At 64.0% G+C, this 48,911-nt stretch carries 47 protein-coding genes and 5 pseudogenes (1 of these 52 running past the window's edge); 23 read left to right on the top strand and 29 right to left on the bottom strand.

The window, feature by feature from the left end:
* Positions 1 to 149: 149 nt before the first annotated feature.
* The gene (locus RSP_RS22530) at positions 150 to 635 is read right to left on the bottom strand and encodes a hypothetical protein (protein WP_011331414.1); all 486 of its coding nucleotides are present in this window, start codon (positions 633 to 635) and stop codon (positions 150 to 152) included.
* Between the two features lie 364 nt (positions 636 to 999).
* Here RSP_RS22530 and RSP_RS20855 point away from each other — a divergent pair, with 364 nt between their 5' ends.
* From RSP_RS20855 to RSP_RS20845, 3 genes are all read left to right on the top strand, one after another.
* A complete protein-coding gene (locus tag RSP_RS20855; RefSeq protein WP_011331413.1) occupies positions 1,000 to 1,641 on the top strand; it encodes a helix-turn-helix transcriptional regulator in 642 nt (213 codons plus the stop codon).
* A gap of 208 nt (positions 1,642 to 1,849) precedes the next feature.
* Positions 1,850 to 2,572, top strand: coding sequence for a response regulator transcription factor (locus RSP_RS20850; protein WP_011331412.1), 723 nt, complete (start codon positions 1,850 to 1,852; stop codon positions 2,570 to 2,572).
* 33 nt (positions 2,573 to 2,605) lie between these two features.
* Positions 2,606 to 2,872, top strand: a complete 267-nt coding sequence (locus RSP_RS20845) for a hypothetical protein (RefSeq protein ID WP_011331411.1) — start codon at positions 2,606 to 2,608, stop codon at positions 2,870 to 2,872.
* A 212-nt stretch (positions 2,873 to 3,084) separates the two neighbouring features.
* Here RSP_RS20845 and RSP_RS20840 read toward each other — a convergent pair whose 3' ends face one another.
* Complete coding sequence (locus RSP_RS20840) at positions 3,085 to 3,747, bottom strand: response regulator (RefSeq protein WP_011331410.1); 663 nt, start codon at positions 3,745 to 3,747, stop codon at positions 3,085 to 3,087.
* 915 nt (positions 3,748 to 4,662) lie between these two features.
* On the opposite strand from RSP_RS20840, the gene RSP_RS20835 reads away from it, so the two are divergent.
* Positions 4,663 to 5,217: a hypothetical protein gene (locus tag RSP_RS20835; RefSeq protein WP_011331409.1), complete on the top strand. Its 555-nt coding sequence runs from the start codon at positions 4,663 to 4,665 to the stop codon at positions 5,215 to 5,217.
* A gap of 4 nt (positions 5,218 to 5,221) precedes the next feature.
* Here RSP_RS20835 and RSP_RS20830 read toward each other — a convergent pair whose 3' ends face one another.
* The gene (locus RSP_RS20830) at positions 5,222 to 5,974 is read right to left on the bottom strand and encodes an outer membrane protein (protein ID WP_011331408.1); all 753 of its coding nucleotides are present in this window, start codon (positions 5,972 to 5,974) and stop codon (positions 5,222 to 5,224) included.
* Between the two features lie 631 nt (positions 5,975 to 6,605).
* On the opposite strand from RSP_RS20830, the gene RSP_RS20825 reads away from it, so the two are divergent.
* Both RSP_RS20825 and RSP_RS20820 read left to right on the top strand, forming a co-directional pair.
* Positions 6,606 to 6,980, top strand: a complete 375-nt coding sequence (locus tag RSP_RS20825) for a hypothetical protein (RefSeq protein WP_017140494.1) — start codon at positions 6,606 to 6,608, stop codon at positions 6,978 to 6,980.
* Between the two features lie 548 nt (positions 6,981 to 7,528).
* Entirely contained in the window at positions 7,529 to 7,747 is a 219-nt protein-coding gene (locus RSP_RS20820; protein ID WP_017140495.1) for a hypothetical protein, read from the top strand.
* Positions 7,748 to 7,890: 143 nt separating this feature from the next.
* Here the strand turns inward: RSP_RS20820 and RSP_RS20815 are convergent, their stop codons facing one another.
* Positions 7,891 to 8,151 carry a WGR domain-containing protein gene (locus RSP_RS20815; RefSeq protein ID WP_030002946.1) on the bottom strand — a complete coding sequence of 87 codons (261 nt, stop codon included), beginning with the start codon at positions 8,149 to 8,151 and terminating at the stop codon, positions 7,891 to 7,893.
* A gap of 504 nt (positions 8,152 to 8,655) precedes the next feature.
* Positions 8,656 to 9,849 carry an AAA family ATPase gene (locus tag RSP_RS20810; RefSeq protein WP_017140497.1) on the bottom strand — a complete coding sequence of 398 codons (1,194 nt, stop codon included), beginning with the start codon at positions 9,847 to 9,849 and terminating at the stop codon, positions 8,656 to 8,658.
* Positions 9,850 to 10,759: 910 nt separating this feature from the next.
* Between RSP_RS20810 and RSP_RS20805 the strand changes: the two genes are divergently transcribed.
* Both RSP_RS20805 and RSP_RS20800 read left to right on the top strand, forming a co-directional pair.
* Positions 10,760 to 10,978, top strand: a complete 219-nt coding sequence (locus tag RSP_RS20805) for a hypothetical protein (protein WP_017140498.1) — start codon at positions 10,760 to 10,762, stop codon at positions 10,976 to 10,978.
* Positions 10,978 to 11,757 (top strand): hypothetical protein, encoded by a 780-nt coding sequence (locus RSP_RS20800; protein ID WP_011331406.1) that lies wholly within the window; start codon positions 10,978 to 10,980, stop codon positions 11,755 to 11,757. Before RSP_RS20805 ends, RSP_RS20800 begins: the two co-directional genes overlap by 1 nt.
* 116 nt (positions 11,758 to 11,873) lie before the next feature.
* Here the strand turns inward: RSP_RS20800 and RSP_RS20795 are convergent, their stop codons facing one another.
* From RSP_RS20795 to RSP_RS20780, 4 genes are all read right to left on the bottom strand, one after another.
* A complete protein-coding gene (locus RSP_RS20795; RefSeq protein ID WP_011331405.1) occupies positions 11,874 to 12,917 on the bottom strand; it encodes a nucleotidyltransferase family protein in 1,044 nt (347 codons plus the stop codon).
* The gene (locus RSP_RS20790) at positions 12,896 to 13,099 is read right to left on the bottom strand and encodes a hypothetical protein (protein ID WP_147176022.1); all 204 of its coding nucleotides are present in this window, start codon (positions 13,097 to 13,099) and stop codon (positions 12,896 to 12,898) included. The genes RSP_RS20795 and RSP_RS20790 overlap by 22 nt, the downstream gene beginning before the upstream one ends.
* A 191-nt stretch (positions 13,100 to 13,290) precedes the next feature.
* On the bottom strand, positions 13,291 to 13,776 hold the full coding sequence (locus tag RSP_RS20785; protein ID WP_017208417.1) for a hypothetical protein: 486 nt from the start codon (positions 13,774 to 13,776) through the stop codon (positions 13,291 to 13,293).
* 692 nt (positions 13,777 to 14,468) lie between these two features.
* A complete protein-coding gene (locus tag RSP_RS20780; RefSeq protein ID WP_011331404.1) occupies positions 14,469 to 17,168 on the bottom strand; it encodes a DNA primase small subunit domain-containing protein in 2,700 nt (899 codons plus the stop codon).
* Positions 17,169 to 17,440: 272 nt separating this feature from the next.
* Between RSP_RS20780 and RSP_RS20775 the strand changes: the two genes are divergently transcribed.
* Positions 17,441 to 18,247, top strand: a complete 807-nt coding sequence (locus RSP_RS20775) for a hypothetical protein (protein ID WP_011331403.1) — start codon at positions 17,441 to 17,443, stop codon at positions 18,245 to 18,247.
* A 16-nt stretch (positions 18,248 to 18,263) separates the two neighbouring features.
* Here the strand turns inward: RSP_RS20775 and RSP_RS20770 are convergent, their stop codons facing one another.
* Positions 18,264 to 18,416, bottom strand: coding sequence for a hypothetical protein (locus RSP_RS20770; RefSeq protein WP_227590678.1), 153 nt, complete (start codon positions 18,414 to 18,416; stop codon positions 18,264 to 18,266).
* Between the two features lie 576 nt (positions 18,417 to 18,992).
* On the opposite strand from RSP_RS20770, the gene RSP_RS20765 reads away from it, so the two are divergent.
* Both RSP_RS20765 and RSP_RS20760 read left to right on the top strand, forming a co-directional pair.
* Positions 18,993 to 20,228: a YadA C-terminal domain-containing protein gene (locus tag RSP_RS20765; protein ID WP_227590677.1), complete on the top strand. Its 1,236-nt coding sequence runs from the start codon at positions 18,993 to 18,995 to the stop codon at positions 20,226 to 20,228.
* Between the two features lie 63 nt (positions 20,229 to 20,291).
* A complete protein-coding gene (locus tag RSP_RS20760; RefSeq protein WP_011331401.1) occupies positions 20,292 to 20,753 on the top strand; it encodes a hypothetical protein in 462 nt (153 codons plus the stop codon).
* A gap of 140 nt (positions 20,754 to 20,893) precedes the next feature.
* On the opposite strand, the gene napC is transcribed toward RSP_RS20760, so the two are convergent.
* The 9 genes from napC to RSP_RS20710 form a co-directional block, all read right to left on the bottom strand.
* On the bottom strand, positions 20,894 to 21,577 hold the full coding sequence (gene napC / locus RSP_RS20755) for a cytochrome c-type protein NapC (protein WP_011331400.1): 684 nt from the start codon (positions 21,575 to 21,577) through the stop codon (positions 20,894 to 20,896).
* 1 nt (position 21,578) lies between these two features.
* Positions 21,579 to 22,043 carry a nitrate reductase cytochrome c-type subunit gene (locus RSP_RS20750; RefSeq protein ID WP_011331399.1) on the bottom strand — a complete coding sequence of 155 codons (465 nt, stop codon included), beginning with the start codon at positions 22,041 to 22,043 and terminating at the stop codon, positions 21,579 to 21,581.
* A gap of 2 nt (positions 22,044 to 22,045) precedes the next feature.
* A complete protein-coding gene (napA, locus tag RSP_RS20745) occupies positions 22,046 to 24,541 on the bottom strand; it encodes a periplasmic nitrate reductase subunit alpha (RefSeq protein ID WP_011331398.1) in 2,496 nt (831 codons plus the stop codon).
* Positions 24,538 to 24,804, bottom strand: coding sequence for a chaperone NapD (locus RSP_RS20740; RefSeq protein ID WP_011331397.1), 267 nt, complete (start codon positions 24,802 to 24,804; stop codon positions 24,538 to 24,540). The genes napA and RSP_RS20740 overlap by 4 nt, the downstream gene beginning before the upstream one ends.
* Positions 24,797 to 25,279, bottom strand: coding sequence for a ferredoxin-type protein NapF (locus tag RSP_RS20735; protein WP_011331396.1), 483 nt, complete (start codon positions 25,277 to 25,279; stop codon positions 24,797 to 24,799). The genes RSP_RS20740 and RSP_RS20735 overlap by 8 nt, the downstream gene beginning before the upstream one ends.
* Positions 25,280 to 25,284: 5 nt before the next feature.
* On the bottom strand, positions 25,285 to 25,467 hold the full coding sequence (gene napE / locus RSP_RS20730) for a periplasmic nitrate reductase, NapE protein (protein ID WP_011331395.1): 183 nt from the start codon (positions 25,465 to 25,467) through the stop codon (positions 25,285 to 25,287).
* A 10-nt stretch (positions 25,468 to 25,477) separates the two neighbouring features.
* Entirely contained in the window at positions 25,478 to 25,630 is a 153-nt protein-coding gene (locus RSP_RS20725) for a nitrate reductase (RefSeq protein ID WP_227590675.1), read from the bottom strand.
* Positions 25,631 to 26,055: 425 nt separating this feature from the next.
* A complete protein-coding gene (locus RSP_RS20715; RefSeq protein WP_011331393.1) occupies positions 26,056 to 28,851 on the bottom strand; it encodes a bifunctional diguanylate cyclase/phosphodiesterase in 2,796 nt (931 codons plus the stop codon).
* A gap of 67 nt (positions 28,852 to 28,918) precedes the next feature.
* The gene (locus RSP_RS20710) at positions 28,919 to 29,713 is read right to left on the bottom strand and encodes a biliverdin-producing heme oxygenase (protein ID WP_011331392.1); all 795 of its coding nucleotides are present in this window, start codon (positions 29,711 to 29,713) and stop codon (positions 28,919 to 28,921) included.
* Positions 29,714 to 30,224: 511 nt separating this feature from the next.
* On the opposite strand from RSP_RS20710, the gene RSP_RS20705 reads away from it, so the two are divergent.
* Positions 30,225 to 31,109 (top strand): recombinase family protein, encoded by an 885-nt coding sequence (locus RSP_RS20705; protein ID WP_011331391.1) that lies wholly within the window; start codon positions 30,225 to 30,227, stop codon positions 31,107 to 31,109.
* A 20-nt stretch (positions 31,110 to 31,129) separates the two neighbouring features.
* Here RSP_RS20705 and RSP_RS22730 read toward each other — a convergent pair.
* From RSP_RS22730 to RSP_RS20690, 3 genes and pseudogenes are all read right to left on the bottom strand, one after another.
* Positions 31,130 to 31,242: pseudogene (locus RSP_RS22730) on the bottom strand (PIN domain-containing protein); the annotation flags it as partial.
* Positions 31,243 to 31,517: 275 nt separating this feature from the next.
* On the bottom strand, positions 31,518 to 32,570 hold the full coding sequence (locus RSP_RS20695) for a ParB N-terminal domain-containing protein (protein WP_011331390.1): 1,053 nt from the start codon (positions 32,568 to 32,570) through the stop codon (positions 31,518 to 31,520).
* Positions 32,570 to 33,877 carry an AAA family ATPase gene (locus RSP_RS20690; RefSeq protein ID WP_011331389.1) on the bottom strand — a complete coding sequence of 436 codons (1,308 nt, stop codon included), beginning with the start codon at positions 33,875 to 33,877 and terminating at the stop codon, positions 32,570 to 32,572. The genes RSP_RS20695 and RSP_RS20690 overlap by 1 nt, the downstream gene beginning before the upstream one ends.
* Before the next feature lie 360 nt (positions 33,878 to 34,237).
* On the opposite strand from RSP_RS20690, the gene RSP_RS20685 reads away from it, so the two are divergent.
* The 5 genes and pseudogenes from RSP_RS20685 to RSP_RS20660 all read left to right on the top strand — a co-directional run bounded on the left by RSP_RS20685 (position 34,238) and on the right by RSP_RS20660 (position 37,168).
* Positions 34,238 to 34,948, top strand: a complete 711-nt coding sequence (locus RSP_RS20685) for a DnaA N-terminal domain-containing protein (RefSeq protein WP_011331388.1) — start codon at positions 34,238 to 34,240, stop codon at positions 34,946 to 34,948.
* 584 nt (positions 34,949 to 35,532) lie between these two features.
* Positions 35,533 to 35,812 (top strand): annotated as a pseudogene (locus tag RSP_RS20675) (IS5/IS1182 family transposase); the annotation flags it as partial.
* A 402-nt stretch (positions 35,813 to 36,214) separates the two neighbouring features.
* The gene (locus RSP_RS20670; RefSeq protein WP_017140462.1) at positions 36,215 to 36,451 is read left to right on the top strand and encodes a hypothetical protein; all 237 of its coding nucleotides are present in this window, start codon (positions 36,215 to 36,217) and stop codon (positions 36,449 to 36,451) included.
* Positions 36,452 to 36,527: 76 nt separating this feature from the next.
* Positions 36,528 to 36,779 (top strand): type II toxin-antitoxin system Phd/YefM family antitoxin, encoded by a 252-nt coding sequence (locus RSP_RS20665; protein WP_202110434.1) that lies wholly within the window; start codon positions 36,528 to 36,530, stop codon positions 36,777 to 36,779.
* The gene (locus tag RSP_RS20660; RefSeq protein ID WP_011331387.1) at positions 36,776 to 37,168 is read left to right on the top strand and encodes a type II toxin-antitoxin system VapC family toxin; all 393 of its coding nucleotides are present in this window, start codon (positions 36,776 to 36,778) and stop codon (positions 37,166 to 37,168) included. The genes RSP_RS20665 and RSP_RS20660 overlap by 4 nt, the downstream gene beginning before the upstream one ends.
* 3 nt (positions 37,169 to 37,171) lie before the next feature.
* Here the strand turns inward: RSP_RS20660 and RSP_RS22785 are convergent.
* Together RSP_RS22785 and RSP_RS20650 are read right to left on the bottom strand one after the other, a co-directional pair.
* Positions 37,172 to 37,336, bottom strand: a pseudogene (locus RSP_RS22785) (recombinase family protein); the annotation flags it as partial.
* Between the two features lie 566 nt (positions 37,337 to 37,902).
* Positions 37,903 to 38,079: pseudogene (locus RSP_RS20650) on the bottom strand (IS5/IS1182 family transposase); the annotation flags it as partial.
* Positions 38,080 to 38,497: 418 nt separating this feature from the next.
* Here RSP_RS20650 and RSP_RS20645 point away from each other — a divergent pair.
* From RSP_RS20645 to fcl, 3 genes are read left to right on the top strand one after another with little or no spacing between them, the layout of a single operon-like run.
* Positions 38,498 to 39,259, top strand: coding sequence for a glycosyltransferase family 2 protein (locus RSP_RS20645; protein ID WP_011331386.1), 762 nt, complete (start codon positions 38,498 to 38,500; stop codon positions 39,257 to 39,259).
* The gene (gene gmd, locus RSP_RS20640) at positions 39,256 to 40,377 is read left to right on the top strand and encodes a GDP-mannose 4,6-dehydratase (RefSeq protein ID WP_011331385.1); all 1,122 of its coding nucleotides are present in this window, start codon (positions 39,256 to 39,258) and stop codon (positions 40,375 to 40,377) included. The genes RSP_RS20645 and gmd overlap by 4 nt, the downstream gene beginning before the upstream one ends.
* Before the next feature lie 3 nt (positions 40,378 to 40,380).
* Positions 40,381 to 41,343 (top strand): GDP-L-fucose synthase, encoded by a 963-nt coding sequence (gene fcl / locus RSP_RS20635; protein ID WP_011331384.1) that lies wholly within the window; start codon positions 40,381 to 40,383, stop codon positions 41,341 to 41,343.
* Between the two features lie 216 nt (positions 41,344 to 41,559).
* On the opposite strand, the gene RSP_RS20630 is transcribed toward fcl, so the two are convergent.
* From RSP_RS20630 to RSP_RS20615, 5 genes are all read right to left on the bottom strand, one after another.
* Positions 41,560 to 43,254 (bottom strand): recombinase family protein, encoded by a 1,695-nt coding sequence (locus RSP_RS20630; protein ID WP_011331383.1) that lies wholly within the window; start codon positions 43,252 to 43,254, stop codon positions 41,560 to 41,562.
* A gap of 14 nt (positions 43,255 to 43,268) precedes the next feature.
* Positions 43,269 to 43,931: a hypothetical protein gene (locus tag RSP_RS20625; protein WP_011331382.1), complete on the bottom strand. Its 663-nt coding sequence runs from the start codon at positions 43,929 to 43,931 to the stop codon at positions 43,269 to 43,271.
* A 90-nt stretch (positions 43,932 to 44,021) separates the two neighbouring features.
* Positions 44,022 to 44,174, bottom strand: a complete 153-nt coding sequence (locus tag RSP_RS22310; protein WP_017140463.1) for a hypothetical protein — start codon at positions 44,172 to 44,174, stop codon at positions 44,022 to 44,024.
* Between the two features lie 128 nt (positions 44,175 to 44,302).
* The gene (locus RSP_RS20620; protein ID WP_011331381.1) at positions 44,303 to 44,737 is read right to left on the bottom strand and encodes a hypothetical protein; all 435 of its coding nucleotides are present in this window, start codon (positions 44,735 to 44,737) and stop codon (positions 44,303 to 44,305) included.
* Positions 44,738 to 44,793: 56 nt separating this feature from the next.
* A complete protein-coding gene (locus tag RSP_RS20615; protein WP_011331380.1) occupies positions 44,794 to 45,369 on the bottom strand; it encodes a type II toxin-antitoxin system PemK/MazF family toxin in 576 nt (191 codons plus the stop codon).
* Positions 45,370 to 45,905: 536 nt separating this feature from the next.
* On the opposite strand from RSP_RS20615, the gene RSP_RS20610 reads away from it, so the two are divergent.
* The 3 genes and pseudogenes from RSP_RS20610 to RSP_RS20600 form a co-directional block, all read left to right on the top strand.
* Positions 45,906 to 47,327: a hypothetical protein gene (locus tag RSP_RS20610; RefSeq protein ID WP_011331379.1), complete on the top strand. Its 1,422-nt coding sequence runs from the start codon at positions 45,906 to 45,908 to the stop codon at positions 47,325 to 47,327.
* A gap of 82 nt (positions 47,328 to 47,409) precedes the next feature.
* Positions 47,410 to 47,763 carry a glycoside hydrolase gene (locus tag RSP_RS20605; RefSeq protein ID WP_011331378.1) on the top strand — a complete coding sequence of 118 codons (354 nt, stop codon included), beginning with the start codon at positions 47,410 to 47,412 and terminating at the stop codon, positions 47,761 to 47,763.
* A 577-nt stretch (positions 47,764 to 48,340) separates the two neighbouring features.
* A pseudogene (locus RSP_RS20600) lies at positions 48,341 to 48,911 on the top strand (IS5 family transposase); it runs 775 nt beyond the window's last position.

The raw sequence follows: 48,911 nt of genomic DNA, 5'->3' as shown, positions 1-48,911 counted from the left end.
ACGGCCCTTCCTGACGAGAGCGGGCCGGGGCCGGCTCAGCCCTGCGACACCGGGACGACATTTCTACTTTGCACGCCAGGCGACACTTTAACTTGGTGACAACATGACCTGCGGGCGGGTCGGGGACGATGGCTGCCCTCGCTGGGCGTTCAGTCCTCGATCAGATCCTCTCCCAGGATCCGCTCTACCAGCCAGTGATGCGGATGGCCGGGCAGCCCCTCTCCAAACCGGCGGATCAGCTGTGAATAGCCGAAGCCTGCTTCGGACGCTTTGCAGATCTCCTTCTGCGTGTCCATCGTGCGCAAGGCGAGGCCTCCGCCCTTGGGGAACATCTCTAGATTCAGGGCGGCAAGGCGATCACGCAAGCTTGCCCATGAGGTCGCGCCGCTCACTGCAGCGGAAACCGAGGACCTCAACTCTTCGAGTTCCTGCTCGCTCATTGCACTGGACGCCGCGCGAGGTCCAGATCCCGCAGATCGCCCGGGGGTCGTGCAATCGTGCGTCCGGATGAAGTCCGTCACGGCTTTGCGGATGATGCTGCCCAGCGTGACATCATATCGGCGCGCGAGGGCACGGGCTTCATCCGCCAGCACCCTCGGCATGAGTATCCTGATCTCTTCGTCCGGTTTAAGCATATCGTTCGTCTCGGTGTCGTTCGCATCTCGTCGCGGGATTGCAACCCGTTTCAGGCATCGAAGGATGAGCCTGGATCCTGCTCTCTTTGGATGTAGATCTCTTGCTTGATCGAAAATATATAACTTGCAGCATGTCGACCCATCCGAATGGTTACGGGCCCGCAACCAATGCTCGGAGCCAAGCGCAAAAGTTTATGGAACCGAGCGTCGAGCTCAAGAGGGATAAAAGGATCTGACTACATCAGAGAGGTGCTTGCAACAAAAGATCAAATGCGCTTACGCAAAATTTCCTGATGCTTGCTACAGTGCTGCTGTGGCAACCAGCGGCAGAAGGCCTTTCATTCAACGATTACCAGAATGTGCCATGTCCCCAGCATCCGATAAGGAAGTGAAGACTCTGTCAGAACTGGCCCCGGCCGGTTTCTACATCGGCCTTCGGATACACTTCGTGGCCCCCGAAGTGGAGATAAACCACTTCCCCGCCCCCCTCACGAGCAGATACGTCGCGCGAGGGATGGCCCTCAAGGATCCGCTGTTGCAATGGACCTTCATGAACTGCGGGAAATCGCGGTGGAGCGCGCTTCCAGCTGAGGACCCCGCAGGCGTCATGGTCGAATATGGTCAGCATGGCCTCACATATGGATGCGTGATCAGCATTCTCTCCTTGTCGGATGGATATGTGAGAACCGTGGGGATCTTCGGGAGAGCCGATCGGGAGTACACCGATGAGGAAATGCTCAGGATCGAAAAGCTGCTCCTTGGGATGCACCGCAGGAGGACTGCGCCCCGCCTCACTACCTCTCAGATAGAGGCCTTGCGCCTGCTGGCGGACGGCTACCGCTACAAGCGCATCGCTCACATTCTCGGGATCACGGAGAGCGCGGTAAAGGCGCGGCTCAAGTCGGCCGTGTCACAAACGGGTGCGAGGACGCCGGTCCAGGCGCTGCAGATCGCGATGAATGCGGGTCTCCTGTCGCAAGGGGTACTCAGCGCAACGGGGCGCTGAAGCCCCGCGATATTCTCAAAGATCGCCCAAACTTCCGGGGTCCGCGATTTTCTAAAGTTCAAGCATCGCATCTTGCGGCTCTTCAGCGCCGGCACCCGGTATTGGTGCGTTGCGAAAAGAGATCTTACCTGCTTTCACCAGCCATCCTATCAGTTTGAAACTGGGAAGGTCTAGCTGAAGACGCGCGGGCATATGCGAGAAAGGTAACATGAAAATTGCTCTTTTTCACGGGCAAGCCCTGATCCGCGAGCTCCTCGCAGCCTACATCGAACGGTCGATCGACGCCCAGGTTTTCCAAGTGACCGGCATCGACCAGCTTCTGACCCTGACCAGCGAACACGGGCCGTTCGACCTCTCGATCATCAATTGCCCGCCCGACCTATGGGGAATGGAACCGATCAGGCGCTGTCTCGAAGCCAGTGGTGGAAAGCCTGTTGTCCTGATGTCCGGGTCGATCGACGCCGACATGATCCATGAAGCTCTCGATCTCGGTATCGCAGGATACTTCCCCCTGTCCATGGGGGCGGCCTCGATGATCAATGCCATCGGGTTCGTGCTTTCGGGAGAAAAATACGTCCCGCCTGTCCTGATTCTGGACGCCAATATCTATGAGATCGGCAAGGTCAGGCTGACGCGTCGGGAACGCGAGGTGCTGAACCTGATCGGAGCAGGAAAGACGAACAAGGAGATCGCCCAGAAGCTGGGCCTGGCGGAGGTCACAATCAAGATGCATGTCCGCGCCCTCTGTTTGAAGTTCGAGGCCCGCAATCGAACGCAGCTGGCGGTGAACACAGGTGTCGGTCTGCGTCATGTCGAAGATTTCCACGCTCCTGTAGTGCCCGCCGCGCTGTTGACCGCCGACCAGTCCGTTCCGGAGGCAAGGGCAGGAGGTTGTCCTGAAGAGGACAAGGTTCCGAAGACCCAAGGGTAGCGCCCATGCACTCCGCCGCCCCTCGCAGGCGAAATGCCGCAGGACTTCCCGATCGGCGGGACCCTGCTGCTGGCCGCAGCGGACGTGCGGCGTTTCTGGTTCGACGATATCGAAGCCTGGCTGAGCGGGTTCGACGCCCCTGTCGTTCAAGTTGCGGGGCCAATCGTGATGGCGGAATGGCTCGATAGCAACCTCTGGGGCCTTGGAGCCTTCTATCCCGGTGCCGAGAAGGTGATACTGGACTGGCAGACCGCGCCTCATGCGAGGATATGGGTCGATTGTGTCAGAAGATCCGGATAAGATATCCGCAACTGACGCTTCTCATATCCGGAGATCCGTGGCGGTCGGATGATGATCCTTGCGGACCGGCAGACCGCGTCACGCTGCAGGTTCCCTGCTCCCGGGGCGAGTTCCTCGCCGCGGTGGAACAGGCGCGTGGCGCCCATCCGGTTTCCCGTCCGCCCCCACCCCGGTTGATCGGGACGCTTGAACGGAGAGAGGGCGGGGCCGCTTCACCGCAGCATCATGTGCTGCCGCGCGATCACCACCGCGTGCGTCCGGTTCTTGGCTCCCAGCTTCATGCAGATGGCGCGCATCTTCATCTTGATGGCACCTTCGGTCACGTTCAGCGTGAAAGCGATCTGCTTGTTGGTCCGCCCGTCCGAAACCTCTTCCAGGATCTGCAACTCTTCTGGCAGAAGATCGAAACTGGGGCCATCCGCCTGCGTTGTTCCGCCTCCATTTGTCAGCCACGCAGGAACGTAACTCTCACCGGAGGCGATGAGGCGCAAGGCGATGGGCAAGGCGCGCAGCGGGAGTGTTTTCGGAATATAGCCTCTGGCGCCTGCCTTGAAGGCACTCATCACCACATCGCGCGTAAGCTCGCCCGCTAAAATCGCTACGGCTCCGTTGGCATTTGACGTCGCTACTTCGCGCAGAGAATCGAGCCCGCTCATGCCCGGCATCTGCAGATCGAGCAGGATGACGTCGAACCCGCCTCTTTCTTCGATCTGCTTGAGCACCCCTTCGCGGCTGCCGGTCACCTCTACCGAGAACCCTCCCTCCCGTCTCAGGATTTCGCTGATGGCATCCCGAAGCAATTCGTGATCGCCCGCCACCAGCAGCGACACGTTTTGTTCCTGATCGGTGCCGCCGGATTGCGATCCTGAATACATCTTTGGTTTGATCCCTCAACATGACGCGGTACGATGGACAATCGAACAATTGAAGGATCATGCCAAGTTACTGCATGACATAGAAGATGATTAACTTAGGATGCTTCCGGCAACCCTGAAGTGAGCTTCAGGCTGCGCAAAGCAAAAATGAAAGATACGCGCGGCGTTATTTCCGGCCGATAGTAAGCGGAGAGCAATCTTTAGTTACCATTCAGACTGGTGCTGCCGATCCACAACAGGTCTTTCCGGGGGAGTGGTGTCAGCCCCGAAAGATGCCGGCTTGCCGCATATCATCCTCTCTTCGGATACCGCAGTCGAAACGAATGCCTGCGTTTCAGCTCCATAGAGAACAGGATTTCGAATCAGAGCCCTTCTATGATGAAGAGGTGCATGGGTGCGGCTGACGTGACCTGGCGCAAGCCCTGAAAACTGCCTTGGATTCTGTTTCATGACAGATTTGACGCCCGGTGATCGGCCGGGCGTCCTTTTCATTGGACGTCTTGCGGTCAGTTCTATGGGTCACACGGAACGGCGGCGTTGCTCGCGCCTTCCCGATGCCTGGCCCAACGGCTCGCAGCAAGAGCATCATCGGCCAGCGCTCCGGCGATGTGGCATCCGAGTCGGGTTCGGGTCTGGCAGGGGCGCCAGGCATGATGCCTGCATGCTTTTCTGGGACTGGCCGTTTGGCATTCGGCGCACCCCTGCAAAGCTGCGGTTGCGCCCATTTTTTGGGCTGCGCACAACCCTGTCTTGCCTCCCCGAAACGCACGAGCAACCCCGAGGGGAAGCCGAAAGAGTTTTGTGACGCGCACCTTAGGAAGTCTGACCTCCCTGCCCGGCAGCATGGCATGCTTCGCCTCGTAAGGCCTATCAAGTCATTCATCACCACAGGTTCTTAGTCTCGGAGGCAGCTCCATGAAACGCGATGCCCTTGCCGACACTTTTTCTGAACTTGCCGAGGACTGCTCTTCCTCAGATTTTCCCCGTGCCGATACTCTTTCGTGCTCTGCCGGCCCGTGGCTGCGCCCCTTCGGGGGATGGGCCCTCAGGGCCGCCTTCGAGATCGAGCAGCGGTCAGGGATCCGGCTGCTTGCCCCGCTGTTCGCAGCCGACGATCTGCGCCGAGCCGCGGTCTTCACCGCTCTGGCAGCCTGGTACGACCCGGGCAGCGAGTACCGTCATCTTCTATCGGACGTGACCGCCCCGGAATTCGCCCAGTGGCTGCTGACGGAGGATCCCGAGGAAATCGCACGGATCCTGGATGGGAGCGCGGACGAGCCCCTCACAAGACTGTCACGGCTCGGCGGTCAACCGTTGGCCGCTGCCGAGCACTACCGCAGTTCGATGCTCTTTGGAGCACGAACCCTCTCAGCGGGAGAAGCCGAAGGCGCCTTGCCGGAAACGAGCCCGTGGCAGGCGAAGATGCAAGAGCCGGGGATCCGGCCGGATTTCCCGCCGGATCCCGCGTGACGCCTCAGAAGCGGTAGGTGAGGCTGGCAGTCGCCGACTGGATCGAGGTGTCGGAGCTTGCCTTGACGTCCGCACCCGCGACATTCCCGTCGAAAATCGTATAGTCGTCGAATTTGGTGTAGCGATATTCGAGCTTCAGGCCGATCTTCTCGGTCAGGCGGGTCTCCATCCCGGCCCCGATCGTGAGACCGGTATCGGAGAAATCATAGCCGCCCGATGTCACGCCGGAGACGGAATAATCCGCCTCGAACTTTGCACGGGTGAGGCCGGCAAGGCCGTAGATCATGGTGGTGTCCGAGGGGAGATAGCCCAGACGTGCGGTCCCCGCCATCATCGACTTGACCTTGATGTCGTAGGAGGCGTCGAGACTGAGCTCGCCATCGAGCGACAGGTCGGCGTCATTGTCGATATTGCCGAAGGCATAGTCCAGCTGACCCGCGAGAATCCATCGGGGTGCCAGAGCATAGGCATAGCCGGCCTCCAGCGACAGGAGCCCCCCCTGGCCGCCGAGATCAGGCAGCTCGAGCGCACCGCTTTGCCCTTCCGCGAGATCGGCATCTCCCGAGATGTCATAGTTGGTGCTGCCGTAGCCCAGGCCGCCGCCGATCCAGAAGCCCGACCAGTCGTAGGTTCCGCTGGGAGCCAGCGCTGTCACGGGAGCCTCCATCGGAACCACGATGGGTCCGCCCGCCAGCGCCACGGAGGAAGTCGAGAGCAGAGCCAAGGCTGCCGCTCCGAAGAGAAAACCATGTTTCATGATACTTTCACCATCCACTTCACGCTTTCCGGGGAAAAGCAGGGCGATACTCTACCGCTCTTGGGGAATTTGAAGGAGCGCAAAAGTATTGAGGCGGGAAGGCAACATATAACCTAAAGATGGCCAGGACGATTTATGAGCTTCATGGACGAAATATGGCAAAGCTTTAGTTTCAGATCATTGTCTCCTTTGTCGACGAGATATTTCAATCGGTAGAGATTTGCCCCGAAGGACGGTCGCTGAAAACCTAAGAGACCGGAATTCCCTGCCGGAGAGACCGGCTTTGGGAGAGTCTGTGAGCCGCAGCCCTCGGGAAAACACCCTGATGATGTAGAAAGGACACGGAATTCCGTAAGGTCCGGACGGCTCTGGAACGCTGCGGCGGGACCGAATCCCCTTGATCCGACCAATGTCAAGCTGCGGTAAGTTCATCTTTCGACTGGCCGGCGTTCTGCCTAATCTGATGTCAAGGGCTGCAGAGCCCCTTCGGCAATTTCTCCATCGGGCGCCCTGGAGAAGCAGTTCCCGGACATGCGAATGGGGCGGGAGCAGAAATATCGGCTCGAATGCGGCAACCGGAAGCGGCTTCCGGCGTTCGGGCGGTGGACGCACTTATACAGATCGGACCTGAATGATACGCAATCTCAAGGACACACCTCCGGAGCCCGGCGCGGTCAGGCTCCCCCTCATCGAGGGATGGGCTCTGGATGCCGCCCGGGAACTGGAACGGCACGCCGGGGTCAGTTTCGTAGCGCCACTGTCGGCCGCGAGCGAGCCGCGGCGGGCTGTGGCCCTCCTGGCACTTGCGATCTGGATCGCTCCGACGCCCCAGCAGCAGGCCCTGCTGGCGGAAGCGAGCCTGGAGGAATTCGCCCATTGGCTGCTCACGGAAGATCCGCGCGAGATCGCGGAACTCCTGGAGGGACATGCCAGCCTCTACGAAACTCCGGCTGAGGACGGGCAAGTTTCGGCGCATGGGCCGGTCCTGTACAGCCCATCCGCCTGAGGCCTACGTCGCGTCGCCGACCTCATATTCCAGTGCCGGGAGCCGATCCCACGCGTCACGCAGGATCAGCTGCCGCGGCGGCCCTTGGCTTCCGGTTCGTATCGCGGATAGGCGACCTGCCATCGAGGCGGCTCATGTCTTCGACCTGGCGAGCATCTCGAAGGACCTGAGAGGCCCGGTCAGCGATCGGGTCAGCCAGGGCACTGTTACCAGCAAATGGTGCAATATCCTTCGCAGCGAGGCCACAGGAGGGCATCCTGCCACCAGGTCAGCTTTGCGGAAGTTCGTCGCCTGTCCGCGGCAGCACGGCCTGGCCGTAGTGTCGCGGAAATCGGAGATCCAGGCCTCGCCACGCTGGGAGGGATGGCCGCGTACTATCTGGCTGGGTGAGCGGCTGCACCGTGATCTTCAGCGCCCGGGATACCGTCTGCTGCAAGGCGCAGGGACATCCACCCAGCCCTCGAAGCGGGCTGTGGAGGATGCCTGGGACAACTTGAAGAGGCTGTCACTCTGTGCAAAGCGCACTCTCTCCTCCAGAGAGTGACCGTATGATTCTCGACCTTTCCGACGAAGACCGCGCCAGCTTGAGAAATGCGCTGGACGCCAAATCCCCCGAAGTCGTCCAGGCTCGCATGGCCAATGCCCTGCTTCTTCTTGCCGAGGGTCTGTCCATCGAGGACGTCGCAGGCCTTCTCTATCTGCCCGAAGAGACGGTTGCGGACTGGTCCAAGCTCTTTGCCCGGCGCAGCCGACGCAAGGTTGCCTGATATCCCGATCCCGCATGTCGCGGATGCAGGCGGGACGGCCGCGATTGCGCCGACATTCTCATCGCCCCATGTCGTCGTGGAGCAGGCTTGTCCAAGGGGCTGTGGATCGGTTCTCCGGGACCTGAGCGGACTTGCCTCACCCTTCACGGCTCGTATCCCCGACGCCGCTTTGCCTCGGCGAGTTTCATGAGGGCCGTGATCGCCACGCCCTCGTCTTCATGGAAGTCGACCCGCTCCCGGCCATGCGTCCTGATCCGTCCCCATGTCCGAACGAGGGTCACGCGACCGAAAAGGTCCCGTTGAACCGTCATTCGGTAAAAGCGCCACAGGTTGCGTGCAGTATCGATCCGCTGCAGGTGCAGACAGGTCGGGAAGACCTCAAGCTGAACGCCATCATCGGGCATGACGAACCTCGACACTGAGCTTCGTCACCGTATCGAGCGGCTCTCGCCCTTTCCAGCGCGCTCTCCGGCGCAGCTTCGCCTCTGGAAGGCGGGGTGAGGCGTCCTGTTTGCGATATGGCTCTTCTTCGTGATGGCGGACACCGAACCGGCCACCAAGGCGGAAGCACTCCCTTCAGGAAAGCCACAAGGGTTCAATAAGGCTTGCTCTTTGGAAGAGGCCACAGCGGTCATGAAAGCGGACAGAAAGCAGGACAGGGGGCACTTTCCGACGATGGCGAGACGACAGGCTTGTTCGAGCCCCTCATGGTCTCGGAAGGCCGCTCCCCCCGTGCAGGCCTGAACGATCTCGTGCTGGAGCTGGCTGGAAAAAGTCGCCGCCTTTCGCAGCGGCTTGCCGGCCTCATACTGCAGTCTCGCACATCGCCCCAGCCATGGGCGAGCACCTGCAGCGCCAGGACGAGCACCAGCAGGAGCTCTGCACGAAGGTCCATCATCATCTGCTTTTCAATGCAGCATCGGCCGGCGTCCCAGTGCCCGGAAATTGTTTTTCAGGCGATCGAGGCCGCGAAGCGTCAGCCGCCTGTCCTCGATCTCGGCCGTGATCCGCATGACGAGCCGCTCGAGGTCAGATCCGGTGGGATGGCGTGCCTGAAAGACGGTGACGCGGTCGAGGAGCGGCGCACTCAGCCCCTCCAGACCGTTGGCCGTCAGGATCCATGTCACGTGACTCACATCGATCGGAGCCTGAAGGTAGGGGCAGCGGTATCGCGCCGCGGTCGAACGCTGCAGGAAAGGCAGGAGCGCCAGGCGAGGATCGCCCCCTGAGGAGCTCGTCTGTCCCTTCTCGACTTCATCGAAAATCACGCAAGGGTTGGCCACGCCGCTTTCATGGATGAGCCTCACGGCCTCTCCCGGGTGGGAGGAGTTCCACTGGAAATCGCTCCCCCCGATCGGGAAGCTCGCCGTCATGCTGGCCCCCTCCAGGCGCGACCAGGGAAGGCCCGCGAGTGCAGCCAGCCGTTCGGCCATCCAGGTCTTGCCGCAGCCGGGTGGCCCGACCAGCAGCAAGGGCGGAAGGCGAACCCATCCGAGCTCGTTGAGACTGTCGAGGGCCCTCTGCCAGGCCCATTCGAGCGGCTGCCCAAGCCAGGGGCTCTCCGCGAAAAGAGCGGCAAAGAGGTCGTCCACCTCATCGCATGTCCTCGGGCCTGCAAGCCTCTTCGGTCGGGCCAGCGCCTCGCGCATGGCATCCCGGCCGCGCCGATCCTCCCCCGATTTCGCAGGAGCTGTGTGCAGCAGGATGTGGCCCTCGGGGACGGTGTGATCCGCAGCAGCAGCGAATGAGGCCCCCGTAAACAGGTCCCCTTCGGAAAGATCGTCGACCAGCAGCATGAGGCGTGCGCGCACCTCCATGGCGAGGTTCCCCCACAAGGGATCGGCATGCTGCAGCGCCCGCAGCCGCTCTCTGACGGTCGCTTGCGGTTCGGCACAGGAGCGACTGAAAAGAAAATTGTAGGTCTCGAGACGGCTGGGCCGTTTCAGAAAGCACAGCCTCTGCGCGTCGTCATGATGCGCCGAAGCGTTCATCTCCCGCATCAGCGCCCACGCTCGTCGGAAGCCGGAGGGCGTCGGCAGAGGCTCTTCGGCCCCCCACATAAGCATGAGATCTTCGTCGGAAAAAGGCACGTCCACCACCACCCATGGTCATGATCAGTCAAGACGGGATTGGTAGGAGGCGAGGGATTCGAACCCTCCCGTGAACGGTAATCTGCCGCTTAAGGGTGTATAAATCCCTCCCGCGCACCAGCGCCGCCTCCCCCGAAACGGGAGATCAGCGTATCGAGTGGTGGGCGTTCTGGATGGACATGCCGAAGATTCTGATGGGAGGCAAATCGGCTGTCAAGATGGAAACTCTGATGGCGATGATCCCGGCCTTTTCGTCCGGGCGTGAACCACGGAGGGCTCTGTCGCGGGGAATCAATCACTTCAGGCGCTATTCATGATCGACAACGGCGCAGGTTATCGATCATGCAAGAGCTTGTCCGATGGAGCTGGCAGCAGTCTGACTGGCGCCATTGGCGCTTCCGCCCCGAGGCTCTGGAGGAGCGGGGGTTCCTGCTGAAACCTTGGGGCATGGATAGGCCCGGAGACAACCGGCATGGCTTCAGGATGGTCACGGTAGCGTCCGACGGCCCGCGGTCACGCACAGCCCTAGCATCTAAGTCCTTGTAATTCATCATTTTGGTATCACATGCCAGTATCACAGCCATGATTTTACCAAAATCATACTATTCAATAAGTTAGTCAAAAAAATCTAACCCGGGGCTTGGCTGCAGCCAAGGAGCCGGCGCCCCTTCACGATTTTCACCACAAGCCTCCTCCGGACGGGAAGTCCACGTCGACAGAAGCTGTAGGAGGTCTCAGTGGAGACGAGCGTGTGGCGCGGGCGGGCGGCAGCGCTACGGGTGAGATACCCCACCAACCGGGACACGATCTCGGGCGACCCTGCCACGACCTTCGCGGCCTGGATCCGCTGCCTTTGCCTTTGTCTGACATGGCCGGATCGCCTATATATTCGCCATCCGCATCTCGCATCCGGACGATCACGATGCCCGAGCCCGACCCTCAGAAATTGCTCGGAGAGGCGATGAACCGCTATCGCCTCGAGATCATGGACAACATCTCCGAGGCCCGGTTGTCGGGCATGCCGCTGCCGGCGCAACTCCGTGTGGTTGGCGCGGCGGTCATGGACCGAACGGATCTGGCAGGCTTCCGTCTTGGGCTGAAACTCCTGCGCTGCTCAAGAGAAGTGACGATTTCTCGGTGATGTTGACGGATCTGCAGGCCCGTGTCGCTCGGATCATGGCTTCCAACCGAAGCGCCGAAAGCTACTTTGCGGGCGGCGCCGTCCTGAACCAGCATACGTCGCGCCAATCGGACGATCTCACGGATACGGACGAGATGATCCCGGATATCGTCCAGAGGGACGTCCGCTCCCTGGAAGACGCCGGCTATGAAGTGACGATCGACCTGGAAATCTACGGCTGTACCGATGCCACCGTCCGGGGAGGCGGAGCGGCAACCCAGATCCAGTGGATGAGCGAGACCCGGATGAGGTTCTTTCCACTGCAACCGGACCCGGCATGGGGTCTACGCCTGCATCGGGCCGATCTTGCCGTCAACAAGGTCACGGCCGCCTCCACGCGCCGTCAGGCCCGCGATATTCTCGATCTTGCATTGATCGGGGAAAACTACTGTCCGCTCGGCCCGCTGTTTCTCGGCGCTGCTCTGAAACTTGGCGTCCTCTCTCCCTTGGCCCTGCTGAACAACGCCCGGCAGAGGGCCGTATCGGCTTCGAACGAAGAACTGGAAAGCCTGCGAGGCGTGCCAGAGGGCTGGACAGCCGGAATCATCAAGATGATCGTTCTCGAAAAGCTGGACCGCGCCGAGACGTTCCTCCGCGAGGTTCCGGACAGTTATCTGGATGGCCTGCCCGTCGGCAAGGACGGCATTCCGCTCGAGCGGGAGGCGTTCGAGGTAAGGCCCTTGCAGGACGGGGGCGGAAGGGTCCCCACTTTTCCCGACGCTGCCCCCGAGTTCGCCTGAAGATCCGGACCGACGGCGCAGCATCGGCTGGCGCTTGAAAGCGCGTGGCCTGCGTCCCGGATCCATCCTCGCTACGGGCGACCGCAATGATGTCTTTGGCTGAGCCGCGACCGGGACTACCAGAGTGGCGCCTCATCAATCGGGGGCACCTCCAGCCGGTCCGCGAGATCCAGAAAGGACCGCGGCAGGGCCGAGAGAGCAGAATCATTGAAGCTCAGCCCCAGATGGCGCACCGCAAGCTTCGCGACCAGGCGGGCCTGCTCGCCATCGCGGCGGCGCTTGGCCGGGTCCCGCGTCGGGTCGTTCTCCAGGATCCATTGCTTTTGCAACGCAAAGGCCCGTGGATCGATCGTCACGATCCTGACCGGAAGCCCTTTCTCATCAAAGGTCGTCGCGGAGAACTTTGGCACGTTGAGAAGCCATCGGCTGCTCTCTGTCGAAACCGCCACGAGGTCGTCCGGAGCTGCAGACATCCGCGCCGGCCCCTGTCGCATGACGCGATCATAATCCAGGGGTTCCAGCAGATCGACCATGTAGCCGTCCTTGTTAGCGGCTGTATAGCTGCGTCGCCCAACCGGCTGGAAGGATCTGTCGACGGACTGCAACGCTCCGATCAGACCCCGTTCCCCCACCTCTCCCGACATGACGAGCTTCCGACGTGCATCGTAAAGCACGTCGACATCCCCGGTTGCCAGCATGCCGGCCTCGATGCGGACCGCGGCCGCCGCCTCATAGGCATAAAGCGCGTTCGTTCCGAGTACGAGGAGAGTCCGTCCGAGCCATCCCAGATCCTCGAATTTGCGGATCACCCGTGCCGTCAGGAGGGGAACCCGGCCGAGGCCCCGTGCGCGCAGGACAGGGGCCTGCTCCTCGAGCAGCTTTCGAAGGCTCTGCACCCGCTCTTCGGCAGCGGCCTTCCCCTCCTCGAACTTCCGCAGCATGTTCTCGGTTTCCGGGCTCCGTCGGCCGCACGACCTCCTGCCGGTGCCGCGGAAAGGACGCCGGATGAGATAATCCGCATCCCCCCGGGCCTCGAATTTCATCGAGCCGCCGTAGCTGTGCCGGAGCTCGGCCAAGGCCTGCCGCAGCAGGCGGTAGCGTTCGCGTGCATCGATCGCATCCCGGACCGCGTCTCCGCTCAGATCGCTGAAAAAAGCCATTTTTGCCAACTCAGACCAAAATCTCGTTTCCAGTTGGCAAATGTATTTTTTTCCAGTGTCTTATCAAGACTCCTGCAGAACACCGCCAGCATCTTCGGTTGCTCCACCCGACTCCTTCCTGATGATGCTCGCCCCCGCCCAACCGGTTCCGGGTCGAGAACAAGCCTGCTGCAGGTCGTCATGCAGCCCCTTCGCCGGCCAGTCTCCCCCGCGGCATGCGGAAGAACCTCGGCTTTCCAGGGCCTGATGCGCGGCCGAGGGCGCTGAAGGAGGGCTGATCCCTCATCCATGGCGCATCCAGCGGAGAAGCCCCGCGGCGGAACTGCGGGCGCCACCGGACGAACTGCGACCTGAAGCGGCCCGATGGGAAGGACTAACCTTGTGCCTCGTCCCGGTATTTGCGGACGATCTTGCCCAGAATGACCAGAACCTCATCCCGGAAACCTTGGCGCATGTCTTCCTCAAGTTCCCGATCTACCCTTGTCAGCAGCCCAGACGCCGCAAGGACAGAAAGAGCGGTACATCCGGAAGGGTGAAGGGCAAGGTACTCTGCCCTTTCGACCGGCCGGTCGTGAAACCATTTCAGGGCAAGACGTCCCGGAACCGGCATCCGGCAGAGAACGTAGCGGGCGAAGGACGGGCTTTCCCATTCCAGGCCTCGACCATGGAGCAGGATCCGGCGGGCACGCGCGACGGCCAGCTGGCCATGCTCTGCAAGCCAGGGCGGAACATCCTGCCCCTCCCCGGAGGAGGGGATCGACCGGCTCACGAAGTCGAGCAGGGAAGTGACACCGGAACCTTCGGGCGCCTCGACCGTCACGGCGGGAATACAGGCAACGTCCGGATCCATGGTCAGCATCCGGTCCCCGCGATCGGATTGCTCGGATCCCGCGGGATGTCCGGCGATCGCTCCGGAAAGAAACCCAGGTCCATGAGAATTTACCATCCCGTGCGGCTGACGGATCCTGGGAGGCTCGCACCGGCAGGAGGAATCTAGAAGCGCGCAAAAGCGGCGTCCGATGATCTTAGGATGACCCGCCAACCTCACTGGATTGCAGCCGTCCGCCTTCCGGCCTCCGATGTACGGGAATCGTATCTTCCGGCGCGAGGATCGCATCGATCGGACTTCGAGACTTGGCCGTCCCTTATCCGTTCGCTCCCCCCCTGCCCCCGAAAGAGCTGTAGCTCCGGCGAAAGCAGGATCCGACGCTGGGAAGAAGCCGACGAGCCGTGGAAGTAGTCCTGCTCTCCTTGAGCAGAACCATGCCCCGGGATGTCTTCGATCAGCCGCCGGGGCGCGGACAGGGCCTCATCCCAAGGCGTTGTTCTGGCGTTAGCCGCGCCATCCGGACCCGCCGTAATTGCCATGCCCGGTCGGGACCTTGAACTCTCCGAACCGATCGGAAGCCCCATCGCGGCCTCCTGCTCGCCCGGCGCGCAGGTCACACGCTGAAACCACCGGAAGCCGGCTGGGGGCGGCTCGTCCAATCCAAGCTGAGCCGGATAACGTCTGCGAGCGGCGCCCTGCGGCAAGCAGACGCCGCCCCTCCCTCAGGCGGATTCCGGGGCCTCCTGAGGGACGCGCTCCACGAAGAAGCTCAGCGCCTTGCTTCCGCGCCGCGCCCGCAGCACCAGATGGCCGCTCGGCCGGTCGACATACTGCGCCAGATAGCGGCCGAGACTTTTCGGGGAAAGCCGGTCCGGACGCTGGGTGGCGCCTGCCATCAGGGCTCCGAGCCTGCGGTTGGCCGGATCCTCGATCAGCATGCAGACATCGACCGAGCCGAAGGCCTCGCCGCCGAAGGCCTCCATCAGCCCGGCGAGCAGGGCGTGCAGGTCGATCACCTCCTCCGTCTCGGCCACGGCGCGGACAGCCTGGGGCACCGGATCGGCGAAGAAGCCGTCGGTCAGCTGCGCGGCATGTCGCACCGCCGTGCGGATCAGGCGGTCCCAGACCGGATAGGAGGCGAAGGTATGAGCCGGCCTCGGCAGATCCGCAGCCTGCGCCGTCCTGATGAGCGCAAGGCTGGCTGCCACGATTTCCTTGTAGAACGTCATGACCTGCTCCCGCGGGCAGAAGTCGAAGGCCCGCTCATGGGGGCGCTCGACCTGCGGATCGATCCGCCAGGCGATCGTCCGGCGCCGCAGTTCGGCGCTGAACTGCAGGTTGACCCCCGTGACGCCCAGGAAGATCTGGGTGGGCAGGCCATTGCGCATCACGTTGGATCCGAGGAGCCGGTCCGACCAGTATTCGCCCGTCAGGAAGGCGCTCAGCTGGGGGGAGTCGAGCAAGGTCCGGCAATTGTCGAAGAGGAGCGTGGAGTCGCCGGCAAGGGCGGTGCTGGTCAGCAGCTTGCGCATCTCCGCCTGGTCCCCGTCGAAGGGCGCCGCCACGCTCACCGGCTCGCCCGCAGCGAGGCTGGCCACCGCCTCCAGCGCCAAGGTCTTGCCGCAGGCGTGGTTGGGAGCGTCACTGGCAACCAGGGGTGCCGTCGGCAGGGACGGACGAAGGATCGCGGTAAAAATCGCCGCCAGAAGGGCTCCGCGCGAAGCCGCATCCACGAAAGGAAAGGCCGCGAAGGGCTTCCAGATCATTTTCAGGGCGGCTCGTGCATCCTCCTGCGAAAGGGTCAGGGGGATCTCGGGCCACTCCTCGGGATCGTAGTCCAGATAGAGGCCCTCGCCCGCATGATGGCCGGGCCGCGTGAGCAGTTCCCCCCGGGCGTTGAGGGTCGGGCGGCGCAGAATGAAGGTCAGGCGGCGCAGGCGGCGCTGCGCGCCGAGGCTCAGGATCTGGCGCAGAAGCCTCGACGGCGGATCGGAGGGCTTCATCCTCCCCTTTGCGTCGGCCTTCAGGAACAGGATGTCTCCCAGCATGAGTTCGAGCCGGTATTCGTCGATCGGCTGGCGCTTGCCGTCATGGATCGTGACGAGGAGGTCGCCGTGATCCATGAAGCGGCTGTCGCCGCGCATGTGGGTGAGCACCGCCTCCGTCGCCTCCGCCATCCGGCCAGGATGAAGCTCGACGATCGTTGTCCGCCGCTCGAGCCGATAGCTCGTTCCGCCATGCGCCATCGAATGCAGGACCGGAGTTCTCCCGTCGAGGAACAGACAGCCGACGGGAGCCCGACCGTTGTAGTCGGGCTCGATCGGGTCGAGCGTGATTGCCCGGTGATAGCCGATCCGGTCGGCGAGGATGGCCTCCACGGTCACCGGCGCGAACTGCACCTCGCCGGCACGCCGGACGAAGAGCAGGAGGCCCGGGCCGAGAACGGCATTTTCCACCGCGGCAAGGAGTTCCTCCCGCGGCTCCCGTGCCTCCGGCCCGGCCCCGAGATCGCGCAACAGCCCCGGACGAAAGTCCTCGAGCCAGACCGCTCGCTGTTCATCCGCCGCCTTCTGGGACAGCGCCAGGGCGCGGTCGCGCGTCGCCTGCACCAGAGCCTGGGCGGCCGCATCGAGAGTAGGCAGCAGCGCCACGCTGTCCCAGAGGTCCGCGCCTTCCGGATTGACGATCACCGGCGCGCCCCGCCGCTGCTCAAGCCCGTTGGCGCAGATCGCCCCAGCCGCAAACACCAGCCGGCTCGGCTGCCAGACCGTGCTGTCGATCGGGCTGCGCAGCAGACGGGCGCCATTCGAGGCGATCCGCACATATCCCTGGTCGCCCAGCCAGAGGAGATCGGTCAGGACCTTGCCGATGCGCGGGATGTCCCGCGCGTCCTTCACGGGGATATAGAGATGCAACCCCCGCGCGCCGGTCAGATCCTCGCCAGTGTCCGTCCGGCAGATGTGCGAGGAGGACGAGGGCAACGCGAGGATCTTGACCTGCCGCAGGCTTGGCGCGCAGGCGTAAAGCCGCTCGAGCAGATCCTCCCGGGAGAGGCAGGTTCCGTCCTGCAGACCGTCGTGGTCGATGAACAGGAAACCCGCCCCTTCGGGATAGACGAAATTATCAGCCGTCCGGGCAATATCTCCTTCACGGAGATGCGCGCTTAGCATCCGCCGGGTTACAATCGTCGTGGCGGACTTGATCTGGGGCACGCCGAGCATGAGCGCCTCCGCCGGCGTGAGCCGGGAGATCACCTCTGCCAGGGCCTCGATCCCTTCGAGCTCCAGCGTCTCTACCTGACCGCGAGAGAGCGCCGCCACCACCGTCTTCGTCAGGTTGCCGTCGCGCAGATCATACCGCTTCGACAGCTCCACCGGCCTGACTGCCTTGACCTTCGTCACCGAGAACATTGTGAGTTCCATTCATTTGCGATGGCACAAGCGTCGCAGAACGGAGCATCCCGCACGCTCCCGCGGGAGGCGGCACTCAGAGGATTGACTTTTGATCGGAGGTATGAATGAAGGCCAGCCGCTTCCCGCGTCAGCCCTGCGCTATCTCCTGGTCCGCTCGGTTAATGGACAGTTTGACGCTTTGGCGCTTTGATCCAGCCACTTGATCTTTCTTGCCTCTTCCACCACCACCGCCACCGTCGTTCGAAGTGCAGGACTTCAAACCGGCAAACCGCAGGGAACGGATGGAAAAGGATTTCACGGCATCGCTGACTGCCACTCTCGCCCAGTCCGGCGGAGCCGCAGGCACCCTCGACACGGCCCTTCTCCTTCTCATGAATACCGTCCACATCGCCGAGCCGGCTTCATTCGACCTGCTCCTCGGGCTTTCGGATGGGCGCCTGCCGTCGGGGCCAGCGCTGGAGACGCTGTCTCAGCTCCCCGGCCTGAAGGCCACCACGCGCACCCTGACCACAGCCGGAACGGTCAAGTCCCTGCCAGAACCGAAGCAGAGCCGTCCAGTCGCGACCAATTTCCTGCGGGGGATGGGGTTCGTGCTGCAGTACCAGCGCTGCCGCCTGGCAGCTACCGGCAAGCGCCGTGATGAACTGGTCGAAGCCTATATCGGACGCTATCCCCGGCTGAACAGATACGAGTCGCTGGCAAAAACCGCTTCTCGCTATCACACGAAGCTCAAGGGGGCCGGCCTCTTCGCCAGTGCCGAAGCCACGAAGGATTTCGTACGCTCTGTCCTGCATGCACTGACAGGCCCAGGGCTGGCCCGACCGGGTGACGCGGTCGATACATTCAGAGACATTGCGGAACGCGCGCGCCTCGGGATCGCGGAACGGATGACGGACGGTCTCGCAAGCCAGGTGATCTGCGCGCTGTTCGACTTCCATGCGCATGAGGCTCAGGACATCCAGCGGACCATCGAAAGTTTGAAGGGCGCCTCCAGCGTCACCTCCCCCGATTTCGGCATCCTGCCCCGGCTGACCGCCGATATCCTGCCACCTGCCCTGTGGGCGGTCCGCAACCAGCCCTTCCGCTGAGAGGACATGCCGCCGCTCAGAAGATCGGGGCAACGCCCGGTCTGGGCGAAGGCTCAGCGGCGGCGAGAAACCGCGCGCTCCGTTGCTCGAGGATCGTCCTGACCCCCTCCACGGTCTTCGTGGCCACGAGACCCGCATAATCGTGGCTCTCGAAGCGACGCAGGGTCACCAGCGAAAGCCCGGCCGCCGAGCACAAGTCTTATGGGTTGGGCATGTGGGGTGATGTCCCCCCCTTACACGCCCCGGAAGGCGAAAATGCCGCGGCATCCCCCTCCACGCGCATGAACATCCATCGCGGTCGTAAAGCTCGCGACTGACAATCTAAGCGGGTAAATTTGCCCCACCCATCATCCGAAGGATAATTCCCATCCAGCAGGGGCCGAGAAGAATCCTCCAAAGATCACGGAATTTTTAAAAAGGTGCGGGATTCACGCGGACCGTATCATCAAAAGTTGCACGGTCGATAACTCTTGGACAGTTTTTGACCTCCACATCAATAAGTATTGGATTGCCCTGTTCGCATGAGTGTCAACACGACCAATGTCGTGCGAGCCATTATAAAAACAGGTGGCGTCCCTCTCTGCGTCCACCATTCAGAGGTCGAGCAATGAAAGACGCTACTGGGCAGCCTCATGTGGCGGCAGGGGCAATGCAGAGGTTTCGCCCTGGGGCCAAAGGGTCGAAGTATGGCCTTTGGGGCGGCGTTGCCTTGGTTGCCCTGACGACTGGCGCGGCGGGAGCCGAAATGGCCATCGTCGGAGACGTGACCATCACGGGGCACATAAGCGCGGGAAGCATCTCCGCGGCAACCCTCGAAGGCGCCCTCAACGTCACCGGTCCCAGCGTACTGAGCGACGCCAGCGCGACCTCCCTCTCCGTCAGCGGCACCTCGCAGCTCAACGCCCTAGCTGTTTCCGGCGCCAGCACTCTGCAGAGCGCAACCGTTCAGGGCAACGCTGCAATCGCGGGCGCACTGAACGTGGCCGGACAAAGCACCCTCGGCGACGCGCGGATGCAGACCGCCACCGTTCAGAAAGCCCTTGCCGTCAACGGACCGATGGGCGTGAGCGGCACGGCGAGCTTCGGGTCGGATCTGGAGGTAGGAGGCGCCGGACGCTTCGGAAGCGCCAGCGTCGCGGGAACCACTTCGACCGGAGCCCTTTCCGTCGCCGGCACCTCACAACTCGACACCCTCGTCGTGTCGGGAGCCAGTACGATGGCAAAGGTCGACGTGCTGGGCCCGCTGGCCGTAACCGGGGCCGCCGGCTTCGGCGATCTCGTTGCCAAGGACATGAGGACGGAAGACCTGCACGTCACCGGCAACCTGACCATCGACGGAAACCTGTCGCTTCCCTCGAAGTTCTCCTTCGGAGAGCTGGAAACTACCGGAAGCAGCCGGCTGGCTGATCTGCAGACGACCGGTCAGGTTGCAATGAACAACGCCGGCTCCAGCTTCACCTTGGGCTCGTCCGGCATTCTGGCCACGACCGCAGGGGGAGCCCGGGTGCAACTGACGGACACGGCCGCAGTCCTTACCCATGGCGGCAATGGCATCACGGCCACGGCCAATGGAACCACCCGGATCACTGCCATACACGAGGCAACACTGCAGGGAGGTAACACCACCCTTGCCCTGACCGACACCGGCGCCCGCCTTTCCGGATCCGGCAGCGCACCCGCCCGCCTGTCGGGGATCGCCGACGGCGTGGAAGACAATGACGCCGTCAACGTCGGGCAGCTGAATGACGGGCTTCGGGAGGTGAGTGCGGGCGTCGCGATGAGCATGGCGATGGCACAGCTTCCAGCTCCCCTCGACGGCAGCAATCACTCCTTCGGCGTGGCCGTCGGTGGGTTCGATGGCCAAGAGGCGCTGGCCTTGGGGGGAACTGCCATCGTGAACAACAATGTGACGTTACGTGGCGCGCTCAGCCATGCCGGCGGCAAGACGGGTGCCGGTGTCGGCGTCGGCTGGAGCTTCTGATCCCCGTATCTGGCAGAGGCACTGCGAACGCCGCCGGGCCGTCACTTCGGAAACAGACTTCTCATGATCTATCTCGGCCCCGTCATCGTCCTGCTGTTCTTCGTCATATTGCTCCTGCTGCTCTTCACCCTTGCGACCTGGTCCTTGCGCAACAGCTGGTATGCCTCCGCGGCATGCCTGCTGATCACGGGGTTGATCGCAACCTATCTGGCCTCCCTGCAATCGGCAGCCATTGATCGCCGACAACGGCTGCTGAAGAGCCTCGCCATGCCGGCAGGCAGCCCGGTCATCATCAATCCGACCACCAGGCTGCTCGAAGTCGTGGCCCAGAAGCGGGCCCTGATCTACATCTACGACATTTCCGATCGCAAAGCGCTGCCGACGCGGGCGGATGCAATTCAGCAAAATTGCCGCGCCACCAACCTCCGCGCGGCACTGGAACTCGGCGCCCGCATCGAGCACCAGTACAGAGCCGGAACGACCGAAGCATTGCGCATCATCGTGCAGCGCGAAGACTGCTTCTGATCGCCACTGCAAGGACTCAAGGCACTCTCGAACGAGCACTTCGCGCGTAAGCGTTCAAGAGGCTCTTGCGCAGTCGGACTCGAGCGCCGGCCGGGCGGCATAACCCCTCCAGCAAGCGCAGCGGTACGGACCGATCCGTATCAGTCCGCTACATAGGCGCGGGCGCCCTCCAGATCGAACGACGACCCATGGTCGGGAAGCGACGCGCGCAGGTCTGCCGGCGGAAGCCAGCCCGGATCGATGCCCCGCATGTCGGGCAGCTCATGCGCAATGCCCTTGTGGCAGTCGATGCAGGTATAGCCCTCGGTCTGGATCAGATATTGCGTGTGGATCTGCGCCGCGCGGTCCGTCTGGCGGGTGAAGTCCATCGCCACTTCGGAGTGACAGTTCCGGCATTCCAGCGAGTCGTTCGCCTTCAGCCGCGCCCATTCGTGTTCGGCCAGCCGCAGACGGTTGTCGAGGAACTTGCGACGCGTGTCGATGGTGCCGAAGAGATGGCCCCAGACCTCCTTCGATGCCTGCATCTTCCGCGCGATCTTGTCGGTCCATTCATGCGGAACATGGCAGTCGGGACAGCCCGCGCGCACGCCGGAGCGGTTGGTGTAATGGACGGTCCGCGTCAGCTCCTCGAAGACGTTCGACTGCATCTCGTGGCAGGAGGTGCAGAAGGCTTCCGTGTTGGTGGCCTCGAGGGCCGTGTTGAACCCGCCCCAGAACAGGACGCCGCCAACGAAGCCTCCGAGGGTGAGGAATCCCACGCTGAGAAAGCTAGAGGGCGAGGTGGCGATGGACCAGAACCGGCGGAGGAACGAGGGCAGGCGCATGTCATTCCGCCTCGTTGCTGGCCGGCATCAGCGTGAGCATGTCGCGGAATTCGTTGGTGACGAGCGGCTGCGCGTTGGTCTGCGGCACATGGCAGGCGGTGCAGAAATAGCGGCGTGGTGAGACGTCGGCCAGCATCTGCCCCTCGCGATCCTGGAAATGGGTGATCGAGATCATCGGCGCTGCCACGAGGCCCGAATACTGCCGACGGTGGCACTCGAGGCAGCGGTTGGCATTGACCGAGAGCTGGTAGCCCTCGATCGAATGCGGGATCACCGGCGGCTGCTCGGGATAGTTGCGGCCCACGCGGCGGTCGTCGGTGATGGTCTCCGGCAGGGGCGGTGCGGCCACCTCGCTCATGGGCCGGTCCGCACCGGTGAGACGTGGCGCGTCCTGTGCCAAGGCGGCACCTGCACCGAGCGCGACGAGAGCTGTGGCCAGGAAGCGGAGGGTGGGATGCACGCTCATGGTCACACCGCCTCGATTTTCACGGCACATTTCTTGAAGTCCGTCTGCCGCGAGATCGGATCGTTCGCGTCGAGCGTCACCTTGTTGATGAGCTGGCTCGCGTCGAACCAGGGCACGAACACCACGCCGCGCGGCATCCGGTTGCGGCCTCGGGTCTCGAGCCGCGTGCGGATCTCGCCCCGCCGCGAGATCACCCGCACCTCGGATCCGCGATTGAGCCCGCGGGAGCGCGCATCCTCGGGATGCATGAAGCAGACGGCTCCCGGGAAGGCCTTGTAGAGCTCGGGCACGCGCAGCGTCATGGAGCCGGAGTGCCAGTGCTCGAGTACGCGCCCCGTCACGAGCCAGAAGCCGAACTCCTCGTCTGGGCTCTCGGCGGGAGGCTCGTAGGGCACACCGAGGATGACCGCGCGTCCGTCGGGCTTGCCGTAGAAGCGCAGCCCCTCGCCCGGCTTCACATAGGGATCAAAGCCCTCGCGATAGCGCCAGCGGGTCTCCTCGCCCTCGACCACGGGCCAGCGCAGACCGCGCACCTCGTGATAGGTGTCGAAGGGAGCGAGATCGTGGCCATGGCCGCGTCCGAAGGCGGCATATTCCTCGAAGAGGCCCTTCTGCGGATAGAAGCCGAAGAGCGCGGCCTCGTGGTTGGCATGGTCGGGGTTCACGTCGCTGGCCGGGAACCGGTCCACCGAGCCGTTGGCGAAGAGCACCTCGAACAATGTCTTGCCGCGATAGGCGGGCGCTGCCGAGAGGATCTCCTCGGGCCAGACCTCGTCGGTCGTGAAGCGCTTGGAGAATTCCATGAGCTGCCAGAGATCCGAGCGCGCCTCGCCCGGCGCCTCGACGAGCTGGTGCCAGAAGTGGGTGCGCCGCTCGGCATTGCCATAGGCACCCTCCTTCTCGACCCACATGGCCGCCGGAAGCACGAGATCGGCGCAGCGGCCGGTGACGGTCGGATAGGCATCCGAGACCACGATGAAATTCTCGGGATTGCGGTATCCCGGATAGGTCTCCTGGTCGATGTTGGGGGCGGCCTGCATGTTGTTGTTGACCTGCACCCAGTAGAAATTGATCTCGCCGTCGTGGAGCTTGCGGTCCTGCTCGACCGCATGGGCGCCCACCCAGTCGGGGAGAAGTCCCGCGGGCAGCTTCCAGATCTCCTCGGCGTGCGCGCGGTGCTCGGGATTGGTCACCACCATGTCGGCAGGCAGGCGGTGGGCGAAGGTGCCCACTTCGCGCGCGGTGCCGCAGGCCGAGGGCTGGCCGGTGAGCGAGAAAGGCGAGTTGCCGGGCTCGGAGATCTTCCCGGTCAGCAGGTGCAGGTTGTAGACCATGTGATTGGCCCAGACCCCGCGGACATGCTGGTTGAAGCCCATGGTCCAGAGAGACATCACCTTGCGGTCCGGATCGGCGTAGAGTTCGGCCAGCTCCTCGAGCAGCGCCGGCTCCACTCCCGAAATCTCTGCCGCTTTTTCGAGCGTGTATTCGGAAACGAGGGCGGCGAAGGTCTCGAAATCGGTCGGCGTCATCGCACCCGCGTCCGCCGCGCCCTTGGCGGCCAGCTGAAGCTGGTGCTCGGGGCGCAGCCCGTAGCCGATGTCGGTGGCCCCCAGCGCGAAGTTGGTGTGCCGGTCGACGAAGTCCCGGTTGACCCGGCCGGTGGAGATGATGTGGTGGGCGATGTAGTTCAGGATCGCGAGGTCGGTGCCCGGCCGGAAGATGATGGGCGTATCGGCCAGATCCATGCTGCGGTGGGTGAAGGTCGACAGGACCGCCACGCGCACATGCTCGTGGCTCAGCCGCCGGTCGGTCAACCGGCTCCAGAGGATCGGGTGCATCTCGGCCATGTTCGAGCCCCAGAGCACGAAGGCATCGGCGGCCTCGAAATCATCGTAGCAGCCCATCGGCTCGTCCATGCCAAAGGTGCGCATGAAGGCGGTGGCGGCCGACGCCATGCAGTGGCGCGCGTTGGGGTCGAGATTGTTCGATCGGAAGCCCGCCCGCATGAGCTTGGAGGCCGCGTACCCTTCCCAGATGGTCCATTGCCCCGAGCCGAACATGCCGACGGCCTTCGGGCCCTTCTCCTTCAGCACGCGCTTGGCCTGGGCTGCCATGACATCGAAGGCCTCGTCCCACGAGACGGGCGCGAACTCGCCCTCCTTGTGGTAGACCCCGTCCTTCATGCGCAAAAGCGGCGTGGTCAGCCGGTCCTCGCCATACATGATCTTGGACAGGAAATAGCCCTTCACGCAGTTGAGGCCGCGATTCACTTCGGCCTGGGTGTCACCGTGGGTCGCAACCACCTGCCCGTCGCGCGTGCCCACCATGACGCCGCAGCCGGTCCCGCAGAAGCGGCAGGGCGCCTTCGACCAGCGGATCCGCAAGGCCTCCGCCCCGCCCGTGACAGGCTGGGCCAGTGCTGAGACCGGCAGACCTGCCGCGGCCGCTGCGGTGGCGGCGGCCTGAGCCTTGATGAGATCGCGCCGTGTGAGGGTCATGCCTTTTCTCCCAGAGTCTTCAGGGCCTCCACCTGCTCGTAGACCATGCAGGCGGAATGGACGCCCTCGAGGAGCGTCAGTTCGGTCAGGGCGGCGCCCGTGGCGCCCCGGCTCTCGGTCTCGATCAGGACGACGAGGCGTCCCTCGCCCGCCGCGGCAACTTCACACCCGGGCACGGCCATTACGCGCCGGACGACAGCGGCCTCCTCGCCGGGCCTCACGCGCAGGATGGCGCTCGAGATATGGGCCTCGGGCTCACGCATGGGCGGGCTCCCGGAGATGGATCGTCAGCGCCTCGGCCGGGCAGACCGAGAGGCAGGCGCCGCAGCCGGTGCAGAGGCTCGGCGACAACTCCGGCAGAGCGGGCCCGCCGATCCGGGGGCGGAGGCGGATCGCCGCCTCGGGGCAGATGTCGGCGCAGGCCATGCAGGCCACGCCATCCTGCGCGAGGCAGCCCTCCGTCACCGCGGCCAGATGGGCGAAGGCCGGCCGGGCGATGTCGAACACGGGCGCGGGACAGGCCTCGGCGCAAGCACCGCAAAAGCTGCATTCGGTGCCGGCAAAGGCGATCTGGGGAAGGCCTGCCTCCATCCGCACGATCCCTGCCGGACAGGCCTCGGCACAGGCTGCGCAGCCCGTGCAGCGGGCCATGTCGGCCTCGCGCGTCCAGGGCGGCCGGATGGGGGCGGGGCGATCCGTCAGGCGGACGGCGAGAAGATCGCGGCGGGATACGGACACGGCTGTCAGACCGGCGGTCCGGGAGGGCCGAAGACGATCTGCCACATCCAGATCAGGAACCCGTAGCCGCCCACGAAGGCCACCGAGAGGAACGGCCAGATCACGGCCGCCAGGAAGAAGAAGACGATCAATTCGTGGCGGCGCCCGGCGCGGGCGGTCTGCACGTTTCCTGCGGGCTCGTCGGCCATGCGCCCCTCCTCACATCGGATTGCGGTGAAGCCAGCGACGCAGCAGCGTGATGCCGAGCGCGAGAAGCCCCACCAGCAAAGCCGAGCCCAGAACGTGATTGCTCATGTACCCAAGCTGGAAGCTGCCGTAGTCGACCCAGCTCCAGACCATGCCAATCGGCACCCCGACAAGGGCCCCGAGCATGAAGCTCATCGATGCGGAAAGCCAACCGCGGGTTTCCTTGGATGATCCTTGGTACCGCATAAGGATAATGGTACAGTAACCTTCCCCTTTGGCAAAGCCTGCTTTCCAGTCAGCGCCGTTTTTATCAAGCTGACATTTTCAGGCCCCCGTATTCACGTCTCCGCATTCGGGTTCCCGCGCTCATGCTATGGCCCTGAGTTCATCGCGACTGCGGTGCGCACCTGGATCGCCGCGGTCGGCGGCCGTACCGCCCTTCATCGAACTTGGTCGTCCCAGGGAGAACGGATGTTGCGAGAGCTTCAACTCCAGGCTCTGAGACGCGTTGCTGAAACCGTGCGCCCAGACCTGCCATGCACGACCATTGAAACCGGACCACCCCATGGGGCAGGCCACGCCGGTCCGCGTCATTCCTCTCGTGATGCCGCGATCAGGTCGAGGGCGGCGGCGATGGAGAGTGGGGCGGCGAGGTGGAAGCCCTGAGCGAAATCAGCCCCGGCCGCGCGAACGAGGGCAAGCTGATCGAGTGTCTCGATGCCCTCCTGCACCACCTTCAGATCCGCCGCATGGACCAGCCCGGTGACCGCGGCAAAGAACCTATGGTCCTGGGCCGCGGTATGACCGCCGCCGAGAAAGGCCCGGTCCAGCTTCGCAACATCCACCGGCAGTCGGCGCAGGCAGGCCAACGACGAGAAGCCTGTGCCGAAATCGTCGATGGCGATCCGCACCCCGAGCGCCCGGATCGAGATCAAGGCCTCGGAGACGGCCTCGTCGCTCAGGGACGTCTCGGTGATCTCGAGGCAAAGTGCGTGGCGCGGGAGGTCGGGCACCTGCGCCAGCAAGTCGGCGAGACGCGCCGGGAAGTCCGGCTTTGCCAGCTGACGGGGCGAAACGTTCACGTTCATCTTCAGATCCAGCTCCGGGCCGGCGGATCGGAAGGCCTGCAGCTGCAGGATCGCGCGGCGCAGGACCCAGTCGCCCATTGCATGGATGTGCCCCAGTCTTTCCGCAAGCGGGATGAAGATGCCGGGCTGCAGGGCGCCGTGGTGCGGATGGTCCCAGCGCAGCAGAGCCTCGAACCCCACCAGCCTCTCTGCCTCGGGGCTGAGGGCGAAGATCGGCTGATACACGAGGTGAAACTGTTCGCTTTCGATTGCTCCGCGCATGTCGTTGTCGAGTTCGACGAGCTGCGTCGTCTCCTCGTACAGCGAGGGGCGGAACAGCTCGCCCCGATTGCCACCGTTCTTCTTGGCGGCATACATCGCGATGTCGGCCGCCCGCACCAGATCCAGATCGCCGATGCTGTCCGCCATTGCGATTCCGATGCTGGCGGAGATGTGGCATTTGCGGCCAGCAACCTCGAAGGGCTGCTCGAGCGCTTGCCGCAGCCGCTCGGCGAGGCTGACGATTCCGGCCGCGTCCAGTCGGTGACAGAGCACAACAAACTCGTCACCGCCGAGCCGAACCACCAGATCATGGGGACGCACGGTTGCCACGAGGCTGCGTGCCACTTCGATCAGCAGCCCGTCGCCCACGCTGTGCCCCATCGAGTCGTTTACGGCCTTGAACCGGTCAAGGTCGATGAAGAGCAAGGCCGCCGCCGGCTGGCCGTCCTGCGCCAGGCGCTCCTGAAGGTAGCTGCGGTTCGCAAGGCCGGTCAGCGGGTCGTAATGGCGCAGTCGCGCGAGTTCGGCCCGAGTTCGCTGCGCCATCTCGGCGGCGATCGCCTCACCCAACTCGCGCGCGCAACTCCGTTCGGCGGAGGTCCAGGGAAGCGAGCGGCCGGTGACCGTCTCCTTCCAGGCGTCGAACGAGGCGCGCGGTCTCATCCGCTGCGTTGCCGGGTTCCAGGTGCCATGTTCGGCCGGATTGCCACCCCAGGTGATCGTCTGCACATGCTCGGGGCGGAACCAGGCGATCAGATCTCCGTCCCCGGATGTCAGGGGGAGCAGCAGGATGCCGCTTCCGGCCGCCAGCAGCTCCGGCAGCTCGGGATGGCGCAGGGTGACGTCGTCGAGGGACAGCACCTCCAGCGGCGAGGGGCGCCCCAGAATGTCCAAGGCCTTCTGCATCGCATCGACCGGCGGCGTCCGCCCGAAGTGCAATTCCTGTCCAGCCAGCCGCACGACCGCGGCACTGGCTCCGACCAGATCGAGGATCAGCTGATCTGCCGCGACAAATGCCGCAGCCAGCGTATCGCCGGCCGATAGCCGTTCGACCAGCGTCGAGAGCGTCGACTGCCGGGCCAGTGTCTCTGCGGCATTCTCGACCTCGCCCAGCCGGCTCAGGAGCAGCGAGACCACTTGCCCGATCATGCCCGCCGTCGCCCGCCACTCGGGGCCGGCAATACGAGGGGTCGTGTTGTGGCAGACCAGCATCCCCCACAGCCTGTCGCCGTCAGCCAGCCCGATGGTCAGGCTGGCCGCCGTGTGCATGTTCTGCATGTAGTCGAGATGGATCGGCGAGACGCTGCGCAGCGAACTGTGCGTCAGGTCGAGGGGCTTGCCGTCGTCGAGCTCGGGATGGCCGAGCAACGGAACCGGCCGGTAGCACGCATCCGCAATGGCACCCACCCTCTGGCGCAGGTAGAGCGCGCGCGCGATTTGCGGAATGTCCGATGCCGGGTAGTGCAAGCCCAGGTAAGGCTCGAGATCCTGCCGGCGCCGCTCGGCGATAACCTCGCCATGTCCGTCAGCGCCGAAGCGATAGGCCATCACCCGGTCATAGCCCAGCACCAGCTGCAGCCCGTGAACCGCGAGCTCGCAGAGTTCCACCTGCGTCATGGCGCTGGAGAAGGTCTCGATAACCGATTGCCTGGCTCCCGGAGGGAGCCGGCCATCCTCATCGCGCACCGGCTCGATGTCGAGGCACATGTAGTCGCCCGACTGGAACGCATGGAGATGCAGCAGCTGTCCGTCGCTTCTGCGGAAGGACCCGATTGTTTCCGGCGTCTCGGAGCCGCTACGACGCGCCTCGCGCAGCAAGATCTCGTTGACGCGCCCGATCACCTCTCCGATGGGCGCCCCCAGAACCGAGGCCGCGGGCAGGCCGAGGATCTCGCCCAAGTTGACGCTGGCATGGGCGACGCGGCCGCTGTCGGCCCGCGCGGTCATCAGCGCTCCGTGCGGCTGGATCGCGCCGGGCGTGGCGATCGGTTCCATCTCGCAGATCGAAGGGTCGAAGGTGCCCCCAGAGATCGTCATGAGGCACCCCCGCACAACGAAGTTCTGGCAAACGTGCGGCAAAGACCTGCATGGCGGCGGAGGGCGGTCATACCCGCCGGGCTGCCACAAAAGGGGTGAACCATTCGAGGAGCGCCGTGAAGGTCGCGGCGGCGCCGGCCAGCACATCCGCCCTCTTGTCGGGATGTGCCGCACCGAACCGGTCCAGCGCAGCCTGGAAGGCACGCCAGTGCGTCGCGGTCCCGTGGGACGGGCCGCCAAAGAAGGCAGTCGCATTCCCGATTTCGTCGCCGATGCGCTTCTTCAGATGATGCAGGATGACCCTGCCGCCAAGCGCAGAGCCCTCGAGCACATAGCGGGCGCCGAGCGCCCGGGCGAAGTTCGTGAGCGGCGGGCAGTATTCGGCCGGTGCTCGCGGGATGCGGTCGGTGTCGATGCCAAGGGCGTGCAGATCCTGGATCAGGCGCCGCGAATGGCCCGGGTCAGGGTCGAAGGATGCCAACCCGCTCCAGCCTCCAAAGGCCACAATCCTACGTTCGATCGGATCGTACAAGGCTAGAAAATGCCGAAGCCAATCCACGTAATCGGCCCAGCCCATGATGCCGCTTGGCAAGCCGAGGAGCGTTTCGGCCCGGTTGTGGAGCATGCCCGTCTTCTCGCGAAGATCGCGGGAAAGGGGCATCACGCGCTTGCACGGGTCGGGCTGCAAGCTTGCCGATCCACGACCCAGCGGACAGGAAGCGGGCTTGCTGATTGCGACCCGCCCGCGACCCCTCCTGCGAAGGGAAGGCGCAAGTTCGTCGTGCTGCAGGATGTGCGACATGTTCATGAGAATTTCCGATAGCCTTCGTGCGTAGAACACCGACGCGATCCGGTCGCCCATGCATTCGTACGGGATTGATTGTCATGTGTACACGCAGCGGGCAAGTTGCACACGGCGAATAGAGCCTTGGCTGTAAACCTCTCAGAGTGCGAGTTTTCAGGCGCATGAGTGATGGATGACTGTCTGCGCGACCGACCGAGGGCGCGCCGCCCTATCTCTGGATCGCCGGGCTCCCTTTCGTTCAGCCTTCGCAGGATCCCTGATCGACCTTGGCCACCCCCTCAGCCTGTTCAACGTCAGAAAAGACGGCCTAAATTATAAATTTAAAAACAGATAGTTAGTTCTTTTACGCGCAAAATACAGCGCATATGCGCTTTACCCACCACTTCTTCCAGCCAGCTTTCCGCATTCTGTTTTATGCACATGCGCGACGGTCTGAAACCCCCTCTGATCGTGCTTAACGTCAGTCAACAAATGGCTTTCTGCTCAGCAGCGCTCAAGCGAGCACCATTGCATCTGTTTATAAACGGTCGTTTACTCGCAGCATCCGAAACTGGAAACCACCCCCCCCATGCCCCTCATCGGCTACGCCCGCGTCTCCACCGAGGACCAGACCCCCCTGCCCCAGTCCCAGGCCCTCAAGGCCGCAGGCTGCAGCGAGATCCACCAGGAACAGGCCTCCGGCGGAAACCGTGCCCGCCCCGTGCTGACGCGGGTGCTCGAGCGCATCGGCCGCGGCGATACCCTCGTCGTCGTCCGCATCGACCGCCTCGCGCGCTCGCTCTCGCATTTGCTGGAAGTGATCGAGCGGCTGGAGGCGAAGGGCGCCTTCTTCCGCTCGCTGACCGACCCGATCGACACCGCCTCGCCCCAGGGCAAGTTCACCCTCCAGGTCCTCGGCGCCACGGCCGAGTTCGAGCGTGCCCTGATCCGCGAGCGCACGAAGGCAGGCCTCGCCAGCGCCCGCACCGAAGGCCGGATCGGCGGCAACCCGGGCCTGCGCGCCCGCGATCCGGCAGCGCTGCGCAAGATCCGCCTCGCGCGACAGGACGGCTACATGGAGCGCCTGAACCAGACAGCGCAGGACTGGGTGCCCCACGTCCGCCGCCTGCGCCCCGACATGGCCTGGGAAGACGTACTGCGCATCATCAACGCCCCACTGCCCCAAGCCCGCCGCTGGACCCAGACCCGGCTCCTGCGCGCCGTCAACGCCTATGTCCGCGACGGTTTGCTTCCCACAGCCGTGCTGGCCCGCGCCGGCCGACGCGAAACCGACGACCGACTGCCAGCCATAGTCGCCGCCATAAAGGGCGCAGACCCGAAGATCACGCTGCAGGACATCTGCGCCCGGCTGGAAGCTATGCGCGAGCGTACACCACGTGGGAGGACCAACTGGCAGCCGTCATCCGTGAAAATGCTGCTGGAGCGCGCCGAAAGGCTGGGGATGCTCGGGTAGGCATGGCAGACACCCACCCTTTACGCAAAGGGGTTCGCGATCCGAAGCGTGCCTTGGACAGCAGGCCATCCTGCATGTCCTCGCTCCACAGCGTGGTGCAACACGCAATCAAGGCGCTGGCCACGATCATCGCGCGACGACCAGAGGTTCCTCTGGGCCTACGACCTGCTACCGCGGGAGGTCAGCCGTTGAAGCGCGGCGCCCTCGCCGGAGGTCGTCGGCGTTCCGGTCGCCAACCATGCACTGGGAAATTTCAACAACAAGGTCGCCGCACGTAATCTGTTACCTCAGCCGCCCCTGATGGCACGGTGCACATCGGAGTTTCGCCTGCCCGGACTCCGCCCTGACAGCGTGAAACAGTTACCGGCCGGTAACCAGCCGCAGTTACCGACCGGTAACTGCGCCGCCTCACTCCTTGCGGGACAGCGCATCCTGAAAAGCACGGACCGCCCTCTCGAGCACCGTACGCTCGATGCCGGAATAGTCGCAGGCGGCACGGATGCGGAATTCACCGTTCCGGGCGGTAACCTTCGTGTCGCCCACCCGGAACTCGTACTTCTGGCGTGCCGTCGGCGCCGCCGCAGCCCGGACATCCACCGGGCGTGCGGCCCCTTGGACGAGCCCTCGCAGCAGATCGTTCTGCTCCTCCACAGAGGCACAAGCCGCGAGACGGCTCCGCGGAATCTCCAGCCCGTCGCCGAGCTTCCGCGCGACATCCACCCCGAGGTCCCGCGGAACCGCCTTGGGAAACGGGAGATCCTCGCCTACGGCCGCCATCAAAGCCACGAAGGACCGGATGTAGGAGCGCTTCACCTTGTGGAGCGAGCGGTAGAGCCTTGCCACGGCGGCATCGGGATCGCCCACCCCCGCCTGCGGATCGGCCGCCAGCGCCAAGGCGATCTGCGCCATCTCGGCGAAGCTCAGGTCCTGGCGGATTACGTTCTCTTCCACCATGTCGACATAGAGATCCGCGCGGTCGGCATCCGGCGTCGTGACGCGCGCGATGGCGCAGGCGAACCGCTCATCCTGACTCTCCGCATGAAGCTGGCGCAGCGCAGTGAGACGGCGCCATCCCTTCTTGAGCTGATAGCGCCCCGAGTTCGAGAGGTAGACCTCGATGGGTTCGCGCTGGCCGCGCTCGCGGATCGAGGCCTTGAGCTCCTCCATATCGTCGCTTTCAGCAATGCCCTCGAGGTCGAGCCGATCACGAGGAAGCTGGTCCACCTCGATCTCGCCCACCGGCAGCCGAACGAGCACCCTGCCCTCGTCGCGCGCGGCGCGGAACTCCCGCGCATCGGCGGCATTTTGCCTCCGCTGCTCGACCAGCGCATCGCTCGCTTCCTGCGCACTCGCGGCGCTCTCTCGCACGGCCACACCCATCGGACCCAGATCGCGGCTGCGCCGGGTCCCGGTTGTCGGCGTCTCGACAGGACCGATCCCGAACCTGTTCCCCTTGACCATCACGCCACCTCCCGCATCTCGTTGCGTTCCTTCCATGCCTTCAGGATCGTCTCCTTGAACTCGGCATAGGCGTTGTCGAAAGACTGCCGCGCCCGCTTCCAAGTCTCGCGGGTCATCTCGCGGTAGTCCTGCTCATAGACCGACATCTGGAACCGGCCGGACTGCTCCACGGCCCGGGTCATCTCGATCGGGTGCTGGCAGACGTCGGCCCCGAACACATTTCGAAACGCCTGGAGCATTGCCACATGCAGTGGGTTTGCAACCTCGAACCGGGTCATCAGCACACGGATATCGACGAACCGCTTAGGGAGCTGGATTCCGGCATCCGCCGCGATCCGTTCGAAGCCATCCGAGATCTCCTGCAGCGCGTCGCCTAGCTGCCCGAGGAACGAGGTCGTCGAGTCATATTCCCAATAGCCGGGACCGGAGGGAATATAGAGCACGTCCGCCGCAAAGGCTGCGTTCAGCGACTGATAGCCGATGGCTGGCGGGCAGTCGAAGATCACGAGATCATACTGGTCCTCGGGCAGCTCGTCGAGATAACGCGCGACGCAGCCGAAGAAGGACCAGGCCTTATGCAGCGAGCGGTATTGCGCGGAGGCAAACTCGACGAAGGCCGCATTGGCGCAGGACGGAATGATGTCGATCGTCGACCAAGCCGTGCGCTGGATGAAATCCTGCACGCGCATGGTGCCGATTTCCTGGACATCTTTGGGCAGTTCGTCGGCGGCCGGGTAGGGGCAGTCTGCCGGGTCATCATAGGCCTCCATGATCCGGTCGGCCTCCTTGCAGAGGTCGCGGCACATGATGCCCCAGACCGTGTCCCATTCCTTTACCTCGACCAACCCCATCGAGTGTGTCAGCGTCGCCTGCGGGTCGAAATCTACCACCAGCACGCGGTAGCCATCGAGCGCGGCCGCGTTGGCAAGATGCTGCGCCACCACCGTCTTGCCCACGCCGCCCTTGAAGTTGGAGACGGCCACGCGCAACGCGCGCCCCTTCGGACGCTCCGGCAACAACTTCTTCCCGCGAAACCGGACCCGTCGGCGGAGCTCGTTGATCTCGGCCAGAGTGAACCATCTCTGGCGGCCTTCCTCCTCAACCACGCCCTGCGGCAACGAAGGGTCCTCCGCGAGCTTCTTGCGCAGCGTGTCTGCGGGCACGTCGAACATGAAGCTCGAGATTTCCCAGATGGAGAAGGGTCGCAGCTGCTTGGTCTCGGACGGCGAGAAGGTCGCCTTGCGCACAGCGGCCTGCTGCGCCAGGCTCCGCTCGTTCATGTCCTGAAGGTAGCTGAAGTCACGCATTTTGTTTCTCGCGTAATTTAACTCGTGGCGTTCAATAGCGCGAAAACCGAAAGCTGCCAAATGCTAATCTGCCAAAATCGCGTTTTTGAAAGTGCGGGTCCGAAGTACACCTCTCTGCCACACGTCCCCCGGCGTTCAGGTGACACGAAGACACGTTCTTGGGGCGAAACGGTGACAAAGCCCCCCTCATTCGGTGGCGCCCTGGATGTCCCCCAATACCTTTTATACCAGAAATCACCATTTTTCGTGAAGGGCGGGCAAATCCCGTCTTCCGAAACCATTTGACAAAAAACGGGAGGCTGCCACACTGCCTCTCACAGGAATCGGCGGTTCAAGCTGATCGGGCAGTAGAGGCTTAGAATGCAGAATGCGCGACTTGCAGGCCCTGGAGCAGGTGCCGAGAAATACGACATTCTTACCGCTCTGGCAGTTAAGGGGTTGTCATCGAGTGGCACTCTGCAGACGTCGATCCTTCGACTGGTGGCACTTGTCACGGCCCGCTACAACTGGGCGCGCGGGGAGATGGCCATAGGTCAACGCGAAATGGCCGCGCTTTGGTCCGTGGACGAGCGCACCGCGAAACGCGAGACCCGTCGCCTGATCGATACGGGCTTCCTCGTGCTGAAGGTCCGGGGCGTGAAGGGCAGGGTGGCTGTCTATGCCCTTGATCTTCCCGCGATCTATGCAGCAACCCAGGAAGAGTGGGGCAAGGTCGGATCCGACTTCGCCCTCCGCATGGCGGCCCGCCACGAGCTCACGCCGCATCGGCAGGTTCCACCGCCATGCCCGGATGCACATGTGGTCCATGTGGATTTTTCGAGCGGCTTGCGCGGCGCATCAAGCCCGTGGGCGCGGATGATGCAGATGCTGGAAGACGCGAACCCAGCCCATTTCGCATCGTGGTATGCACGCCTGTCGCTGGTACGAGCCGAACGGGGCGTGGTGACCGTGTGCGCGCCGTCGCGGTTCGCGGCGCAATATCTTGAGACGCATCTGAGGCGCGAGCTCGAGCATCCGCTTCAAGCCTGCTTTGGCTCAGATACGCGCTGCGAGATAGTAGCGGCGAGCTAAGAGACCGTCCCACCACAAGCACAGAAGTGGCGCGGATGAGGAGCCGACATGGCTGGTGCGCCATGCACGAACCCATGGCTCGTGTTTTCGCGGCACACTCAGCGATCGGCTGTAGCGTCTTACGATACCTCGCGTTGCCGCTGGTCGGATTCGGTGAGACTATCAGACAGTGTCCGTGCAATCTCTTCGATGACCTTGGGCGTGGGCTCGAACGCGGACCCTCTGGGGCTGCACAGTCTCTCTGGATCCGGGAACCGAAGGCCACATGACCGCCGCTCCTAAGACCGTCCGTTCTGTCAAGCGGACCCTGCAGATCCTCGAACTAATGAACCGGGCCGCTGTCGTGCGGGTCCAGTATCTCGCGGAGCAGATCGGGCTGACCGTCGTGCGCTCGCTCGAGACACTGATGGCCGCCGCCGGCTATTTGCGCAAGATCGGGCGGCAGGCGGGCTATTGCGTAACCGAGAAGGTCGCGGCGCTGGCTCCCCTTGACGTTGATGCTCTGGTGATCCGCTTCAGCCCGATTCCGATGAGCCCGCTGTCGCATTACCATTCGACGATCAATCGCCGCATGTACCCTGCTCGACTATGGCCCACCCAAGACCCTCTACAACTGTTGGAAGCTGTGGAGCGACATGGGCGTCTTTGCCCGGATGATGGAGGGGCTGGCCTCCGCAGGCGGCGCGGAGAAGGTCGTCATGATCGACGCGACCTACTACCTGAAGGCGCACCGCACAGCTTCGAGCCTACGGGCGAAAAAGAGGGTCCGACGACCAGCGCGGGCGTCTGACCGGTCGGACCAAGGGCGGGTTGAACACCAAACTTCACGCCGTCACTGATGCCAAGGGCCGCCCTGTGCGGTTCTCCATCTCGCGTTCGTGGCGCTCAGGGTGGATGTAACCCGGTGTAGTTTATCCCGCTCCAATCCCTCCACGCTTTGCACCAAGATCACCACATCACCGGCCTTGTAGCTGGCCGCCTCGCGAGCCTCGGCGCGGGTGAGCGAGAGCGGCGTGAGACTGGCGACCGTCACGTCCTAGGCGCCATTCCGATGCTCCCGCTTCAGCTCGTCGCTGATCGCGGCATCCACCCCGGACGCGGTGGGTCAGGGCCAAAATTTCGGTTCGCTCCCGCACCGAGCTGTGCAATCCGAGCCACGCCCGGCGGAACTTATCGCTGCCAACGGTTTGCCTCTAGCGTGCTTTCGCGAGCGTCGAACGGTGGCGACGTAGGCGATCTGTACAGAGTGGTGGACAGTTCATCTAGATGCTGCACGGCTACCTTCTTGAGCCGTTCTCCACCTGGGTCGTGAAACCGCTTGTCCTCGCGGGGACAGTGGCGCGCGGCACGACGACGCTGATCCCGAAGGTAATGCGGCGCAAGGAGCACTACCTCATCATGCCTCAACTGATGGAAACTCTTATGTTGGTCGAACTGGACACGTGGGTCGGCTCGCTTCAAGCGTTGCGTGGCAAACTCGTTCGCGGGATCGACGCGCTGTAAACGAGGATTTGATACACGGGCGTCACAGCCGATGCTTGAACTTGCTGCAAAGACCAACTAGTTTTAAATCTGGTTTATGGAGGTGACGATGCGCGTAGTCGGGGCGTTCGAGGCCAAGACCCATCTTTCGGAGTTGATATCGGCCGTCGAGGCAGGAGAGGTGGTAACAATCACCCGTCGCGGACGGCCTGTGGCGCGGCTGATGCCTGTTGCGGAGAACAACGCAGGGCGCGCTGCGTCGGTCGAACGTATACGAAGTCTACGTGCAGGCCTCGCGGGCATCAGTTGCAGGGACATCTTGTCTGCAAGGGACGAGGGGCGGCGGTGACGCTGGTGGTCGATGCCTCGGCGGTCGCGGGGTGGCTTCTCCCCGACGAGAACGGCCCCGACCTTGCCGCATTGGTGGCGACACATGCCGATTTCCTCGCGCCTTGGCTACTTTGGGCCGAACTGCGAAACATCCTGATTGTGACCGAGCGTAGGGGGCGTCTGCCCCAAGGCTTGGCCGATCAACTGATTGAAGCAGTTGAGGGGCTGGGCATCCTACTGGACACGGCCCCTTCAAACGCTGGCGTGCTTTCACTTGCCCGACGGCACGGGCTGACGGTCTATGACGCGCTTTATCTGGACCTCGCACAGCGTCGCGGGGCGATGCTATCCACCCTGGATGCCAAGCTCGCCCAAGCAGCGCGGGCAGAAGGCGTGAGCCTAGCGTGACATTTACTCAGCCGAGCATCCCGGCTTCGCGGCGCGCTCCAGTAGCATCTTTCTCGACGAGGGCTGCCAGCTGGTTCGCCCGCGTGGCGTGCGCTCGCACATCGCTTCGCGCAAGCGGGGGGCTCGATCTCCTGGCGCAAGCCAACGATCTGCACCCATCACCCGAGCTTGCGTGGGTTTCTATCTCTGGAGCCTAGCCGGCTTTACACAATACGGCGACCGCATGGAAGCTGCGGTGACGGCCGTCCGGATCGCGGCCAGTGAAGGGAGAGGAGCAGTCTTTGCGCCCTTGGCCGTTGGCGGGGCAGGGGGCCTTCGTGCTGGTGCCGCCGACCGTCTGGCGCGCTAATTCGGTGGGATTGAAACGGCCTTCTTGACCGCGATGCGGTACCTCGAGGCCATTGAGGCGTGTGTTGCGCCGGCATACGGGCCTAAACGGAACGACGAGGGCGAAGCGAGATGATGGACACATTGGCGGAATCGAGCGAGGGACGCCCTGTTCGACCGGAGCACCTTTGATCGCGCGCCATTGATAGGGAATCAACCGCCAAGAGGTGGTCGTGGCCCGGCTCGGCGTTGGCAGACTGGATGTGGCGGGCCGCGCTGATCGCGCCTCCGGATGGCGGAACTGCTGAAGGCTGACAGTTTCCGCCTCTACATGGACGAGACGGCGGCGCCGGTGCTGGATCCGCGACGATGCGGCTCCCTGCCACGCTGGGTGGTCTTCTGTTGCCGACACCCTCCTCGTCGATCCGCTTGCACCAGCGGGTGAGCGAGGTGAGGTCGACCGGCGGACAGTGCTGGAAGAAGGTCCCGTCGGCGAAGTGCTGGTCTGGGTTCTCAGTCCACGTTGCGACTACGGCCTCGCCAGAGAGCCGGAACGCATGCGGCGACGTCGCCGAACGACCAGTGGGTGGTCGGGCGGTGCAGGATTACACTCGGAATCCTATGAAGTTCCGCAGGCCATGGCGATGCAAACCTCGGCTTTCTCTCGCCGGATCAAGAACTTCAGCGTTGTTCAGGGTGGACTCAGTGATCGGAACGAAACGTCTTCCAATCGCCGCGCTTTGCGGATACATAACTCAGTGTTCTTGGGGCAAGTTGAATTGTCCTTCGGTGTCACGAAGCGGGACGCCGTGCGGTAGCTTTTAACGCCGTGCCGTGTGGATCTTCGTTGATCCGCATTCTCCATGAACGGTTTAATGCCATCTGGGATATAATGAAAGCGCGTGAGCCTTAAGGCTTGGCGCTACCACTGAGTAAGCTTTCGTTTCTGTAGCTCGGATTGGGCTAAATTGACGGGCGGCGCCTCACTTGAGAATCTGTAACATGAAGATTTCGGTTGTTACTGCGGTTTATAACCGTCGTGAAACAATTGCGGATGCGCTCCGCAGCGTCCAAGCGCAGACCTACGCGCCGGTGGAGCATGTCATACAGGACGGAGGATCGACCGATGGTACCCTGGAGGAAATAGCTCAGCATTTGCGCCCCGAGTTATCTCTCGAAAGTGCGCGCGACGGAGGTATCTACCCTGCGATCAACCGCGGGATTGCTCGGTCGACAGGGGAAATCATCGGTCTCATGCATTCTGACGATTTCTTTGCGCACGACAAGGTTCTCGAAAAAGTTGCTCATGCATTTCGTGATCCGCGCGTCGACGGGGTATACGGCGATCTCGACTATGTGTCTTATCGCAATCCCTCCCGTATTCTGCGGCATTGGTCGTCAGGAGCATACGAGCCCGGCAAACTGTCGAGAGGGTGGATGCCTCCGCACCCGACGCTTTATCTGCGGCGTGCTGTATTCGAATCTTTCGGGGCCTATGATCCGACATTCCGAATCTCAGCCGACTACGACGCCATACTGCGATGGCTCGTCCGCGGTCAGATCCGACTGGCGTACATTCCCGACGTTCTCGTCAAGATGCGGACGGGGGGCGAGAGCAACAAGTCGCTGGAACGCGTTTTATGTAAAAGTCGCGAGGATTTGCGCGCGATCCGTCGAAACGAGGTTGGTGGAGTTGGCACCTTAATGCTAAAAAACGCTTTAAAAGTATCTCAGTTCGTTACTCGTGAAGGACATACTGGATGACGAAGACCGCCCTGATTACCGGGATCACGGGGCAGGACGGCTCGTACTTGGCGGAGTTCCTTCTGGAGAAGGGCTATGAGGTCCACGGCATCAAGCGCCGGGCTTCAATGTTCAACACCCAGCGAATTGACCACATCTACGAAGATCCGCACGCCCGCAATCCAAGGCTGAAGCTGCATTACGGCGATCTGACCGACAGTTCGAACCTCACCCGTATCCTTGCCCAGATCCAACCGGACGAGGTTTACAACCTCGGCGCCCAGAGCCATGTTGCGGTGAGCTTCGAGAGCCCCGAGTATACCGCCGATGTCGATGCGGTGGGAGCGCTGCGGCTGCTCGAGGCGATTCGCTTCCTCGGGCTGGAAAAAAAGACGCGGTTTTACCAAGCATCGACCTCTGAGCTTTACGGCCTCGTGCAAGAGATACCGCAGCGTGAGACGACGCCATTCTATCCGCGCTCGCCCTATGCCGTGGCCAAGCTCTATGCCTATTGGATCACCGTCAATTACCGCGAGTCTTACGGGATCTACGCCTGCAACGGCATCCTCTTTAACCATGAGTCCCCGCGCCGGGGCGAGACCTTCGTAACCCGCAAGATCACCCGGGGCCTTTCCCATATCGCCCAGGGACTGGAGCCCTGCCTATACATGGGCAACATCGACTCCCTCCGCGACTGGGGTCACGCCAGGGACTATGTTCGGATGCAGTGGATGATGCTGCAGCAGGAGAAACCCGATGATTTCGTGATTGCGACTGGCTTGCAATACTCGGTGCGCGAGTTCATCAAGTGGTCGGCCGCCGAGCTCGGCATCACGCTCCGCTTTGAAGGGCAGGGCGTGGAGGAAATCGGGGTCGTGGAAGACGTCTGTGGCGATATGGCGCCTGAGGTTACGCGCGGCGACGTGATCGTGCGCATCGACCCGCGCTATTTCCGCCCGGCGGAAGTGGAGACGCTTCTAGGCGATCCGGCGAAGGCCAAGCAGAAGCTCGGTTGGGTACCGGAAATGACCGTGCGCGAGATGTGCGCCGAGATGGTGGCCGAGGATCTGAAATCCGCCCGCCGCCATCGACTTCTTCGTGAGAACGGGCTGCACCTGCCCGTGGCGCTCGAAAGCTGACGCATGGAGATGAAAGTCTACGTAGCGGGCCATCGCGGCATGGTGGGAGGCGCCATCCTTCGCCGCTTTGAAGCCGCAGGCACTGAAACCGTCACCCGCGCTCACGCTGAATTGGATCTGACTGACCAGGCCGCGGTGCGGGACTTCTTCCAGACCGAGCAGCCCGATGCCGTGGTGCTGGCAGCTGCAAAGGTCGGCGGGATCTACGCCAACAACACCTACCCGGCTGATTTTATCTACGACAACCTGATGATCCAGTCGAACGTGATCCATCAGGCCCATGCCGCAGGCGTTAGAAAGCTCCTTTTTTTGGGGTCATCCTGCATCTACCCGCGCGATGTGGCCCAACCTATGGCGGAGGAAGCCCTTCTGACCGGCTTACTGGAGCCCACCAACGAACCCTATGCCATTGCCAAGATCGCCGGGATCAAGCTCTGCGAGAGTTACAATCGGCAATACGGCACCGACTATCGTTCCGTGATGCCGACCAACCTCTACGGGCCAGGCGACAACTTCCATCCCGAGAATAGCCACGTTCTGCCAGCCCTCATGCGCCGGTTTCACGAAGCCGTTGTCGAGGGCCGGGACGAGGTATTGATCTGGGGTTCGGGCCGCCCCATGCGCGAGTTCCTGCATGTAGACGACATGGCGAAAGGCGCACTGTTCGTGATGGGTCTCGACGCCGAGACCTACCGCGCCAACACCCAGCCCATGCTGAGCCACGTCAATCTGGGTACCGGTGAGGACATTTCAATCGCCGATCTTGCCCGGCTGATCGCGGAGGTAATCGGGTTCCAAGGCCGTATCGTGTTCGATACGTCAAAGCCGGACGGCGCCCCGCGCAAGCTAATGGACGTCGGCCGTCTCACGCTGATGGGTTGGCGCGCCGAAATAGCGCTCCAAGAAGGGATCACGGAAACCTATCGGTGGTTCACCAAGCACATTTCGGATCTGCGCGAGGCCTGACGCTGGTGTCCACTTTCCTCTGCGAGGCGGGAGATCATCTGGTTGGTATCATGCCCCTGATACCCCCGAAATCTACGGGTTTCGGCGGGACTCCTGGCAGATGGCGCGGTTCCGCCTCAGCGTGTTGAGATTGCTGCGAAATCCGAGCGACCTGGACGCCGAAATGCATGAAGCCTCCCCGTGGGGAGGCTTCGGTGGCGTGGTGCCGTCAGTGCCCTACTTTGACGCGGACGGCAGAAGGAAGGTGAGCAGGTCGCCCGTGATCTCGATGCGGAATCCTCGCGGTCTGTCAGCGTCCGGATGCACGGAGACGTGTCCCAACATGTGTCGCAACAGGTCGTTCGCTTCGACGATCATCGCCGGATCCCGCAGCAGTGACTCCATGCGATCGACGTGGCCCCGATAAGCGGCCACGAGTTCCTCGGCAGACGGCGGCTGACGGTTTTTTGCGGGCGCTTCGAGCGCCGCAAGTTCCGTTGTCAACCGCGCAGCTTCCGCTTCGCGATCGCGCAGTCTCTCGAGAATGTGCGGGCCAGGATCATCGCCTTCCAGACGGTTGATGAGGTTTTCGATCGACCGCTTGACCCGCGCAAGATCCGTCTTGAGACGCGCGGGCGCATTCGTCTGGCCCGCCGATTGCTCCTCCCAGAGTCGCCGCACTTCCGCCGCGAAGTGACGCGCGAGGTCCGGCGTCAGCAGGCCCGCCCGGATGCGCGCGAGAACGGCCTCTTCCAGTTTCGGCCGAAGGATCGTCCGGCGGTTGCCGCAGACCGAGAGCCCCTTGCTCTTTCGATTGTAGCACCCGTAGCGCTCGCCGTTCACGATCGTGATGGAGCCGCCGCAGCATCCGCAGCGCAGGATGCCGGTCAGCAGGTGCCGCGCGCGGTGGGTCTCGTTCAGCTGCCGCTTCTGCGCCACGCGCAGTTTGTACGCTTTCTCAAGCCGCTCCTGCACACGGTTCCAGAGATCCTCGGGGATGATCTGCAACTCCGGCCGGTCGACATAGACGATCGAATTTGCCTCGCCGGGTCGCGACAGCCGGTTGCCGCTGTCGGGATCGCGGGTGAAACGGTTGCGGCCGTAGACGAGCGTGCCGACGTAGGCTTCGTTGCGCAGAATGCCGTCGCGCGTCTGCGCATTGCCGCGCAGGGTGCTGTCGTTCCACGCCATGCCGGTGGGTGAGGGAATGCCCTCGGCATTCAGCGTGGACACGATCTGCCGTGGCGAGAGGCCGGCGGCGTAGTCTTCGAAGATTCGGCGCACCACTTCGGCCTGAGCCGGATCGATGACGCGGTTGAACTCTGCCGCGCCGGGCGCGACGCGGTAACCGTAAGCGAGGCCGGCCGAGACGCGACCGCGCCGCGTGGTGCCGACCTGGCCGCGGCGGGTCTTGTCAGCGGTCTCGCGGCTTTGAAATTCCGCGATAGCGCCGTGGAAGGGCACGAGTTTCCACGGGATCCGGCCGCCATTCGCGGCAACCAGGTCGACGTTCTGGCTCTCGAACCACTCGGACACCTCGGCGATGTCGCGGGCGCGGCGGCCGATCCGCTCGATGCCTTCGACGATGAGGACGGCAACGTCGCCCTTCGCAACGCGGGCCTTCATTTCGCACACGCCGGGACGGTTGCGCAGCAGGGTACGACCGCTGGCCGCCGCGTCGAAAAATTCGGCGGCGATCTCGAAGTTCAGGTTCGCCGCCGTCTCGCGGCAGAGCGCCAGCTGATCCTCGCACGACATGGGGTTCTGCTTCGCGCTGGAGTAGCGCGCGTAGAGCACCGCGAGTTGCCGGCCGGAGCCGGTGGGCATTGGTTCGGCAGCGCCGGCCGCGCGACGGGCCGAACGGGCGGTGGCTCCGCGGGCGCTGTCGGGCGCGTTGCGCAGGATGGTGAAGCCGTGGGACGGCAGCGACATGGATGGGTCTCCTGTCAGGCGGCTTCGGGGCCGTAGACTTGTGCTTGGAACGCCGCGGGGTCGCGCTTGAGCAGCTTCTCGCCCGCGCGGCCCACGACTCGGCCGCTCGGGAGCTGCGTCGCCGCTTCACCCGTGAGAATGCAGCGCGTGCGGGTCTGCGCCACAAACCAGTCCCACATCGCGCGGACGAAGTCGCGGATCTCGGGCTGGCCGAAGACCAGCGGGACGTCGCCGCCGAAAAGGACGGCCTGCAGCATCAGCGCGACCTCGAAGCTCACCGTCTCGCGAAGCCGCAGGAGGTCACGGACGAAGATCTCGAACGGCTTCACCCAGCCGGCCGGCAGGTTGCGGAGGAGCGGGTCGCAGAGGACGCCGCTCGCTTCGAGCGCGTCGATCAGGGCCGTGATGCGGGCGCGGGCCTCTTCGGGGCGCTGCGCGCAGGGCGGCACGTCGAGGAGCGGGGTCGACTTCGCGCAGATGAAGGCCTGTCCGTTTTGCGCGAGGTGGTTCTGAAAGAACTCCTCGCAGCCGCGCCGGGAGAAGGGCGCCACGGCGGTGTGTGTCGACATGTGACCGCGCCCATCGATCGCGACGACGCGCCAGACGCTGGAATAGGTGATGCGCAGACTGGCAGGGATCAGGCCCTCGGGAGAGGGGAAGACAGGCAGGAGCTGCATTATTGTCCTTCTCGGCCCGTGACGCGGGCCAGCTTTGGTCGGAGGGGAATGTGCGGGCAGCGCCGGGGCGGCTGCCCGCGAGCCAAGGGCCTACGCGCAGGCGGGTGCGTGGTCGCGGGCGATGACGGTCACGAGCGAGCGCAGCGCGATCGTCGCTTCGGTCGCGCCGCCGGGGTTCTCGTTGGCGGCCGCAAGATGCAGGGCGGGCGCGGGTTTCGGAGGCAGGGGGATGATGCGGGACATTGACGTCTTCCTCTGGTGTGAGCGGTCCATTTTCGGACGGATCTGGAAGTGAGTTCGCCGCGCGCGGGGCGGAAACACGCGGCGAGATTTTTTTCCGGGGGTTTTCGGGCGCGGTCGGCGGGCGCCGATCAGCCCTGCGGCTCGCGGATGCCGCGCAGCCAGCCGATCTCCTTCTCGGCGGCGAGAAGGTCGGCCACGCGGTTCGAGGCATCGAGGGCGGCGATGATGTTTCGGCCGATCTCGCCGAACAGCGCCTCGTCCTCGCTGTCCACCTGCAGCCGCAGGCGGTTTATCACCTCGACGACGGCCTCCAGGTGCTGCCGCGCACGGCCGTTGAGCAGGCGACGGTCGCTGACATGCGGCAGCAGCTCGCCCGCAACGCCGTGAAGCTGGTTGAAGAGGTGGGTCGGCAGCAGCGGCAACAAGGCCAGCGCGTCGCGGGCCGCGGCGATCCCGTCGGCGGCGATTTCTTCGAGACGCTCGAAGTCGCGCGGCGGTTCGTTCCCGGTGAAATGCACGACGCGGTGGTTGTTCTGCGCCGGGATGAGGGTCGGGATGTCCATTGTGATCTCCTGTTGGGGGATGGCGCGGGCACGCAGGCGGGCGCCCGCGCGTCGGTTCAGCGGGTGGCGGGCTTGCGGCGGCGGACGATCTCGACCGTGAAGGGACGCGCCGGCCGGGCGCCCTGCGGACGGCGATCCGCAAGTTCGCGCCGACGCTCGGCCCTCCGGTCCGCGGCGATGTCGGCTTCGGCGTGAAGCCGCGCGCGGACGGCCTGCAGCCGGTCCATCTCGGACTTCGCGAGACGGCCGATCCGGGGCGTCTTCAGGTTCCGGCAGACGGCGAAGCCGGGATTGTCGGGCGACACGGTGATCCGGCGCTGCGCAACGAAGCGCGTCGGTCGATGCAGACCGGCGGCTGCAAGCGCCAGCGGGTCCGAGACGCGCACTTCGTAGCCGCGGTTGCGCCCGCCGGGCACAGTCGTGCCGTAGGCGAGCGTCACGCGCCGCTCGCCGAAGACCGTATCGACCTCGAGGACGAGGCAGGGGCGCGTCTTCGGCAGGCCGCCTTCGACATCGGCGACCGGAAACCGAAAGGCGACGACGTCACCGACGGCGAGCGTCTGGCGCCAGTCCGACGCCGGGGCGGGCAGAGCGACCGGTCCGGAGGAGGGAAGGGGAAAAGCGTCGAGCATGATGACTCCGAGGTTGGGATCTTGACCCCACTGCCGATCCCACTCCCTTGCGGGCGTCCGGATCCGGCGGCGCGTCACCCGACACGCGCCGCTGGACCCGTGATCGCCCGCGCGCCCACAAGGGCGCAGCTGGCCTGAGGGGTGCAGGGGAGGCGGCGAGCCACTTCCCGCCCGGGCAGTCCAGAGCGAGCGGCGCGGCCTCTGGTCCGTCGGAAGACGCCGGTGAGGGTGGGGGGAGAGGCGGCAAGCGCGCTCCTTCCCCGGAAGAGCCCCGAGAGGAGAGGAACGGCTCTCGGGTCTGTCGGAAGGACGCCCGGGGGAGGCCGGAGGGGTGCGGCGAGCGGCCCCTTCCCGGTCCCGCGGAAGGCGCGGGGTCCGGGGCAGCGCCCCGGCGAACGGCGAGTGATACGGGAGGGCCGAAGGCCCGGAGTGTCACTCGGTTAGTGAGTAATGCCCCGACACTTCGGCTGCGCCGGCGTTTCCGGGCCTGACGCGACGGATCCACTTCCCGGCTTCCCCAGCCGGAAGCCCCGCCCGTGTCCGAGAAATGCCCTGTCGTCCTGCGCTTCGCCGCGCTCTTCCCGTCCGATCTCGCCCGCTACGTCCTGCACGAAGAGCGCCGCGGCCGTGGCAGCGAACATTGCGTCACTGAGCGCAAGTACCTCAACCGGCCCAACCTGATCGGCGATGCCGACTGGAGGGAGCGGCTGGAGCTGGAGATCGCCGCCGCCCGCGACGAGAACTTCGCCGAGGAACTGGCGGCTCTGAAGCGGCTGAAGCGGAAGAAGGAGTGGCTGGCGCGCGGCAAGGAGGGTCCGAAGGATCCGTGGAACGCGACCGAGGCCGGCCCGCTCCGCGAGGTGATCCTCACGGTGAACAAGGACTGGTTCGAGACGCCGTCCGACCCGTCGAAGCTGTTCGACACCGCCGAGAAGGAGCGGCGGGAGGCGGACTTCACGGCCCACGCCTGCGAGTGGCTCACGTCGCGCTTCGGCGACATGGTGGTGACGGCCCGTGCCGACCACGACGAGACCGCGCTGCATCTGCACGCCATCATCGTGCCCTGGGTCGAGAAGACCTCCGGCCGCCGCGGCACCCAGCGGCTGATCCAGCCGACCTCGCACCCGCTGATCGCGAGCTACGAGGCGGCGCAGGATGATGTCGGCGCCTTCTTCGCGCCGCTCGGCCTGCGGCGCGGCGAGGCTCGGGCCAGGGCGCGGCGCGAGGCGAAAGGGGCAGCCGAAGCAGCGCGGAAGCGGGTGCGGGACGCCGGCGGATCCGAGGCCGAGGCACAAGCCGCATGGGACAAAGCGATGGAGGCCGCCCCGCAGTGGGTGCAGCACAAGCCCACGCACATCTGGCGCCAAGAAGAGCAGGACCGGCTCGACCGGAAGGACCGGGAGCTGAAGGAGCAGGAGGCGACGCTGGCCGCCAGCGATGCGCAGCTTGCGTCGAAGGCAGACTGGCTCGAAAATCGCGCTGCGACCCTGACCAAACGCGAGACCGCCGTGGCCGATCGCGAAGCGGAGACCGACGCCGCGGCGGCCGTACTGGAAGCCGTGGGAGCCGGACAGGTCGACCCGGAGCGGCTTGACCAGCCAGAGGAACTGGCGCGTCTGGCCGCGGCCGCGCCGGATCTGCACCGCCGGATGACGGCATCACCGGCGAAGGCCGGGCCGATCCGCCAGCGGCTCGCGAACGCCTTCCGCTCCACCCGGCAGCAGGCCCTGCGCGCGGCCGACGCCCTGGTGGCGGAACGTCTCGGCGCGGCAGACCGCCTCGCCGCCGCGGCGGGCGCGCTGCGGGACGCCATGCTCCTGGCCCTGCCGAAGGGCCTGCGCGACAAGATCCTCGCGCACGTGAGCACCGTCAGTCAGGCGTTCGATGACGCCCAGGCGGCGCTGTCCACGCGCGAACGAACCGAGGCGCGGGACACGCGTCGCGACGATGAGAGGTGAAAAAATTCTGCCCGGCCGTTTCCGCCCGCGCCGCAGCGAACCGAGGTTCCTGCTGTGGTTCGCACAAGGAGACACTGACAGAATGAAAGACCTCGAAAACTACAGGAAGCGGCTCGAAGCCGCACGCGCGAAGGCGGACAAGCTCGTCATCGAAATTTCGAACGAAGTGACGCGGCAGGACGAGGCGGCCAAGCGGGAGATCGGGATCACGACGCTTGCGATCCTCCCCAGCCTCCCGGAGGAAGCCCGCCGCCTCTACGTCGACACGATCGCGCCGTCTCTCAGCCCGATCGCCTGGAAGAAGCTGATCGACCTTGGCTATCTTGAGCCGAAGCTCGCCCCCAGTGCCTCCGACGCGGCCCCCGCGCCTGATGCCAACACCGCTCGGCCGGCCAACAGCTTGGCTGATCCTCTGAAACCCGCTACGGGCAACTGATCCCAAAGCACTAGACCCCGCGAACCACACTCACCCGGCGGCGCAGGCACCTGCGCCGCCGTTTCAAATTGGAACTACCGCCTGGAGATTAACCGACACTGGCTGCGTGAGTGAGTTTGTCGCACGGTATCGGTACGACCCAGCGCCTCAGTGCTTCCGTCAAGGCTTCGGCAGTGATAGCAAGAGTTGCGTTGCTGTGGCAGGGCACGACGACATGCGAAGGACAGAGGCGCCGCCATGGAGGCAAGGGCGGTGCGGTAGCATAAGTGGCGCAGGATTGAGCAACCCTGCAGGCACTTAGTCGCTTTGTCCGCTATCGACGAAGTAGGCCGCCTCAACAGATTACGCTGAACCACGGTAGTAGTTGTTATCGAGGATTCACCAACATCACCTCCCATCACAGCCGCAGAAACGCGTAGAGGGGATCTCCCGCGTTTTGGGACTTTCGGCTCTTGATAGTCCGGCCTGAACAGCGGCGAAGTGGTTGATTCAGCGGGGAGAACCCGAGGTTTCTGTCGCCATGGCCTGCAGGATTTCATAGGATTCCAGCCGTAACCCTGCAATTTCGGCCCGCCGCATGAAGCACCGTCCCCGTCCTCCCGAGCAGAACGACCTCTTCCGGCCGCGCCTCGTCGACATGATCGACATGCGCCACGAACTGGTCACGCTGGCGGGGCTGATCGACTGGGAGTTCTTCGAGCGCGAATGGGCGGGCTTCTTCCCGTCCACGACCGGGCGTCCGGCGACCTCGCCCCGTCTCGTGGCAGGGCTGCTCTATCTGCAGCACGCGTTCCGGCTCTCGGACGAGGCGGTGGTCGCCCGCTGGGTCGAGAACCCGTACTACCAGCACTTTACCGGTGAGACCTTCTTTCAGCACGAGCCGCCGATCGATCCACGTCGCTGACCCGCTGGCGGAAGCGGATCGGAGAAGAGGGTGCCGAATGGCTGCTGACGAAGACCATCGAGGCCGGGCGGAAGTCGGGGGTCCTCGAGGACGCAAGCCTGGATGAGGTCGCCATCGATACGGCTGTCATGGAAAAGAACATTGCGCACCCGACGGACTCCCGGCTCTACGAACGCGCACGGGCGCAGTTGGTGGATCTGGCCCGAGACGCCGGGATCGAGCTGCGGCAGAGCTACGCGCGTCT

The sequence above is a fragment of the Cereibacter sphaeroides 2.4.1 genome, from assembly GCF_000012905.2.
GTDB classification, from domain to species: Bacteria; Pseudomonadota; Alphaproteobacteria; order Rhodobacterales; family Rhodobacteraceae; genus Cereibacter_A; species Cereibacter_A sphaeroides.
This window is presented reverse-complemented; position numbering and strand designations above follow the sequence as displayed.

What these genes read in the sequence shown, in the direction of transcription:
- RSP_RS20615 (WP_011331380.1), bottom strand. Translation starts at nt 45,369, where the DNA reads ATGCTCGACGCTTTTCCCCTTCCCTCCTCCGGACCGGTCGCTCTGCCC.
- RSP_RS20855 (WP_011331413.1), top strand. Translation starts at nt 1,000, where the DNA reads ATGTCCCCAGCATCCGATAAGGAAGTGAAGACTCTGTCAGAACTGGCC.
- RSP_RS20805 (WP_017140498.1), top strand. Translation starts at nt 10,760, where the DNA reads ATGCCCGAGCCCGACCCTCAGAAATTGCTCGGAGAGGCGATGAACCGC.
- RSP_RS20785 (WP_017208417.1), bottom strand. Translation starts at nt 13,776, where the DNA reads ATGCTGACCATGGATCCGGACGTTGCCTGTATTCCCGCCGTGACGGTC.
- RSP_RS20690 (WP_011331389.1), bottom strand. Translation starts at nt 33,877, where the DNA reads ATGCGTGACTTCAGCTACCTTCAGGACATGAACGAGCGGAGCCTGGCG.
- RSP_RS20685 (WP_011331388.1), top strand. Translation starts at nt 34,238, where the DNA reads ATGCAGAATGCGCGACTTGCAGGCCCTGGAGCAGGTGCCGAGAAATAC.
- RSP_RS20845 (WP_011331411.1), top strand. Translation starts at nt 2,606, where the DNA reads ATGCCGCAGGACTTCCCGATCGGCGGGACCCTGCTGCTGGCCGCAGCG.
- RSP_RS20780 (WP_011331404.1), bottom strand. Translation starts at nt 17,168, where the DNA reads ATGGAACTCACAATGTTCTCGGTGACGAAGGTCAAGGCAGTCAGGCCG.
- RSP_RS20795 (WP_011331405.1), bottom strand. Translation starts at nt 12,917, where the DNA reads ATGGCTTTTTTCAGCGATCTGAGCGGAGACGCGGTCCGGGATGCGATC.
- RSP_RS20665 (WP_202110434.1), top strand. Translation starts at nt 36,528, where the DNA reads ATGGAGGTGACGATGCGCGTAGTCGGGGCGTTCGAGGCCAAGACCCAT.
- RSP_RS20830 (WP_011331408.1), bottom strand. Translation starts at nt 5,974, where the DNA reads ATGAAACATGGTTTTCTCTTCGGAGCGGCAGCCTTGGCTCTGCTCTCG.
- RSP_RS20620 (WP_011331381.1), bottom strand. Translation starts at nt 44,737, where the DNA reads ATGGACATCCCGACCCTCATCCCGGCGCAGAACAACCACCGCGTCGTG.
- RSP_RS20850 (WP_011331412.1), top strand. Translation starts at nt 1,850, where the DNA reads ATGAAAATTGCTCTTTTTCACGGGCAAGCCCTGATCCGCGAGCTCCTC.
- RSP_RS20825 (WP_017140494.1), top strand. Translation starts at nt 6,606, where the DNA reads ATGATACGCAATCTCAAGGACACACCTCCGGAGCCCGGCGCGGTCAGG.
- napA (WP_011331398.1), bottom strand. Translation starts at nt 24,541, where the DNA reads ATGACCCTCACACGGCGCGATCTCATCAAGGCTCAGGCCGCCGCCACC.
- RSP_RS20840 (WP_011331410.1), bottom strand. Translation starts at nt 3,747, where the DNA reads ATGTATTCAGGATCGCAATCCGGCGGCACCGATCAGGAACAAAACGTG.
- fcl (WP_011331384.1), top strand. Translation starts at nt 40,381, where the DNA reads ATGGAGATGAAAGTCTACGTAGCGGGCCATCGCGGCATGGTGGGAGGC.
- RSP_RS20715 (WP_011331393.1), bottom strand. Translation starts at nt 28,851, where the DNA reads ATGACGATCTCTGGGGGCACCTTCGACCCTTCGATCTGCGAGATGGAA.
- napC (WP_011331400.1), bottom strand. Translation starts at nt 21,577, where the DNA reads ATGCGCCTGCCCTCGTTCCTCCGCCGGTTCTGGTCCATCGCCACCTCG.
- RSP_RS20695 (WP_011331390.1), bottom strand. Translation starts at nt 32,570, where the DNA reads ATGGTCAAGGGGAACAGGTTCGGGATCGGTCCTGTCGAGACGCCGACA.
- RSP_RS20705 (WP_011331391.1), top strand. Translation starts at nt 30,225, where the DNA reads ATGCCCCTCATCGGCTACGCCCGCGTCTCCACCGAGGACCAGACCCCC.
- RSP_RS20800 (WP_011331406.1), top strand. Translation starts at nt 10,978, where the DNA reads ATGTTGACGGATCTGCAGGCCCGTGTCGCTCGGATCATGGCTTCCAAC.
- RSP_RS20605 (WP_011331378.1), top strand. Translation starts at nt 47,410, where the DNA reads ATGAAAGACCTCGAAAACTACAGGAAGCGGCTCGAAGCCGCACGCGCG.
- napE (WP_011331395.1), bottom strand. Translation starts at nt 25,467, where the DNA reads ATGGCCGACGAGCCCGCAGGAAACGTGCAGACCGCCCGCGCCGGGCGC.
- RSP_RS20820 (WP_017140495.1), top strand. Translation starts at nt 7,529, where the DNA reads ATGATTCTCGACCTTTCCGACGAAGACCGCGCCAGCTTGAGAAATGCG.
- RSP_RS20815 (WP_030002946.1), bottom strand. Translation starts at nt 8,151, where the DNA reads ATGCCCGATGATGGCGTTCAGCTTGAGGTCTTCCCGACCTGTCTGCAC.
- RSP_RS20760 (WP_011331401.1), top strand. Translation starts at nt 20,292, where the DNA reads ATGATCTATCTCGGCCCCGTCATCGTCCTGCTGTTCTTCGTCATATTG.
- RSP_RS20740 (WP_011331397.1), bottom strand. Translation starts at nt 24,804, where the DNA reads ATGCGTGAGCCCGAGGCCCATATCTCGAGCGCCATCCTGCGCGTGAGG.
- RSP_RS20835 (WP_011331409.1), top strand. Translation starts at nt 4,663, where the DNA reads ATGAAACGCGATGCCCTTGCCGACACTTTTTCTGAACTTGCCGAGGAC.
- RSP_RS20645 (WP_011331386.1), top strand. Translation starts at nt 38,498, where the DNA reads ATGAAGATTTCGGTTGTTACTGCGGTTTATAACCGTCGTGAAACAATT.
- RSP_RS20625 (WP_011331382.1), bottom strand. Translation starts at nt 43,931, where the DNA reads ATGCAGCTCCTGCCTGTCTTCCCCTCTCCCGAGGGCCTGATCCCTGCC.
- RSP_RS20790 (WP_147176022.1), bottom strand. Translation starts at nt 13,099, where the DNA reads ATGACGACCTGCAGCAGGCTTGTTCTCGACCCGGAACCGGTTGGGCGG.
- RSP_RS22310 (WP_017140463.1), bottom strand. Translation starts at nt 44,174, where the DNA reads ATGTCCCGCATCATCCCCCTGCCTCCGAAACCCGCGCCCGCCCTGCAT.
- RSP_RS20765 (WP_227590677.1), top strand. Translation starts at nt 18,993, where the DNA reads ATGGCCATCGTCGGAGACGTGACCATCACGGGGCACATAAGCGCGGGA.
- RSP_RS20750 (WP_011331399.1), bottom strand. Translation starts at nt 22,043, where the DNA reads ATGAGCGTGCATCCCACCCTCCGCTTCCTGGCCACAGCTCTCGTCGCG.
- RSP_RS20710 (WP_011331392.1), bottom strand. Translation starts at nt 29,713, where the DNA reads ATGGGCGACCGGATCGCGTCGGTGTTCTACGCACGAAGGCTATCGGAA.
- RSP_RS20775 (WP_011331403.1), top strand. Translation starts at nt 17,441, where the DNA reads ATGGAAAAGGATTTCACGGCATCGCTGACTGCCACTCTCGCCCAGTCC.
- RSP_RS22530 (WP_011331414.1), bottom strand. Translation starts at nt 635, where the DNA reads ATGCTTAAACCGGACGAAGAGATCAGGATACTCATGCCGAGGGTGCTG.
- RSP_RS20670 (WP_017140462.1), top strand. Translation starts at nt 36,215, where the DNA reads ATGCTGCACGGCTACCTTCTTGAGCCGTTCTCCACCTGGGTCGTGAAA.
- gmd (WP_011331385.1), top strand. Translation starts at nt 39,256, where the DNA reads ATGACGAAGACCGCCCTGATTACCGGGATCACGGGGCAGGACGGCTCG.
- RSP_RS20630 (WP_011331383.1), bottom strand. Translation starts at nt 43,254, where the DNA reads ATGTCGCTGCCGTCCCACGGCTTCACCATCCTGCGCAACGCGCCCGAC.